46 protein-coding genes and 1 pseudogene (1 of these 47 running past the window's edge) are annotated in these 57,671 nt (G+C 62.7%); 21 read left to right on the top strand and 26 right to left on the bottom strand.

Going from position 1 to position 57,671, the window contains the following annotated elements:
- From tssA to CKY51_RS17865, 7 genes are all read right to left on the bottom strand, one after another.
- On the bottom strand, window positions 1–150 hold the beginning of the coding sequence (gene tssA / locus CKY51_RS17895) for a type VI secretion system protein TssA (RefSeq protein ID WP_022972472.1). The gene continues 879 nt to the left of window position 1, outside the view; the window shows 150 of its 1,029 coding nt (coding positions 1–150); it begins with the start codon at window positions 148–150; the stop codon falls past the left edge of the window.
- An 8-nt stretch (window positions 151–158) separates the two neighbouring features.
- Window positions 159–1,142 carry a LysR family transcriptional regulator gene (locus tag CKY51_RS17890; protein ID WP_022972471.1) on the bottom strand — a complete coding sequence of 328 codons (984 nt, stop codon included), beginning with the start codon at window positions 1,140–1,142 and terminating at the stop codon, window positions 159–161.
- Between the two features lie 113 nt (window positions 1,143–1,255).
- Window positions 1,256–3,715 (bottom strand): two-component system VirA-like sensor kinase, encoded by a 2,460-nt coding sequence (locus tag CKY51_RS17885; RefSeq protein ID WP_022972470.1) that lies wholly within the window; start codon window positions 3,713–3,715, stop codon window positions 1,256–1,258.
- Window positions 3,712–4,704 carry a cytochrome-c peroxidase gene (locus CKY51_RS17880; protein ID WP_022972469.1) on the bottom strand — a complete coding sequence of 331 codons (993 nt, stop codon included), beginning with the start codon at window positions 4,702–4,704 and terminating at the stop codon, window positions 3,712–3,714. The genes CKY51_RS17885 and CKY51_RS17880 overlap by 4 nt, the downstream gene beginning before the upstream one ends.
- Window positions 4,701–5,483: a response regulator gene (locus CKY51_RS17875; protein ID WP_211904916.1), complete on the bottom strand. Its 783-nt coding sequence runs from the start codon at window positions 5,481–5,483 to the stop codon at window positions 4,701–4,703. Before CKY51_RS17875 ends, CKY51_RS17880 begins: the two co-directional genes overlap by 4 nt.
- A gap of 398 nt (window positions 5,484–5,881) precedes the next feature.
- Window positions 5,882–6,709 carry an alpha/beta fold hydrolase gene (locus CKY51_RS17870; protein WP_022972467.1) on the bottom strand — a complete coding sequence of 276 codons (828 nt, stop codon included), beginning with the start codon at window positions 6,707–6,709 and terminating at the stop codon, window positions 5,882–5,884.
- A gap of 47 nt (window positions 6,710–6,756) precedes the next feature.
- Complete coding sequence (locus CKY51_RS17865) at window positions 6,757–8,343, bottom strand: GMC family oxidoreductase (protein WP_022972466.1); 1,587 nt, start codon at window positions 8,341–8,343, stop codon at window positions 6,757–6,759.
- Between the two features lie 590 nt (window positions 8,344–8,933).
- Here CKY51_RS17865 and CKY51_RS17860 point away from each other — a divergent pair.
- The 7 genes from CKY51_RS17860 to CKY51_RS17830 all read left to right on the top strand — a co-directional run bounded on the left by CKY51_RS17860 (window position 8,934) and on the right by CKY51_RS17830 (window position 18,897).
- Window positions 8,934–10,148 (top strand): cytochrome P450, encoded by a 1,215-nt coding sequence (locus CKY51_RS17860; RefSeq protein ID WP_152249594.1) that lies wholly within the window; start codon window positions 8,934–8,936, stop codon window positions 10,146–10,148.
- 118 nt (window positions 10,149–10,266) lie between these two features.
- The gene (locus CKY51_RS17855) at window positions 10,267–10,791 is read left to right on the top strand and encodes a response regulator transcription factor (protein ID WP_238319510.1); all 525 of its coding nucleotides are present in this window, start codon (window positions 10,267–10,269) and stop codon (window positions 10,789–10,791) included.
- Window positions 10,788–13,865, top strand: a complete 3,078-nt coding sequence (locus tag CKY51_RS17850; protein ID WP_022972462.1) for a sensor histidine kinase — start codon at window positions 10,788–10,790, stop codon at window positions 13,863–13,865. Before CKY51_RS17855 ends, CKY51_RS17850 begins: the two co-directional genes overlap by 4 nt.
- Window positions 13,866–13,903: 38 nt before the next feature.
- The gene (locus CKY51_RS17845) at window positions 13,904–14,506 is read left to right on the top strand and encodes a response regulator (RefSeq protein WP_052172260.1); all 603 of its coding nucleotides are present in this window, start codon (window positions 13,904–13,906) and stop codon (window positions 14,504–14,506) included.
- 181 nt (window positions 14,507–14,687) lie between these two features.
- Complete coding sequence (locus CKY51_RS17840; RefSeq protein ID WP_022972460.1) at window positions 14,688–15,110, top strand: hypothetical protein; 423 nt, start codon at window positions 14,688–14,690, stop codon at window positions 15,108–15,110.
- A gap of 347 nt (window positions 15,111–15,457) precedes the next feature.
- Complete coding sequence (locus CKY51_RS17835; protein ID WP_244952553.1) at window positions 15,458–18,526, top strand: sensor histidine kinase; 3,069 nt, start codon at window positions 15,458–15,460, stop codon at window positions 18,524–18,526.
- Between the two features lie 158 nt (window positions 18,527–18,684).
- A complete protein-coding gene (locus tag CKY51_RS17830) occupies window positions 18,685–18,897 on the top strand; it encodes an SDR family oxidoreductase (RefSeq protein WP_022972458.1) in 213 nt (70 codons plus the stop codon).
- 119 nt (window positions 18,898–19,016) lie between these two features.
- Here CKY51_RS17830 and CKY51_RS17825 read toward each other — a convergent pair whose 3' ends face one another.
- From CKY51_RS17825 to CKY51_RS17810, 4 genes are all read right to left on the bottom strand, one after another.
- Complete coding sequence (locus CKY51_RS17825; protein WP_152249593.1) at window positions 19,017–19,376, bottom strand: hypothetical protein; 360 nt, start codon at window positions 19,374–19,376, stop codon at window positions 19,017–19,019.
- Window positions 19,377–19,585: 209 nt separating this feature from the next.
- Window positions 19,586–20,569 (bottom strand): SDR family oxidoreductase, encoded by a 984-nt coding sequence (locus CKY51_RS17820; RefSeq protein WP_272944126.1) that lies wholly within the window; start codon window positions 20,567–20,569, stop codon window positions 19,586–19,588.
- 131 nt (window positions 20,570–20,700) lie between these two features.
- Complete coding sequence (locus tag CKY51_RS17815) at window positions 20,701–21,051, bottom strand: hypothetical protein (RefSeq protein WP_152249592.1); 351 nt, start codon at window positions 21,049–21,051, stop codon at window positions 20,701–20,703.
- Window positions 21,052–21,119: 68 nt separating this feature from the next.
- Window positions 21,120–22,517 carry an NTP/NDP exchange transporter gene (locus CKY51_RS17810; RefSeq protein ID WP_022972454.1) on the bottom strand — a complete coding sequence of 466 codons (1,398 nt, stop codon included), beginning with the start codon at window positions 22,515–22,517 and terminating at the stop codon, window positions 21,120–21,122.
- A gap of 501 nt (window positions 22,518–23,018) precedes the next feature.
- On the opposite strand from CKY51_RS17810, the gene CKY51_RS17805 reads away from it, so the two are divergent.
- Window positions 23,019–23,684 carry a response regulator transcription factor gene (locus CKY51_RS17805; protein WP_022972452.1) on the top strand — a complete coding sequence of 222 codons (666 nt, stop codon included), beginning with the start codon at window positions 23,019–23,021 and terminating at the stop codon, window positions 23,682–23,684.
- Window positions 23,684–25,099 carry a sensor histidine kinase gene (locus CKY51_RS17800; RefSeq protein ID WP_022972451.1) on the top strand — a complete coding sequence of 472 codons (1,416 nt, stop codon included), beginning with the start codon at window positions 23,684–23,686 and terminating at the stop codon, window positions 25,097–25,099. The genes CKY51_RS17805 and CKY51_RS17800 overlap by 1 nt, the downstream gene beginning before the upstream one ends.
- A gap of 104 nt (window positions 25,100–25,203) precedes the next feature.
- Here CKY51_RS17800 and CKY51_RS17795 read toward each other — a convergent pair whose 3' ends face one another.
- Genes CKY51_RS17795 through CKY51_RS17785 form a run of 3 tightly spaced genes read right to left on the bottom strand, consistent with a single transcriptional unit; the run spans window position 25,204 to window position 30,998 of the window.
- Window positions 25,204–26,664 (bottom strand): efflux transporter outer membrane subunit, encoded by a 1,461-nt coding sequence (locus tag CKY51_RS17795; protein WP_022972450.1) that lies wholly within the window; start codon window positions 26,662–26,664, stop codon window positions 25,204–25,206.
- Entirely contained in the window at window positions 26,661–29,795 is a 3,135-nt protein-coding gene (locus tag CKY51_RS17790; RefSeq protein WP_152249591.1) for an efflux RND transporter permease subunit, read from the bottom strand. The genes CKY51_RS17795 and CKY51_RS17790 overlap by 4 nt, the downstream gene beginning before the upstream one ends.
- Before the next feature lie 9 nt (window positions 29,796–29,804).
- Window positions 29,805–30,998, bottom strand: a complete 1,194-nt coding sequence (locus tag CKY51_RS17785) for an efflux RND transporter periplasmic adaptor subunit (protein ID WP_022972446.1) — start codon at window positions 30,996–30,998, stop codon at window positions 29,805–29,807.
- Between the two features lie 148 nt (window positions 30,999–31,146).
- Here CKY51_RS17785 and baeS point away from each other — a divergent pair, with 148 nt between their 5' ends.
- A complete protein-coding gene (baeS, locus tag CKY51_RS17780) occupies window positions 31,147–32,532 on the top strand; it encodes a sensor histidine kinase efflux regulator BaeS (protein ID WP_022972445.1) in 1,386 nt (461 codons plus the stop codon).
- Complete coding sequence (locus CKY51_RS17775) at window positions 32,529–33,212, top strand: response regulator (protein WP_022972444.1); 684 nt, start codon at window positions 32,529–32,531, stop codon at window positions 33,210–33,212. The genes baeS and CKY51_RS17775 overlap by 4 nt, the downstream gene beginning before the upstream one ends.
- 494 nt (window positions 33,213–33,706) lie before the next feature.
- Here the strand turns inward: CKY51_RS17775 and CKY51_RS17770 are convergent, their stop codons facing one another.
- From CKY51_RS17770 to CKY51_RS17750, 5 genes are all read right to left on the bottom strand, one after another.
- Window positions 33,707–34,492, bottom strand: coding sequence for a hypothetical protein (locus CKY51_RS17770; RefSeq protein WP_022972443.1), 786 nt, complete (start codon window positions 34,490–34,492; stop codon window positions 33,707–33,709).
- 15 nt (window positions 34,493–34,507) lie between these two features.
- Entirely contained in the window at window positions 34,508–35,257 is a 750-nt protein-coding gene (locus CKY51_RS17765; RefSeq protein ID WP_152249590.1) for a hypothetical protein, read from the bottom strand.
- Between the two features lie 430 nt (window positions 35,258–35,687).
- Window positions 35,688–35,990, bottom strand: a complete 303-nt coding sequence (locus tag CKY51_RS17760) for an Ig-like domain-containing protein (RefSeq protein ID WP_022972441.1) — start codon at window positions 35,988–35,990, stop codon at window positions 35,688–35,690.
- An 84-nt stretch (window positions 35,991–36,074) separates the two neighbouring features.
- Window positions 36,075–36,743: a hypothetical protein gene (locus tag CKY51_RS17755; protein WP_022972440.1), complete on the bottom strand. Its 669-nt coding sequence runs from the start codon at window positions 36,741–36,743 to the stop codon at window positions 36,075–36,077.
- Between the two features lie 307 nt (window positions 36,744–37,050).
- Window positions 37,051–37,692, bottom strand: a complete 642-nt coding sequence (locus tag CKY51_RS17750) for a TetR/AcrR family transcriptional regulator (RefSeq protein ID WP_152249603.1) — start codon at window positions 37,690–37,692, stop codon at window positions 37,051–37,053.
- A gap of 180 nt (window positions 37,693–37,872) precedes the next feature.
- Here CKY51_RS17750 and CKY51_RS17745 point away from each other — a divergent pair, with 180 nt between their 5' ends.
- Window positions 37,873–38,787 carry an NmrA family NAD(P)-binding protein gene (locus tag CKY51_RS17745; RefSeq protein WP_152249588.1) on the top strand — a complete coding sequence of 305 codons (915 nt, stop codon included), beginning with the start codon at window positions 37,873–37,875 and terminating at the stop codon, window positions 38,785–38,787.
- Between the two features lies 1 nt (window position 38,788).
- On the top strand, window positions 38,789–39,943 hold the full coding sequence (locus tag CKY51_RS17740) for an epoxide hydrolase family protein (RefSeq protein WP_152249587.1): 1,155 nt from the start codon (window positions 38,789–38,791) through the stop codon (window positions 39,941–39,943).
- Window positions 39,944–40,017: 74 nt separating this feature from the next.
- On the opposite strand, the gene CKY51_RS17735 is transcribed toward CKY51_RS17740, so the two are convergent.
- Window positions 40,018–40,932: an AraC family transcriptional regulator gene (locus CKY51_RS17735; protein WP_211904913.1), complete on the bottom strand. Its 915-nt coding sequence runs from the start codon at window positions 40,930–40,932 to the stop codon at window positions 40,018–40,020.
- A gap of 44 nt (window positions 40,933–40,976) precedes the next feature.
- Here CKY51_RS17735 and CKY51_RS17730 point away from each other — a divergent pair, with 44 nt between their 5' ends.
- The 5 genes and pseudogenes from CKY51_RS17730 (at window position 40,977) to CKY51_RS17710 (ending at window position 45,137) form a co-directional block, all read left to right on the top strand.
- Window positions 40,977–41,900 (top strand): NADP-dependent oxidoreductase, encoded by a 924-nt coding sequence (locus CKY51_RS17730; RefSeq protein ID WP_211904911.1) that lies wholly within the window; start codon window positions 40,977–40,979, stop codon window positions 41,898–41,900.
- Window positions 41,901–42,495: 595 nt separating this feature from the next.
- On the top strand, window positions 42,496–43,473 hold the full coding sequence (locus CKY51_RS17725) for a leucine-rich repeat domain-containing protein (RefSeq protein WP_152249586.1): 978 nt from the start codon (window positions 42,496–42,498) through the stop codon (window positions 43,471–43,473).
- Window positions 43,474–43,934: 461 nt separating this feature from the next.
- Window positions 43,935–44,528: a hypothetical protein gene (locus CKY51_RS17720; RefSeq protein ID WP_152249585.1), complete on the top strand. Its 594-nt coding sequence runs from the start codon at window positions 43,935–43,937 to the stop codon at window positions 44,526–44,528.
- Window positions 44,529–44,561: 33 nt separating this feature from the next.
- Window positions 44,562–44,784: pseudogene (locus CKY51_RS17715) on the top strand (hypothetical protein).
- A gap of 44 nt (window positions 44,785–44,828) precedes the next feature.
- Window positions 44,829–45,137 (top strand): hypothetical protein, encoded by a 309-nt coding sequence (locus CKY51_RS17710; protein ID WP_152249584.1) that lies wholly within the window; start codon window positions 44,829–44,831, stop codon window positions 45,135–45,137.
- A gap of 700 nt (window positions 45,138–45,837) precedes the next feature.
- On the opposite strand, the gene CKY51_RS17700 is transcribed toward CKY51_RS17710, so the two are convergent.
- From CKY51_RS17700 to CKY51_RS17680, 5 genes are all read right to left on the bottom strand, one after another.
- Entirely contained in the window at window positions 45,838–47,259 is a 1,422-nt protein-coding gene (locus CKY51_RS17700) for a TniQ family protein (protein ID WP_152249582.1), read from the bottom strand.
- 40 nt (window positions 47,260–47,299) lie between these two features.
- Window positions 47,300–48,283, bottom strand: coding sequence for a P-loop NTPase family protein (locus tag CKY51_RS17695; RefSeq protein ID WP_228737043.1), 984 nt, complete (start codon window positions 48,281–48,283; stop codon window positions 47,300–47,302).
- A gap of 46 nt (window positions 48,284–48,329) precedes the next feature.
- The gene (locus tag CKY51_RS17690; protein ID WP_244952552.1) at window positions 48,330–50,195 is read right to left on the bottom strand and encodes a hypothetical protein; all 1,866 of its coding nucleotides are present in this window, start codon (window positions 50,193–50,195) and stop codon (window positions 48,330–48,332) included.
- Window positions 50,185–50,910, bottom strand: coding sequence for a hypothetical protein (locus tag CKY51_RS17685; protein WP_022972430.1), 726 nt, complete (start codon window positions 50,908–50,910; stop codon window positions 50,185–50,187). The genes CKY51_RS17690 and CKY51_RS17685 overlap by 11 nt, the downstream gene beginning before the upstream one ends.
- A 107-nt stretch (window positions 50,911–51,017) precedes the next feature.
- Entirely contained in the window at window positions 51,018–51,290 is a 273-nt protein-coding gene (locus CKY51_RS17680) for a hypothetical protein (protein WP_152249581.1), read from the bottom strand.
- A gap of 723 nt (window positions 51,291–52,013) precedes the next feature.
- Here CKY51_RS17680 and CKY51_RS17675 point away from each other — a divergent pair.
- The 3 genes from CKY51_RS17675 to CKY51_RS17665 all read left to right on the top strand — a co-directional run bounded on the left by CKY51_RS17675 (window position 52,014) and on the right by CKY51_RS17665 (window position 55,916).
- On the top strand, window positions 52,014–52,868 hold the full coding sequence (locus CKY51_RS17675) for a hypothetical protein (protein WP_152249580.1): 855 nt from the start codon (window positions 52,014–52,016) through the stop codon (window positions 52,866–52,868).
- 143 nt (window positions 52,869–53,011) lie between these two features.
- The gene (locus CKY51_RS17670) at window positions 53,012–55,297 is read left to right on the top strand and encodes an nSTAND3 domain-containing NTPase (protein WP_152249579.1); all 2,286 of its coding nucleotides are present in this window, start codon (window positions 53,012–53,014) and stop codon (window positions 55,295–55,297) included.
- 214 nt (window positions 55,298–55,511) lie between these two features.
- Entirely contained in the window at window positions 55,512–55,916 is a 405-nt protein-coding gene (locus CKY51_RS17665; RefSeq protein ID WP_152249578.1) for a hypothetical protein, read from the top strand.
- 176 nt (window positions 55,917–56,092) lie between these two features.
- On the opposite strand, the gene CKY51_RS17660 is transcribed toward CKY51_RS17665, so the two are convergent.
- Window positions 56,093–57,169, bottom strand: a complete 1,077-nt coding sequence (locus tag CKY51_RS17660) for a hypothetical protein (protein WP_152249577.1) — start codon at window positions 57,167–57,169, stop codon at window positions 56,093–56,095.
- Window positions 57,170–57,671 lie beyond the last annotated feature (502 nt).

Genomic DNA, 57,671 nt, shown 5'->3' with positions numbered 1-57,671 from the left:
GGGCACCAGCACGCCCGCGCCCAGTGCGCGCTCCTGACGCGGGCGCGCCAGTTCTTCCAGGCTCTGGAACTCCGGTGTGTATTCCAGGTTTGGACCGGACGGCGCCTGTGCGTCGACCGGCTGCAGTAGCTGTTCGCTGTCGATCTGCATGGCGCGGCTCACGAGACGGACAGCACGAGGTCGCCACGGCCGGCGGTGCGTCCCGATACCGACGGCGCTACCGGCGCGGTGGACGCTTCTGGAACCAGCAGTTCCAGCACCCGCTCGCGCAACCAACGATGCGCGGCATGGCCATCGTTGCGGCGGTGCCATGCCATTGCCAGCGCCATGTCTGGCAGCGGGAAGGGAAGTTCGAAGCAATCCAGCGGTGTATGCCCGCTCTCTGCTGCCAGCGTGGCCGGCACCGTGGCGACCATGTCGGTGCCGAGCACGATGTCGCGCGCAGTGGCGCATTGCGACACGGTTACCGCGATCTGGCGGGTGTGGCCCAGGTGTCGCAGTTGCGCATCGATGGCGAGGTTGCAGGCCTGTGCGTGTGCGACCTGCACATGCGCCAGCCGGCTGTAACTGGCCGCGCTCAGCGCTGCGGTGCCGCGTGGATGGCCACGGCGCTGCACCAGCACATAACGTTCGTCGCGCAGGCGGCGCAGACGCAGCGCGGAAGGAACCGCCTGCGCGTGATCGATCAGCAGATCCAGCTCGCCGCTCTCGAAGGCGTCCAGGCTCGTATCTGCACTGATATGCACGAACTCCAGGCGCATTTTCGGATTGCCTTGGGCCTGGATCAATCCCGCAAGACCCGCACCCAGCGAGCCGATCGCATCGGTGGCGGCAGCAATACGGAAATTCGCCGATGACGTCGACGGATCGAACGCACTGTCCTTGCCGAGCAGACTCAGCTTGCCGATGGCTTCGCGCAGCGGTGAGGCCAGTTGATTCGCACGCGGCGTGGCCACCATGCCGCGGCCGGTGTCCGAGGGCATCAGCAAGGGATCCTTGAACAGCACGCGCAGCCGCGCCAGTTGCGAAGACAGTGCCGGTTGGCTCATGTGCAACCGCTGCGCTGCGTGGGTGACATTCTTCAGCTCGAGCAAGGCGTCGAGGGACACCAGAAGAGGCAAATCGCTTGGTCGGATATTCATGTCTTGGATCGCTCGTAGTGGAAACCAGACGACCTACTGCGTCTGGGCATCCGCTACGCTAGGCAGCCCGCGCTACGTTCCGGTGTCGATCCGCAGCGACTGTGTTTCATTTGTCATAGAGCAGGGCTGCCTTCATCCTGCGGTGTAACGTCCATCCTGCGACCCAGCGCACGTTCCAGTGCCATGGCCAGCGCGCCAAGGTCGAACGGCTGCGCAATGATTTCGGTAATGGCACCGCCCAGGCCCCGGCGTGTCGCCAGGCTCGTCGCACGCGTGGCGAGGATCAGCGGCAGCTTGGGTGTGGCGGCGTGCAGCGCGCCGATGGCGCGTTCGGCATCGCCAGCGCGATCGCGCTTGAGCAACACGCCATCGAAGCGCAGCGGATCGGCGGTGGCCATCGCGACGGCTACCGGCAGCTCCAGCATGCCGACCGGTTCGTGCCCGAGTGCGGCCAGCATTTCTTCCAGGCGGTCGAGCTCGGCCGCGTCGTCGCACAGCAGCAGCAAGCTCGCATGGCGCGAGCGCGTCTTCGGCAGGGGCGCGGCCTGGCGTGCGGCTGCAATGCCTGTGCGCAGCGGCAGCTCGACCACGAAGGTCGTGCCCACGCCCAGTGCGCTGTCCACGTCGATCCGGCCGTCGTGGTTATCGATGATCTTGCGAACCGTTGCCAAGCCCAAGCCGGTGCCGCCGTTGCGGGTGGTAAAGAACAGATCGAAAATACGGTCCAGCTGGTCGGGCGGGATGCCGATGCCGTGATCGCTGACGCGCAGTCGCGCGATCCGACGAAGCGTGCCGTCGGCCGCGGTGCCCTTGGCGGCGGAGAGCTGGATCGTGACCGTGCCGCGCATGTCCATCGCCTGCGCCGCGTTGCTGGCCAGATTGAGGATCACCTGCTGCAGTTGCGCCGGATTGCCCAGCGCATGCAGCGGCTCCTGTTCCTGCTGCAGGTCGATGGCCACGGTCGATGGCAACGAGACCGACAGCAACGAGACCGCGCCCTGCAGCAAGGCGTTCAATTCGACCGGCTGCACGTTGTAGTTCTGCACGCGGCCGAAGCTGAGGATGGATTCGATCAGGTCGTAGGCGTGGGCGGTGGTATGGCTGATCTCGAGCAGGTGCTCCGATGCCGGCGAGTGCGGGGCCAGTTTGGAGAGCGCGATCTCGGCGTTACCGCGGATCGCGCCGACGATGTTGTTGAAGTTGTGCGAGATGCCGCTGGCCATGGTCCCCAGCGTTTCCATCCGTCGCGCCAGTTCCAGGCGATGTTCCAGCGCCAGCGCTTCGTCTTCGAGTCGCCGCCGTTCCAGCGCATCGAACAAGGTATCGAGGGCGATGTGCAGCTGCGGCAACAGTTCGGCCACAGCCATCAAGCCGCGATCGCGGCGCGGGGCGCGGGGGGGCAGCCGCAAGCACAGCAGCGCGACCGTCCCGGCGTCGGCGTGTTGCCGCAGGCATAGCCACTGCGCGCCGCGCACGCGTTCGGGCTTGTCCAACGCGGCGACCGCGCCATTGGCGTCGACAACCAGCACATCGCTGGCGGCGATCGGTCGGGCAGCAGCCAGTGCGGCCAGCAACGGGCCGAACGCCGGGTCTTGCGGGTCGGGCCAGCTCCGCGCGTCGCTGCCGACGGGGACCAGAACGAGACGGGCGCTCGGCAGTTTCGCCCACTTCGCCAAGCGCACCAGTCCGGTCTCGATGCCGGCATCGAGCTGGTGGCGATCGTTGGCCACCAGACGACGCGACACCGCCACCATCAAGCGATCGAACTCCGCGCGTCGACGCAACACCCGTGCGCGCTGCCGCAGCAGCTTGCCCAGGTACAGCAAGGCGACCAACATCACGACGGCCGAGCCCAGCAACAGGAAGCGTACCTGGCGCGCGATCGCCTGCTGGCTGGCATGCTGTTCTTGCAGATACCGCTTGAGCTGCGTGTACGAGGTCAGCGAAGAGATCGGACGCATGCGGCGAATGGTGGTATCGGTCTCCGGCAGCAGCTTCAGCAGCATGCGTCCATGCGGGAGCAGCGACGCGCTGGTCGTCCGTTGTGCCGCTTCGTCCAGGCGCCGGCGCGCCAATGCCACCGCATCGCCGGTCGTGTCCAGGCTCAGGCGTTGCACCGCGCTTGCCAGCATACTCGCCACGCGTGCGGCCACGGGATCGTCGCCTTGCCGGATCTGGGCGCTGCTCTCGCTCCAAAAATAGGCCAGCGAGTTCGACAGCAGCGAGTTCTGCGACTTGAACAGTTCCCGCTGCAGCGATTTCTCGTTGTAGTCGGCGTCCAGCGCCGCGATCGCCTGAGACAACTTGGTGTCATGGTCGGCCAGCTGGCGCAGGTGCTGCAAGGTGGCGCGCGCGTGGGCATCGCCGGTCACGAGCGAGTCGTAGTCGCGCAACAGGCCAATGCGTGCCTTCAATACGTCGTTGTCGAGATTGGTATCGGCCATGTCCAGCGCGTCCAGTGCGTCGAGCGCGTGGCCGTAGCGTTGCGTGTCGCGATCCAGCGCCGCCATGCACAGGCTGAAGAAGATCAGCCCTGCCAGCAGCACGGCGCTGAGGATCGTCGCCCACCTCATGGCGCCGGCGCCGTCAACTGCCGGCCCTGGTGCTTGCCGGTCAATGTCTGCAGGAACGCGGCGATGTCGGCTACATCCGCGGGGCTCAGCGTGACGCCCAATTGCGCTGTGCCCATGGCCTTGATCGCCTGGGGCAGGGTGGTCGCGCTGCCGTCGTGGAAGTAGGGGGCAGTGGTCGCGACGTTGCGCAGGCTGGGAACCCGTAGGATCGGGGTGCCATGCCGTGCCGCGGGAGCGAAGATGCCGCTGCGCTGGAACAGATTGCCGCCCACGTTGACGCCTTGGTGGCAGGAGATGCAGCCGATCGATTTGAAGGTGGTGTAGCCGCGCAACTCCTGGGTGCTCAACGCGGTGTCGCTGCCCTGCAACCAGAGATCGAAGCGACTGCCTGGGGTGACCAACGAGCGTTCGTAGCTGGCGATGGCATCGACTAGCGCGGCACGGTCCGGTGGCCTGCCATAGGCGGCGCGAAAGCGCTCACTGAGAGCGGAGTCCTGTTGCAGGCGTGCCACCACCGTCGCGATATCCGCCCGCATGACGCTGGGGTTTTCCAGCAATGACGCCGTTTGCTCTTCCAGACTGCGAAAATTGCCGCGCCAGCCCAGGCGGAAGTTCGCGGCGGCATTGAAGATGGTGGGCGTATTGAAGGTCGGCGCCGTGCGCCCAGGCATGCGGGTCATCGCATCGGCGGCGGCGCCGTTGCTGGCCAGATGATGGCACGACGTGCAGGCCAGGCGATTGTCGCCCGACAGTCGGCGATCGTTGAACAGCAGCGCGCCCAGCGCCACCTTGCGGCGATCCAGGGCAGTCGCCGGCTGGATGGCATGGATGGGTTCGTTGGTGCGTGCCGATGGCGGTGCCATGCCGGCCGCAGGCACGAACGGCATGGCGAACAACGCGAGCAGAGCGAGCACGATCATGGTGCCAGCCGCCAGCGACCGACGCCGATGGCGATCGCCTGGCCGGTCCGGCGCTAGCGCTTGTTTCATCGATCGTGCTCGACCGAAGGCGTGAAGACATAGCCGGCGCCGCGCTGGGTCACGATCAGTGTCGGTTCGCGTGGGTCCTGCTCCAGCTTGCGGCGTAGACGCAGGATCTGCACATCGATACTGCGATCGAATACGTCCTCATGCAGACGCGTGGCACGCATCAGGTGCTCGCGGCTCAGCGGTCGTCCAGGTGCATCGACGAAGGCGCGCAGCAGTGCATACTCACCCTTGGTCAGCGGAATGGCAGGTGTGCCCGCGCGACCGACCGTGCGGGCCTGCAAATCGAACTCCCAGGCATCGAAGCGCACCCGCCCTTCGCCTGCACCGCGTGCAGCGGCCACCTTGGAGGCAACATGTCGGCGCAACACGGCGCGGATCCGTGCGGTCAATTCATGCAATCCGAATGGCTTTGGCAAGTAGTCGTCGGCGCCCAGTTCCAGCCCCACCACGCGATCGATCTCGTCGCGGCGATGGCCGGTCATGATGATCACCGGAATGTCGGACTCCTTGCGCAAGGCGCGCAACAAGTCCAGACCATCTTCGTGCTTGAGCATCAGGTCCAGCAGCAGGATATCCGGTTCGCGCCGACGCAGGGCCTCGGCGACCTCGCTGCTGCTGGTGGCGACAAAGGCTTCCATGCCGTGGGAGCGGATGTGGCCCATGACGACGTGTGCCATGGCCTGGTCGTCGTCCACCACCAGCACCTTGGCGGCGGGTGCCGGACGTGCAACGGATACGTCGGAGGAGGGGGAGGGGGAATTGGAATGCAGCTTGATCATCGACTCTCGATCCCGGCATGACCGCGTTGGCGGACAGATTCCGAGTGTCGACCGGCTGGGGTCACCGAATCGACCGCGTTGGGGGAGTGCGTCCATGCGCGGCGTGCAACGATACGCCGTCGCGGGGACGGCATCTTCACGCACGATGCTAGGGTGTTTTTGTGTCGCCTTGCTACGTCGACAAGCGGGTGGGCACGATCCGTGTCATGGTCGACGACGACTTCTTCTCCATCTTGTGACCAGCCACTCGCTCTGCGACGACGCGGGCGAGGGACCGATCCCATCGCTAGCCTGATCCGACCACGAGGTTTTCGGATGAACCGCATTGTCGCGCCTGCTTCTGTCGCAGGTGTCCGTCGCCGATGATTGGCGACGGTCCCGTTCGCTTTGACGTCCCGTCAGCCTGCCTTGGCCCTGCGCTTGGCAGTGGACATCGATCTGGCCTTTGTCGCGGCATCATGCGCTGCGCGGTCGATCACCTCCGATACGGTCTGCGCCTGCGTGATGAAGAGCGCGTGGCTTCCCGGCACGGTGGTGATGTCCGCACCGATGCGCTTGGCCATGTGCAGCAGCATCGCCTGGTCGAACGCCTTGTCCTCGGTGGCAATCACGGCCCAGCTCGGTTTGTTCTTCCAGGCCGCATGTTGCAGCCGCTCGCCGAACACGGACATCTTGATCGGCACCTGCGACGCGGCCATGAATGCGGCGTCGGCATCGCTCACATCATTGGCGAAGCCGGCCTTGAAGTTGGCCGGGCGCACGAAGCCGAAGCCGTCGGGCCGGGTGTCGATGACAAATTCCGGTGTCGGCGCGAAACCCTCGTAGAGCTGGGCGGTGGTCTCGCCGACATCGGGCGCGAGTGCAGAGACATAGACCAGGCCGACCACCTTGTCGTGCACGCCAGCCTCGCTGATCACCGTGCCGCCCCAGGAGTGGCCTACCAGGACCGTTGGGCCGTCTTGCTGATCGAGCGCGCGCCGGGTGGCGGCGACGTCGTCGGCCAGCGAGGTGAGCGGGTTTTGCACGATGGTCACGCGATAGCCGCGCTTGACCAGGCGCTCGTAGACCTTGCGCCAACCGGAGCCATCGGCGAAGGCGCCGTGCACCAACACGACATTGCGTGCAGCATCGGCCGGCAGCGCTTCACTGGGGGCAGCGCCTTGGGCAGCACTCATGGTGGCGACAGCCATGGTGGCGGTCAGCAGTAACGGAAACGGGAAGCGCATGGTGGATCTCCTTGGTTGAACGAGCGTGGGTAAACGCGTCAGACGGCTCAGAGGCGATGGGCCGCTTTGATGATGTCGGCGGCGCGTTCACCAATGACCACGCACGGAGCCATCGTGTTGCCGCTGGTGACATTGGGCAGGATCGAGGCATCGGCGATACGCAGGCGATCGATGCCGTGGACGCGCAGTTGGCCATCGACGACCGAGAGGGCATCGCGGCCCATTCGCGCCGTGCACCCCTGGTGCCAGAAGGTGATGGCGGAGTTGCGCAGGTATTGGTCCATCTCGGCACCCGAGAGCGGCCCAGGCATCGCTTCGCGCTTCAGTAATGCGTCGAATGCCGGTGCATGGGCGATCTCCCGGGCAATGGCGACGCTGGCACGCGCCGCCCGTAGATCGTCGGGGTGGGAGAGCGTGTTGGCCTGGATGCGCAGCGGCGCGCTCGGGTCGGCACCGGTCAGGTGCAAGCTGCCGCGGCTCTTGGGATGCGATAGGCCGGCGAACACCATCCAGCCGTGGTCCGGCACGCCCATGTGCGCGGTTTCGGGCGTGGCCACCGGAAATTCCAGCTGGCAGTGGAATACGTCCGGTAGCTGCAGCGCCGGGTCGGTCTTCCAATAGAGCGTGGCTTCCGAGCCGCCATACTGCGCCGTGATCGGCGCCCTGGACGCGAAGATGCAGCCGAAGGCCACATGGTCCTGGTGGTTGCGGCCGACACCCGGCAAATGCTGGACGACGTGGATGCCGTGGGGACGCAGTTCCGATTCGGGGCCGAGCCCGGACTGCATCAGCAGCTTGGGCGTATTGATCGCGCCCAGCGACACCACCACCTCGCGGTCGGCCATGAAGCGTTGGCGACGATCGCCAACGATCGCTTCCACGCCCACCACCGAGTGGCCGTCGAACAGCAGTCGGCTCACCTGCGTCTGCAGCAGCACGGTCAAGTTCGGCTGGTGACGCTTGGGCCACACGTAAGCGCGAAAGATCGAAGCGCGGCTGCCGTCCTTGACGATCAGTTCGGTCAAGGCGACCCCGCCGCGGCCTTCCATCATCTCGCCATTGGGACTATCGAACGTCGGCAGGCCGGTCGATGCGGCGGCCTCGACCATGGCGCTGGCAACCGGATGCGGATCGCGCGCGGTTTCGACATGGACCGGGCCACCGCTACCGCGTCGCAGCGGATCCGCTACGCCCTGCCAGTCTTCGATGCGACGGTAGACATCCAGCACCGAACGATAGCTCCAGCCCTCGTCGCCGGCCTCCTGCGCAAAGCTGTCCCAATCCGCCTGGTGACCGCGTGCCCACACCATCACGTTGATGGCCGAACCGCCGCCCGCCACCTTGCCCATGTTGAGCGGAATCGCGCGATCGTTCAGATGCGGATTGGGCTCGGCAACGAACTGCCAATCGCGCTCGGAGCCTAGATTGAGCGGCCACTGGGTCGGGGTCATCACCTCCGGAACCTCATCGCTGCCGCCAGCTTCCAGCAACAGGACCTCCACCTGCGGATTCTCTGCCAGGCGCGCGGCGAGAGCGCTGCCGGCCGGGCCTGCGCCGCAGACAATGAAGTCGTAATGACGTGTCAGTTGTGGCGTGTCGGCCGTCAAGCGGAGTGGATCTGAAATCATCGACATCTCTGGAATCCGTTAGAGAAGCGGCAAGCTAGCGCCTGCGCTCCGGAAAAGGGCGGGGGATGAATGCACGGCGCAAGCCAGCACCACGCGATCCTGTCGACTCGGCGCATGTGCCGGGCAGCTCCGTGCCAAAGCGATCAAGGACTCTTGATGGCGGCAGCAGAGCCAAGGAACAAACGCGCGGCATCACAGCGCATGTCGATGCCGCTTCGGACACTGCAAGCGCGCCACGACAGGTCGGCCACAGCAGTATCAGCGCTGCACCTGCCAGGCGATATTCGATATTCATCGTATGAAGCGCGAGGCGGACGATATAGCGCGCGTTACTCCAAAGGGGTAAATCGACCGCGCGACTTCCGGGCGATGCGACATCCTTCGCATGCCACTACCATGCGCGTCCGCTGCAACGCCGCTGCCTTCTGAAGGAAGGCGCACTGGCGGACCGCCTTGTCGCATGCTCTGCAGGCTGTCTCAGCGCTTGCGTCGTTCCTGTGCCGACACGCGTTCGTCGTTGGTATCCCGCTGGCCATGAATGACGGCACATGCAGCACTGTCCCAACGCAGTCGATTCCCTCGCACTCCCCCGCACGATGATCATGCAGCAACCACTGAAGTGTACGAGCGCCGAACTACAGGCCAACCCGGAGGTCGTATTTGCACGCTTGCGTCCGCTGACGCCCGTCCTGCAGCGCGACGACGGACTCTATGTCGCGATACGGGCGCAGGATGTGCAGCAGCTGTTCGCCGACCCGCGAACCAGGCAGATGGAAACCGAGATCGCCACCGCGCGCGGTGTCACCGATGGTCCCTTGCTCGAGTTCCTGCGGCACACCATGGTGCTGAGCAACGGAGCGGCACATCGGAACCGGCGTCTGCCGCTTGTTCAGGCATTTGCGTCGTGCTTCGTCCAGGACGTACGCCCCCATGCGCGTCGCATTGCCGAACAACTGATCGATGCGCGCTACGACGCGGGCGGAATGGACGTCATCGGCGACTTCGCAAGCTGGCTCCCTGCGCGTGTCATTTGCCATATCCTGGGATTGCCCGAGACGGACATCCCCGCCTTCACCCCTTGCGTTTACAGCTTGTCACGCGCGTTCAATTCCACCTTTACGCCTGACGAAGTCCCCGAGCTCCAGCAAGCAGCAGGCGAGCTCAATGTCTATGTGCAGGGCCTGATCGCCGACCACCGGCGTCGACCGCGCGAGGACTTCATCACCAGCTACATCGCTGCCAGCGATGCATCCGGACAGCTCTCCCAGACCGAAATGGTTGCGCAACTGATGTCCATCCTGCTGGCCGGGAGCGACACCACGCGCAGCGCCCTGGCGATCCAGACCTCGCTGTTACTGCAGCATCCGCAGCAGTGGCAGGCGGTCTGCAGAGATCCGGCGCTGATTCCGGCGGCAGTGCGCGAATGCCTGCGTTATCAGCCGGCGGTGGCATCGGTGCCGCGAATCACGCTGGAGGACATCGAGCTCGATGGCACTTTGGTCCCCGCCGGGAAGATATTGTCCCTGTCCACGCTGTCGGCATTGCGCGACCCGGCGCTGTATGCGGATCCGGAGCGTTTCGATAGTCAGCGGACCGACGCTCCCAAACGCCAGCTGGTGTTTGGCGGTGGCGTGCATCGCTGCCTCGGTGAGGCGCTGGCCATGATCGAGCTCGAGGAAGCTCTGGCTGCAATGGCGCAGCGTCTGCCGGATATGCGGCTCGACGGCGATCCGGTCGTCGTGCGGGGAGGCTTCGGGATTCGAACGGCGCAGGATTTTCGTGTGAGCTGGGGTAGGGCCGGGACGCAGTGAGCCGCCGGGTCATCCTGGGGCATTACCCTAAAGTGCAATGCGATAGCTGGACTTGGGAGCATTGTGGGAGCGGGGATGCGCCGCTACGTTAATCCATGTTCCAACCGGATCCCTCCGCATGCAACAGCCGCCCCCGATGATGTTTGTGCTGGTCGATGCCAGCCGCTGGTTGACACCGGGGCAACCGATGTCGTGCGGCGAAGAGACAGGTCGGCCTGATGCGCCGGCGATGCTGGTGCTGGGTAGTGGAGCGCATCCTCCCTGCCTGCTGCTGCGCTCGGGCCATCTGGAAGGTGTCGATACACGGCTCGACGCGTGGCTGGCGGAGACGGCTGCGCGGGTGGCGGACGCACGGATGCGTTACGCCGCATTGACGCCACGCGAGCGGCAGGCGCTGCCGCTGATCACCGATGGCCTGCTGAACAAGCAAGCGGCCGCGGCCATGGGCATCAGCGAGGCGACATTGCAGATCCATCGCAAGCGCGTCATGGACAAGATGGGCGCACGGTCGTTCGCCGAGCTGGTCCGGCTGGCCGACCTGCTTGGCCTGTCGAGCGATGCCAAGCGGACGACGCCCCCGCGTGCACTACCTGGCCGTGCCGCCGGTCCGCGTTCCCGCCGGGCCCGCGTCCGGGCAGCGTGAGCACCCGCAGGGCATCGCGCCGCAGATCATTGCAGCTGGCGTTGCTGTGGCTGCTGCTTTGCTGTTGTTTGCCGGTGTTTGCGCAATTGGCGGACTATCCGCTGTCGCAATTGCACCACATGCGCTGGACAGTACAGAACGGCGCGCCGAGCGGTATGGTCGCCTTGGCACAGACGCGCGATGGCTATATCTGGGTCGTCGGTAACGGTGGTTTGTTCCGCTTCGACGGGGTGGAATTCGAGCGGATCCGCCAGGTCGGTGGGATCCAGTTGCCAGTCGCCCAGGTCTATGGCTTGTGGGCACGGCCTGGCGGTGGATTGTGGGTCAACTATCTGTTCGGAGGATTGAGCTTCATCGGCGAGGACGGCAGCTTGCACAACTATTCCAGCGCCGAGGGCCTGCCGCCCAATACCGTGATGAGCTTCGCCGAGGACGCCGCCGGCATCATGTGGGTTGGAACGACGCGTGGACTCTATCGCTTGCACGGCCGGCGCTGGATCCTGGCCGAGGACAACTGGCAGGCAACGACGCCGGGGGTTTACGAGCTTGAACTCGATCGCGATGGAACACTGTGGGCGTACACGAATGAGTCGATCCATTTCAAGCGACGTGGCGAGCAAGGCTTCCAATCGGGATTGAAGATCGCCGGCGAGATGACATGGGGCAACCTGCTGAAGGCGCCAGATGGGCGGGTGTGGTTGCTGCATCAACGCTTGGGGCTGACCGAGCTACGCACGCCACGGTCCCGGAGCACCCTAGCGCTGGAGTGGCGGCAGATCTTCGAGCCTCGCAGCGAGCTCGCCGAGCTGATGATCGACCGTGATTGGAATCTTTGGCACTCCGCCGCCGGCGGCCTCACGCGGACGCCGATCAAGGCAGCGGGGTCCGCGGCCGTCCCAGCGGTCATGCAGGAGAACCTGGCGCCGGATCCGATTCGTCTGTTGGGGGAAACACCGCGCATGGTCATGCAGGATCGCGAAGGAAATGTCTGGGCCGTTTCCGACGGCGGCTTGTCGCGCTTTCGCGCGTCAGCATTCGTGCGCGTGGGGCTTGAACATGCCTCGCGCGGCGCAGGAATGGCGACCGCAACGGATGGGTCGATCTGGGTCAGCGATTCGGAGCATGGGCTGCATCGTCTGCAGAATGGCTTCAAGCAGGAGTCGTTTCATTTCCCGCATGAGGATTATTCGGTCCTGCATCGCGATCATGCGGGCGCCCTGTGGTTCGGTGGACGCACAAGCTCCATTTATCGGCGCAGCGGTACTACGCGTGTCGAATGGCGTCCTAAGGATACGCGGGGCGGTGGCGGTATCCAGGCCATCGTCAGCCAGCCGGACGGCACGCTCTGGGTATCGGTCATCCGGGTCGGCGTATACCGCGTGGTCGACAACCATTGGACGCTGTGGGGCGGGCTCGCCGGGTTGCCGCGCGAGCCGGCGACCTCGATGACATTGGATACTGCCGGCCGACTCTGGCTGGGTTACGTCAGGGACCGGATCGTGTTGGTCGACGGTGACCGGGTCAGCGTCTACGGGGCGGCGGATGGATTGGTCGCGGGCGCGGTGCAGGTCATCGCGGTGTCTGGCCGCAATCTCTGGGTCGGCGGCGAGAAGGGTCTGGCGCGCTTCGATGGCACGCGCTTCCACCCGGTGCTCAGCAGCGAAGGCAACCCGTTCGGCAGTGTCACCGGGCTGATCGAACGCGCCGGTGGTGAGCTCTGGCTCAATACCAGTGACGGCGCCGTCTTGATCGATGCCGACCAGGCGCGCCGCGTTGCCGCCGAGCCGGAGCATCGGGTACGTTTCCGTCTGTTCGATCACCAGGATGGCTTTCCTGGATCGGCGCAGCTGCTGGGTCCCTGGCCCACGGCCGTCGAAAGCAGTGATGGCCGCCTCTGGTTCAGTACGTCCAATGGCGTGGTCACGCTGGCGCCCAGGCTGCTGCCGCGGAACACGGTCGTCCCCCCCGTCTACATCAAGTCCATCACCGTGGATGGCAAGCGCATCGGCGACGATGCAAACACGCGCTCGGTCCTCCAGCTTCCCAGTACGCCGAAGGTGATGCAGATCGCCTATACCGCGCCCAGTTTCACCATGCCCGAGCGTGTGCGGTTCCGCTATCGCCTGGAAGGGTCGCAGATGGGGTGGGAAGACGTCGGCACGCGGCGCGAAGCGTTCTTCACTGGACTTCCGCCAGGCAATTACCGCTTCCAGGTGGTCGCGGCCAATGAGTCTGGAGTCTGGAACGGCACTGGAGCCAGCCTGGCGTTCGTCGTCCCGCCCACCTTCGTGCAGTCGCGCGCCTTCCTGGTGCTGTGCGCTGCCGCGGTTCTAGGGGCCTTTGGCTTGTTGTTCGTGCTGCGGATGCGGCAGATCAAGGCCAAGCTGCAATGGCGCAGCGAGGCCCGGCTGCTCGAACGCGAGCGCATCGCCCGCGACCTGCATGACACCTTTCTGCAAGGCGTGCAGGGCCTGATGCTCAGGTTCCAGTCGGCCGCCGAACGCATCCCGGAAGGGGAGCGCGCGCGCGAGCTGATGGAAGAGGCGCTGGATCGTGCCGACCGGATTTTGGCCGATGGGCGCGACAAGGTGGCCGAGTTGCGGACCTCGATCTGCCTGGATCTTCCCGAGGCTCTGGCGATGTCCGGCAATGAGTTGTCGCGCGACTACGGGGTTGCGTTTCAGGCGCTGGTCGAAGGTAACCGCCGGGAGCTCGATCCACTGGTCGTGGAAGAGGCCTTCCATATCGGTGCAGAGGCGCTGGCCAATGCATTCCGCCACGCATGCGCGACGCACATCAGCGTCGTCACTGTATTCGCGCGCCGGCAGCTGGAAGTCCGCGTCAACGACGATGGCTCCGGTTTCGATCTGTCCGGCGTCAGGGATGGCCGCTGGGGCCTGAAGGGCTTGTACGAGCGCGCGGCCCGGATCCGCGGCAAGTTGCTGGTCGCCAGTCGACGGGGCGTTGGCACGATGGTGCAATTGCAGCTCCCCGCCAAGTGGGCGTATAAGAGGCCGCGAAAGCGGCTCTGGGATTGGCGCAGGGCGTTTGACATTGGGGAGAAACCGACGTGAACCGGGTTGAAGACACCCCGCCTGCGCGCATCACCGTCATGGCCGTCGACGACCATCCGTTACTGCTCGACGGCATCAAGGCAGCGCTGAGCGAACAACCGGATATCGAACTGGTGGCCGAGGCCATGAATGGCCGTGAGGCGCTGGAGCAGTACCGCGTGCATCGCCCGGACGTCACCTTGATGGACCTGCAGATGCCGGCGATGGGGGGGCTGGAGGCCTTGCGCGGCATCCTTGCCGAGTGGCCGGAGGCGCGTATCGTGGTGCTGACCACGTATCGTGGCGATGCGCAAGCGATGAGCGCGCTCAAGAGCGGGGCACGCGGCTTCCTGCTCAAGGGCATGATGCGCAAGGAACTACGCGAGACCATCCGCTCTGTGCATGCCGGCCGCCGGGTGGTGCCGGCGGAAATCGCGATGGAACTGGCCCAGCATGCGGGCGAGGACGACCTGTCTCCGCGCGAGATGGAGGTATTGCGCGAGCTGGCACGCGGCAACGCCAACCGCGAAATCGCCGAGAGGCTCAACGTCACCGAGGGAACCGTCAAGGCCCACATGAAGCGCATCCTCGCCAAGCTGGGCGCAAAGGATCGAACCCATGCAGTGCTGCTGGCACTTAAACGCGGGATTCTCGACGTGTGAGATGCGCCGGCATGCCGTCGCGTCTGGACTGCACTCGCGACGCAAGGTGTGCGCGAAAGCGCGCACCGATCGTCCTCGCCAATCGATCGATGGCCGGGAAGTCGTGCTGTCCTGCCGAGTCCTCAGTAGACAGTGCCATGGCCTGCCAACTGCGGACACTCATGCACGTCGGAGCGTAAACATGATTCAGCGTTGGATAACTGCCGTACTGATTGTCCTCGGTGGATTTCTGCTGGCCGGCGTGTTGGGTGGCCTCGTCACTGCCATCGCCGGCCGGTGGCCGATACCCGGCGCCGGGTTCTGCGCGGCCCTGACCGTGGTCGTTCTCGCCCATATGGCTGCACCTGCGCATAAGCTCGGGGCAGCGCTGGGCGTGCTGGTTGTCGGCTCGGGCTTGGCGTGGCTGTTGCTGGAGCCGGCGTTCTATCCAGAAAGCTATCGGGGTCGCGGCGCGTACCAGCCGACCCATCTGCCGATCGTGGCAACCTACGCGGGTGGACTGGTGGGAGCGCTGCTCGTGCTCGCCGGTCGCTGGCGGTGCCGAGTCGCAAGCCATTCGACGGCGTCGCCTGCAAGGGAAGACCACTGGCCAGAGGCGTCTTGATAAGCGCACGTCACTGCGCGCAAGGATAGGCGACTTTCGTTGATCGTCGGCCTGGCCCGATCTACGGGTCCGCGTTTATTCGGTGACGCCGCCGCGAAGAAATATCGATGAAAATCGGTGCTTTCATTTGTAACTGGCAGTCCATCTCCTTCCTGCCCGCGATGCGGCGTATTGCAGGCCCACTGCCTCACGTTGGGTATCAGTGTGGTCTCGCCACGCCGAGATATACTTTTCCCGGGATTCCTGGGACGACCGCGCTTGCTACCATCAGCGATCAATGACCCGCAGGCCAGGCAGGCGCTGAATGGTCGATTTTCCCGTCAGCAGGATGACAGGACGCCGTGCTGATGCAGAAACTCGGACCTGGCGAGCGCTGCACGATGTCGCGATGGATGCGCCTGGCGCTGCAAAGCGGCATTGCCTGCGCGTTATTGCTGTTTGCAACCGACGTACTGGCGCTCGATCGAGAGCGCCGCTTGTCTCAGTTGCATCATACCGCCTGGACCGCGCGTGATGGCGCGCCGAGTCAGGTACGTGCGCTTGCCCAGACCCGTGATGGCTACCTGTGGATCGGTGGAGCAACCGGCTTGTTCCGCTTCGATGGCGTGACCTTCGAACGCTACGACAGCATTGGCGGCACGCAGCTGCCGTCGCCCAATGTCACCGCGCTGCTGGCGACCCGAGAGGGCGATCTATGGATCGGCTTTCGCAATGGCGCAGTGGCCCGTCTCCGAGACAAGAACTTGCAGGTGTATTCGGGCAAAGATGAGCTCCCACCCGATATCGTGTCCGGATTCGCACAAGATCACGACGGGGCTATCTGGGCCGGCACCGCGCGTGGCTTGGCTGTCCGCGAGGGCAACCGCTGGAAGACGGTCGGCGTGCTGCAGGGCTTTCCGGAAGGTGAGCGCGCGCGGGTGTTGGGCGTCGATCGGACGGGCACGCTGTGGGCCGCCGGCATCGAGAAGCTGCTGTTCCTGCCGCGCGGCGAGCAGGTCTTCCGCGATACGGGCCAGCGATTGAATGATGCCGCTCAAATCGCTCAAGACGCAGCGGGACGCCACTGGATCGCCGAGACAGCGCGTGCGGTTCGGCCGCTCGCGTTGGCAAGCAGCGGCCGTGTCGGCAAGGACGAAGAAATCTGGGTGGGTTCGCAAGCCATCACGTTCGACCGCGATGGCGGGCTGTGGATCGCCACCGTGGGTGACGGCCTACGCAGAATTCCCCACCCTGAACACCCCAGCCCGGCGTCCAGGGTCGAGGCGTTTACGCAAGCAAATGGACTCAGTTCGGACTTTCTAATCGCCGTGCTGGAGGATCGCGAAGGCAATCTTTGGTTTGGCAGCGATAAGGGGATCGATCGGTTCCGACATGGCGATGTCGTGCCAGTGAGTGTGCCCGCCGCACACAGCGGGTTCACCCTGATGGCGGGCGAGGGCGGTGACATCTGGGCTGCCAGTTTCTCGGCCAGACCTCTGCTGCAGATCCGCAGCAACGCAGTGATTCCGCATGCGCAGGTCGTCAATATCGACAGTGCCTATCGTGATCCCGTCGGTGCCATTTGGTGGCCAGGGTATGTTGGTCTCTGGCGCTATTACCAAGGCAGTTTCGTACTGATGCCCTTGCCTGCTGGTGTGCGTGGAGGCGATTGGCTATTGCACACGCTCCACGGCGACGGCAATGGAGGACTGTGGGCCAACATCGGAGGTCATGGGTTCAAGCACTTCCGCGACGGCAAATGGGAAGACACCGCACCGGGCGGCTATCCTGCAGGCGCCACAACTGCGGTATTCGAAGATCCCCAGGGGCGCGTCTGGCTGGGCACGCTGCCCGATCGCTTGCACCGCATCGAAGTTGGAAAAACCCAGACCTATACGAGTGAAGAGGGGCCTCAGGTGGGTCGGGTGATGGCGATCGGTGGCCGCGGACCGCACCTTTGGGTTGCCGGTGAACTCGGACTGGCGCTGTACCACAACGGGCGCTTTTCCAAGATCGTTGCCGCAGGGAATGACACGTTGGGCAGCATTTCCGGCCTGGTCGAAACTGCCTCTGGCGATCTGTGGCTCAACGATGTGCAAGGGGCGATTCGGGTAACGGCTGCAGAGGTCTCGCAGGTGCTCGCCAATCCGAGACATCCGGTGCGTTACCGGAGGTTCGACTATCTCGATGGCTTGCCTGGCGCCCCACAGATGGTGCCGACCAACTTCACCGTGGCCGAAGCCAGCGACGGGCGGGTGTGGTTCGCCACCGACAACGGTCTGGCCTGGATCGATCCCAAGCGCTTGCACCACAATCCGCTACCACCACCGGTGCAAATACGCGCGGTCGACGTGGATGGACGTGCATTATCGCCGGGCCCGCTATTGCAATTGTCGGTCGGGGCGCAGCAGTTGCGCATCGCCTATACCGCGCTGAGCCTGTCGATCCCGGAGCGGGTGAAGTTCCGCTATCGGCTCGAAGGCGTCGATCACGGCTGGCAGGACGCCGGTACCCGCCGCGAGGCGGTCTATACCAATCTCCGGCCGGGGCAGTACCGATTTCGTGTCCTTGCCGCCAACGAGGATGGCGTGTGGAACCAGCAGGGCGCATCGTTGGCGATCCAGATTCCACCGCCGTTCTATCTGACGACCTGGTTCCTGGCGTTGTGTGTGCTGGTCGGGGCCGGAGTGCTGTGGCTCATCTACCTGCGCCGCCTGCGCGTGATGGAAGCGCGCCTGCAAGCGCGCCTGGCCGAGCGCCATCTCGAGCGCGAACGCATCGCGCGCGAACTGCACGATACCCTGCTGCAGGGCATCCAGGGTTTGATCCTGCGCTTCCAGTCGGCGATCGAGAAGCTACCTGCCCAGGAGCCAGTACGTCTCTCCATGGAAGATGCGCTCGATCGTGCCGACGAGGTGTTGAGCGAAGGACGCGATCGTGTGCAAGGCTTGCGTGCGGCCGCCTCACCGATCGATGACCTCCCGCAGGCACTGGCCAGTACGGGCGCGGAGCTGATGCATGGCATTGCACCCGACTTCCAGATGCAGGTGGAAGGGACCCCGAGACCGCTGGAACCGCTGGCGCGCGACGAGATCTTCAGCATCGCACGCGAGGCGCTGGTCAATGCGTTCAATCACGCACGCGCGAGCAAGGTTACCGTCGAGCTCGAATACAGCGCCAAGGCGCTGCGGCTCTGCGTTCGCGACGACGGCGGCGGCATCGATCCCGCCTTGTTGGCAATGGGCGCGCGTCCCGGTCACTGGGGCCTGTCCGGTATGCGCGAGCGCGCGACGCAGATCGGCGCAACGCTCACGCTCCGCAATGCCAGCGCGACCGGCACCGAGGTCGAGCTGCGGGTACCGGCGCGGGCCTGCTACAGGCAGACACGTTACCGTGGGAAGGATTGGCTATGCCGCCTGATCCGCGGAGATCGCTAGACCCAAGACACAAGGACAGGACAGCGTCGAGGAACCTGCCAAGGGCTTGAGCACTGGGTGTATTGGGTGCCGCACGTATCTGAGTAATCGATGACAGTTGCGCCCACGCAAACAAGACGTGAAGGGAAGCAGGACTCGTGCCCGGCTGGCCGTGTGTAGTGCGCATCCAGCAGCGCCTGCGGGTCGCCAACGACGGCATGATCGAGGAGGCTCGGCAGGTCATCATCGACGCACTGGAAGGCATCCCGATCGGGCGTGCTGCCGAACCCGATGAAGTGTCCGACCTGATTGCCCAGCTGGTCTCGGAGCGTGCTGCCGCCATCCATGGCGGCGAGTTCGTCATCGACGGCGGCAACCTTCGAACCGCCTGAAATCAGTGGCGCACTGCTGCGCTCGTAGGTCTGCCTGTGAGGTGCTGCTCGCGATAGGCGTCAGAGGTCCTGATGCTCCAGGCCTCAAAGGCGGGTCTGTCGAACCGAAGCCTGGTTTCCTAGCGTGTCATGAGGGCAGCAAGCATCAGGGCACAAAAGATTCCGGCATGGAGTCTGGATTCGCCGTAATGAGCGAACAGCCTTGGGCTGGCCAGCCAGCCCAGGGCCGCGGCGATCGCCAGCAACATCGCGGGGAGTTGGGTGAGCAAGTGCATGGCCCGCCATGCGAGGGAGAGCCCGAGCACTCCGAACCCAACCTGGCCCAATGCAGCAGCGGTGTTGATGCCGTAGTAAAGCGCTGTCTCCGAACCGCGCTGAGAGGTTTCGCGCAGAGCGTGGGCAATCACATCAGTTGCGAAATGCAGTGCTCCGGTCAGTGCCAGCCAGCCATAGGCGAGATACACAAGGTCGTCATGCATGGTCGGCATGTCCGCAGTTTGGAGATGGAGTGCGTCGCAGCTCGGTCCTCGCGCAAGCGGTGCTTGGCGAGGGTACCGCTCGAGGGTGGATGACGGCAGCGGCAAGATGGCGTGCTGTCGCTGCTGCTTTGAGCGACTGCCCCCGCACCACGCCGACATGCAAGAGCGCGACAGCGAGGCCATCGCGCATCACCGGACGGTGAACTTACTCACAGCCTGCGCGTGGCAAAGCGCGTGCCGGTAAGTTCTTCCGTGACCTCCCACAGACGGGCCGCCGCTTGCATATCGCGGGCCGCTGCGGGAACGGCGGCCACGCCCAGCGGTCCTGCCATTTCGTTTGGACCGGTCGGCCCGTAATACGTCCCGCCGCGCGCCTCGGGTGCGGTGATGGCATACAGCGTGGGCAAGGCGCCCTGGGCCGCGGTCTGTAGACGATCGCGCATCGCTGACCATTGACGCCCTTGGTCGCTGTCCAGTCCGGGTCCGCGTGCCACCAGTTCGGTCACTGCGACTCCAGGATGCGCCGCCAGGCTCTGGATGCCCCAGCTCGCGGCATCGCTGCGCCGTTGCAGCTCGAGCGCGAACATCAGGCAGGCCAACTTGGATTGGGCATATGCGGTCATCGGCTCGTAGGCTTGCGCCGACTGCAGGTCGCCGAAGTCGATGCTGCCGCGGTGGATGGCAATGCTGGACAGGGTCACGACGCGAGGTGCAGCGCTTTTGCGCAACAGCGGCACCAGCTCCGAGGTGAGCACGAAGTGTCCCAGGTAGTTCGTGGCGAGCTGCATCTCGAACCCGTCCGCGGAGGTGCCGCGTTGGGGCGGTGCCATGATGGCCGCATTGTTGATCAACCCATCCAGGCGCGGCAGGGTCTTATCCAGACGCTCTGCCAGCGCACGCACCGAGGCCAGATTGGACAGATCGACCGATTCGAACTGCACTTGCGCGCTGGGGATCTCCTGCTTGATCCGTGCGATCGCTTGCTGGCCACGCTCGGGGTTGCGCGCGGCAATCACCACCCGGCCGCCTGCCGCGGCCAACGCCTTGGCGTCCTCGTAGCCCATGCCGCTGGTTCCGCCGGTAATCAGGAAAATCCGTCCGTTCTGAGAAGGCATGTCGTTCAAGCTCCAATTCGCTTTGGGTGGGGGTTGCGCAGCCGCGTGACCGATCGCAATGGCACAGCTCAGAAGCACGCCGATGCGTGCAAGTCGATTGCGACGCTTGGTGCCTGTGGGAGAGGCGGTGTTGTTCGGCAGTCGTTCGATCATTTCCAGTCCTCGGTTGGGTGATGAAGCAATGCGTACAGCGGACGCAAGTTGACGAATTACAGGGAAGGAGTCGGGGCAGCGGTCGTCGACGCGGCTTGCGGTAAGGAAGAGGCCTGAGGCCCACAACCGAGTCGGGAGGCATGCTCGGACACCAGCGTCAGACGCTTCTCCGCTTCGTTGTAGGCGGAGGCGGCATGGCGATAGCGGGCCGCAACGACCACCGGCACCACCGCATGCCAGGAATCGCCCTTGGCCTCTTCTGCAATGGCTTTTGTTTTGTTCAATTCCGCGGTTTGCTCGTCCAGCTCTGCACAGGACAGCGTCGCAAGTTGCGACGCGGTCACCGTGCTGGTGGGGATCTGCGCGCAGGCAGTCGCCAGCATGGGAACCATCACAAAGATGGACAAGACGTGGGGCGATGGCGTTTTCGGGAGTGTCTGCAGAGCGGGCTGAGTCGATATGCGTGCTGTGTGATTCATATGGTGGCTCCGTGGTGATGGATGGGGTTTCCTGGCGTGGTGTGATGCGGTGTCAGAGATGCCTCTATCGCGCCGGAGTGCGCCTCCACGCGCCGGATCTGCATGCGCCCCAGCCAGATGCCCAAGGCAGCCCAGATCAACGCCATCGGCACCACCACGCTGACCAGCCCGCCGACCGCCAGACCCAGCCGGCCGAGCGCGCCCTCGGCTTGCGCGCCAACGACATCGCCGGTGCGATAGATAAAGGTGTCGATAAAGGCTTTGGCCTTGTATTTGTCCTCGCGGCTGACCACGGTGAACAAGGCTTCCCGCGCTGGCCGGGTGATCCCGCGTTGAACGGCGCGGCTGGTGGCTTCCAGCAGGATCAGCACCGCAAACGATCCGTAAAAAGCCAGCCCGATGAAGCCAAGCGCGGTGATCGCCGGCAGGATCGCCAGCGCTACACCCAGGCCGAAACGCGTGATGATCTTTCCGGTCAGGGTGAGCTGCAGAAACAGCACCGCCAGCTGCGTCCACATATCGATATTGCCCATCAGCTGTGCACGTGCGTCCATGTCGTCCGCCACGCCAGCCACCATCTGCAGGCGGGTGAAGTAGATGAAGGTGGCCAGCACCGTCATCAGCAACACATAGCCGGCAATTCCTGCCAGGTACGGAGAGCGGAATACCGCGCGCACACCTTGCCAGGCGCTGCCGCCGATGCGCTCGACATCGTTGCTGCGTGCTGTCGCCGGGCTTGGCGTGTCCGTGTGCGGCTTGTCCGGCGCGATGCGCACCAGCAGCCAGGCCATGGCCAGCGCCAGCAGCAGGAATCCGCTGGCCACCAGCAGCAAATTGGGCGTCCCCAGCGGCTTGGCCAGTTGCGAGGTCAGCCAAGGACCGAAGATCGCGCCGAGCGTGCCGCCCACCGAGATCAACGCAAAGAAGCGCTTGCCCTGGTCGACGCTGAAACGGTCCGTCAGCAGCGCCCAGAACACCGTGGTCACGAACAGATTGAACACGCTGAACCAGACGTAGAACACCTGGCCGCTGCGCTGGCCAATCGCACCGGGCGCGAGCGTGAGCAGCGCCCAGAAGCCCACCAGGCTCATGATAAAGAAGCCATACGTCGTCGCGATGACTTGCAATCGCCGCAGACGGCTGACCAACCAGCCGAACAGCGGGTTCATTGCCAGCGTCACCACTGCGGTGCCGATGAAAAGCCAACGGATGCTCTCGATACCGCGCTCCATGCCCAGCGCGTCGCGTGCCGGACGCAACAGCATCAATGCGGTGAGCACGCAGAAAAAGAACACGGTCGAGATCAAGACCGCTCCGACCTCCTCGCGGCGCAGATTGAACAAGGCCTGTAGCAGTGGAGAGCGTCGTGGCGGAGGCAGCGGGAGTGGATGCATGAGCCAGAGCCTTTGATAGGTCGGGGCGCAGGAGCGCGTGGGTGGTGTTGCAGTGCTAGGCAAACCTGGTGCGTGATCGCCGCCAGTCACCAGCCATCGCGTCGAAGCGGTAGCGCGACATGACGCTGTTGATGGCTTTCTGATCCCAGCGCGGAGACGTGGCTGTCATCGCAGCCGGGACGTCCGACGCTGCCAGTGCCCTGATATCGGCAAGCGTGATCGCTAGGTGGCCATGGCCATACCCGTGATCGCGTGCTGTCGTGTCCGCCGGCATGTGCTGGTGAGTCGAAGAACAGCGATGGGGCCAGTGCATGAGCGGCAGCGGGAGTGGCGATGGCTGCAGTGTTTTCCGGCGCGATTAATTTGCGTTTAAGGCGATCGATGCGCCTACAGCGCACTCATCCGTGGCCGCGATAGTGGACTAGGAACAGCGGATTTAATCCGGTATTAATGCCGCTGTAGCAGCGTCGTCGCTCGTTACCTGCTGGCACCACTTCCACGATGGATACGATCCTGCTTGTCGAAGACGACCACATGCTCGGTCGTGCACTGACCACCGCGCTGGGCCAGGAAGGCTGGCGTGTGGTTCACTGCGAAAATGCGGGGTCCGCACGGCTGGCGCTGGTCAATCATGTCTTTGTCGCCGTGTTGCTCGATCTCGGGTTGCCTGGCGGATCCGGGCTGGAGGTGCTGGCAACCATGCGCGACCGTTACGATGCGACACCGGTGCTGATCATCACCGCGCGCGATCAGCTCAGCGATCGCGTGCGCGGACTGGATGCGGGTGCCGACGACTACATCGTCAAGCCGTTCCAGCGCGACGAGATGCTGGCGCGGCTACGCGCCGTGCTGCGCCGCAGCCGCGGCGTGGTGACGCCGGTGCTGCGCTGGCGCGATATCGAGATCGATCCGGCCGCGCGCACCGTCACCCGCGCTGGCGAGCGCATCAGCCTCGGCGCGCACGAGTTCCGCATTCTGCAACTGCTGTTCGAGTCGCACGGCCGCGTCCTCACACGCGATCAGCTGCGGGATCGGCTCTATGGCGATGACGCGAGTGTTGGCAGCAACACCGTGGCTGTCTATATCCACCAGCTGCGCCGCAAGCTCGGCGACGGCGTGGTGCTCACCGAGATCGGCTTCGGTTATCGTGCCGGGGACGAGGAGTGATGCAGGCCCTGCGTACGCGCTTGCTGGTCACCCTGGCTGCGGTACTGCTGGCGGCGTGGAGCAGCGGATTTGCGATCGCTTATCTTGACGTGCTCGAACGCCAGAGCCGCGAAGTCGATGGCATGCTGCGCAATGTGGCCGAGCAGCTGTTGCAGGCCTTGCCGGCCGATATCGCGACTGCGGGACGGCAGCAGCGCTTCGAGCTGCGTGGCGAGCCGGAAGAACCGAAGGGCAAGTTCGGCTTGCTCGGCTTTCAGGTCTGGGAGCACGGCACCGGGCGACGGCTGCTGTCATCCAGGCCGGCGCCTGCGCACGCGATGTCGGCGAGTTTTACGGAAGGTTTTTCCGACGATCGCGTCGACGGCGTGCCCTGGCGCGTGTATGGGCTGAGCGATGCCGGCCGGCGCGTGCAGGTGCAGGTGGGGCTGCCGCAGTCGGCAATGCGCGCAGAACTGCTGCTCTGGCTGGGCCCGTCGCTGGCGACCGCGTTGTTGCTGCTGCTGTGTATCGGTGTCGCTACCTGGCTGGTCATTCATTGGTCGCTTCGTCAGGTGGTACGCATGAGCGACGCGCTTGCGGCGCGTCACTCGCTGGACCTGACGCCGCTGCCGGAACACGGGCTTCCTACCGAGGTCGCCCCGCTGGTGACCTCGTTCAACCGCGTGCTCGCCCGGCTGGACGCCGCCCTGCAACAGGAGCGCGCGTTCATCGGCGAAGCCGCCCACGAATTACGCACCCCGCTTGCCGCGCTGCTGGCGCAAGCGCAGGTGCTGCAGCACGCCACCGGCCCCGAGGAGGCGCGCGAAGCCCTCGACCAGCTGATTGCCGGCATCGAGCGCACCTCGCGGCTGGCCCAGCAACTCCTTGACTCCGCGCGGGTGGAGGCGGGCAGCAATCCCGCACGCACGACGAACGTCGATCTGGCCATGGTTGCCGAAATGGTCGCCAATGAATTCGAGCTGGTCGCCCAACGCAGCGGTCAGTCGGTCGACTGCGATGTGCAGGAAGCGCTGGTGCACGGGGACATCGACGACCTCGGCATCCTGGTGCGCAACCTGATCGATAATGCGCTGCGCCACGGCGGCCCAGGCACGCGCGTGCGACTGCAGACGCGGACCGAAGCGCAGGGCAGCGAAGGAACCGCGATCCTCACCGTCGCCGATGACGGCCCCGGCATTCCCCCTGCGGAGCGCGAACGGGTCTTCGAACGCTTTTACCGCGCCGACAGCGGCCATCCCACACAGGGCATCGGCATGGGCCTGTCGCTGGTCGCGCGCGTGGTTGCCTCGCACGGTGGCTGCTTGCGCAGCGGTAGCGGACTCGGCGGTCGCGGGTTCGGGGTCGAGATCCGCTTGCCGGGCGCCGGCAATGCCAGCGCTCAGGCCGACGCGCGTGGGCAGGGCGTGCATCACTAGCGGCCTCCGCTGTGGAGACCTCGTCGCCCCGTTCGATCCTGCGCATCGCCGCTGCCTTGGAGCGCCCTGGCCAGCAACGATAGCCGCTCGTCGCGCTGGTGACGCTATCTACCGCCAGCGTCGCTGTTGATCGCGACCGTACTCTGCGCGTAGGCGCCGCCTCCGAGCACCTTATAGAGGGTGACGCGGTTATTGGCCTCGCTCAGGTACAGGGTGACTTGGTTTTGCTGTGCGCTGTAGAGCGTGCGTTGTGCGTCCAGCGCTTCCAGATAACTATCGGTGCCGTTGCGCCAGCGCGCTTCGGACAAACTACTGTTTCGCTGGCTGGCATCGACCAGGGCAGCCTGCGCGTCCAACTGGTCGTCGAGGTTGGCGCGCTCGGCCAGGGCATCGGCGACCTCGGAAAATGCGGTCTGAATCGTCTTCTCATAGGTGGCGATCTGGATGTCTTTCTTGATCTTGGCCACATCCAGTTCACCCTTGAGCGCGCCGGCATCGAAGATCGGCACACTGATCGATGGGGCGAACGACCAGGTCCGTGTGTCGGCATCGAACAGACTGGATAGCGCGGTGCTTCCATGTCCGCTCGCCGCGGTCAGCGACAGCGTCGGAAAGAACGCCGCGCGCGCAGCGCCGATGTTGGCATTGGCAGATTTAAGCGAGTGCTCGGCAGACAACACATCCGGGCGCTGGAGCAACACCCGCGACTCCAGGTTGCCGGGGATTGGCGCCAGTGCCACCGAGGTTTGCAGTCGATCGCCCTGTGGCAGTAGCGCGGCGGTCACCGGTGCACCGACCAGCAGCTGCAGCGCATTGCGATCGGTGGCCAGCTGTGTGGTGTAGCTGGCGACGTCACTACGGGCGCTTTCCACGCTGGTCTGGATTTTTGCGACATCCAGAGCGGATGCGGTGCCTTCCTGATGCTGCGCCTCGGTGAGCCGCAGCGTTTGCTGCCGGCTGTCCAGGGTCTGTCGCGCCAGAGCCAGATGCTGTTGATCGGCCGCCACCGCCAGCCATGTCGAGGCCACTTCCGCCACCAGGGTCAGTCTTGTACTGCGCTGGGTTTCGGTCGTGGCCAGCCAGGTCTCCAGCGCGGCCTTCTTGAGGCTGCGGATGCGGCCGAAGATGTCCAGTTCCCAACTGCTGAAGCCGACTTCGGCACTGGCGCTGCGGATGATGCCACCGGCGCCGAAGGTGTTGGCCTGCGCGCTGTTGCGCGCCGCGCTCTGGCTGACGCTGGCCTGCACCGTGGGCAGCAGGTCGGCGCGCTGGATCCGATACTGTGCGCGGGTTTGTTCGATGTTGAGCAGAGCGATGCGCAGGTCGCGGTTGTTCTCCAATGCCAGCGAAATGACGTGCTGTAGTTGCGGGTCCAGGAACACCTGTTGCCAGTCCAGGTTTGCGACCGACACGACATCGGTCGCCCCCGCTCCAGGCAGGTCTGGGAACTGCACCAGCACCGGCGCATCCGGTCGCGCGTACCGCGGCGCCATGCTGACGCAGCCGGGCAGGGCGGTGAGGCAGGCGACGGCCAGCGCGGTGCGGGTCAGGAAGCGGCGGATCATGGGGACACCTCGTTTTGGCGCGACTTGCCGTTGCCGGGAAACAGCTTGCGCACGATCACGTAGAACACCGGCACGAAGAAGATGCCGAGCAGGGTCGAGGTCAGCGTGCCACCGAGCACGCCGGTGCCCAGCGAATGGCGCCCGCTGGAGCCGGCGCCACTGCTCACCACCAGCGGCAGGACGCCCAGCATGAACGCCAGGGATGTCATCAGGATGGGACGCAGGCGCATGCGCGTGGCATGCAGGACTGCCTTCAGCAACGGCTCTCCCTGTTCTTCCAGTTCCTTGGCGAACTCGACGATCAGAATGCCGTTCTTGGCAGCCAAGCCGACGGTGGCAAGCAGGCCGACCTGAAAGTACACGTCATTCTCCAGGCCGCGCACACTGGTCAACAGCAGCGAGCCGAGGATGCCGATCGGGACGGCCAGCATCACCGAGAGCGGGATCGACCAGCTCTCGTACAGCGCCGCCAGACAGAGGAACACAAACAGCAGCGATACCGCGTACAGCATCGGTGCCTGATTGCCTGCCTGCTGCTCCTGGTAGGACAGCTCGGACCAGGAGTAGCCGTAACCGCTACCGAGGTCGCTGGCCAGCCTGGCCATTTCGTTCATCGCATCGCCTGAGCTGACGCCGCTGGCGGCCTGTCCGGTGAGCTCCATCGACGCGGTGCCGTTGAAGCGACTCAGCGACGCCGGCGCGGCCGACCAACTGCTGCTGGCGAACGCCGAAAACGGCACCATCTGATTGTTGCTATTCCGCACATTCCAGCGATAGATGTCCTGCGGCAGCATGCGTGCATCGGCTTCGCCCTGTACGTAGACCTTCTTGACCCGGTCGTTGTTGACGAAGTCGTTGACATAGGTACTACCCAGCGCGGTGGTCAGGGTCGCATTGATATCGGTCTGCGATACGCTCAGGGCGCCTGCCTTGGCATCGTCGATGTCGATATGGAAAGTCGGCGCATCGTCCAGGCTGTCGTAACGCACCGACTGCAACTTGTTGCTTTTGGCCGCAGCGGCCAGCAGTTTCTCGCGCGCAGCCACCAGCGATGCGTGGCTGGAGCCAGTGAGGTCTTGCAGCTCGAAGGTGAAGCCGCCGCTCTGGCCCAGGCCGCGGATGGCCGGCGGGTTCAGCGCGAAGATTTGCGCATCGCGGAACGTCTGCGCCATGGCCATGGTGATGCGCATCCCGATGTCGGTTGCACTGGCATTGCGGTCGTCCCAGTCCTTGAGGCGGATGAAGCCCATGCCTGAGTTCTGACCGCTGCCACCGATACTGAAGCCGGCCACCGACATCACGGAAGCCACTTCCGGCTGCTTGCGGATATAGCGAACCATCTGATCCATCACCGCTTCAGTTTGCTGCGAGGTAGCGCCCGAGGGCAGCTTGACCATCACCAGCAGCACGCCCTGGTCTTCCTTGGGCAGGAAAGAGGTCGGCAGGCGCCAGAACAGCAGGCCCATCGCGACCACAATCCCTGCATACACCGCCAGGCACAGCCAGCGTCGCTTGATGACGCGCTCCACGCCGCGCTGATAGCGATCGGCGCTGCGATCGAAGCTGCGGTTGAACCAAGCAAAGAAGCGGCTCAGCGGCCCGCGCCGTGTGGTGTGGCCCCCTTTCCCAACTGGCGTCAGGATGGTCGCGCAGAGTGCCGGGGTGAGCGTCATCGCCACCAGCACCGACAGGATCATCGCAGAGGCAATCGTCACCGAGAACTGGCGATAGATGGCGCCGGTGGAGCCGCCGAAGAACGCCATCGGGAGGAACACGGCGGTCAGGACCAACGCGATGCCGACCAATGCGCTGGTGATTTGCCCCATCGACTTTCGCGTGGCCTCATAGGGCGACAGGCCTTCCTCACTCATCACGCGCTCGACGTTTTCCACCACCACGATGGCGTCGTCCACCAGCAGGCCGATCGCCAGCACCATCGCGAACATCGACAACGTATTGATCGAATAGCCCAGCAGCGACAGCACGCCGAAGGTGCCCATCAGCACCACTGGGACCGCGATGGCGGGAATCAGCGTCACCCGCCAGTTCTGCAGGAACAGGTACATGATCAGCACCACCAGCAGCACCGCCTCGATCAACGTCATGACGACCTCCTCGATGGAGATCTTGACGAACGGCGTGCTGCTGTAGGCGGTCTCGTAGGTGACTCCGCTGGGAAAATGCGACGCCATCTCCTGCAGCTTGGCTTTCACTGCTTTCGACACGTCCAGCGCATTGGCGCCGGAGGCCAGCTCGATCCCCATCGCCGCCGCGTCCTTGCCGTTGAACTTGCCCGAAGCCGAGTAATCCTCGCTGCCCAGCTCTACGGTGGCCACGTCCGACAGCCGCACGACCGCACCGCTGGCATCGGATTTGACGATGATCGCCTTGAACTGATCGGGCGTCTTCAGGCGGCTGCGCGAGGTAACCGTTGCCTGCAGGGCCTGGCCTTCGACCGCAGGCAACGCGCCCAGCGAGCCGGAGGACACATCGTTGTTCTGCGCAGTGATCGCGCTGGTAACGTCCGACGGCATCAGCGAATAGGTTCGCAGCTTCTCCGGATTCAGCCAGATGCGCATCGAGTATTTGGACGCGCCGAGCACACGCACATTGCCCACGCCATCGACGCGGCTGATCTGGTCCTGCACCGTGGAGGACATGTAGTCGCCCAGGTCGGTGCCACTCATGCTGCCGTCCTCGGAGGTAAACGCCACCACCTCGAAGATGCTGCCAGAGGACTTGGTCACTGTGACGCCGGTGCTCTGCACCGCTTGGGGCAACGTGGACTCGGCCTGCTGCAGCTTGTTCTGCACCTGCACCTGGGCGGTGTCCGGATTGGTGCCGGACGCGAAGGTCAGGGTGATCTGCGAGCTGCCCGACGAGGAACTGCTGGAGGACATGTACAACAGGTTGTCCAACCCGGTCATGTTCTGCTCGATGACCTGGGTGACCGAGTTCTGCACGGTCTCGGCAGAAGCGCCCGTATAGGTGGCGCGGATGGAGACGGTCGGTGGGGCGATGTCCGGATACTGCTCGATCGGCAGTTTGGTCACTGCCAGCGCGCCCGCCAGGGTGATGACGATGGCGATGACCCAAGCAAAGATGGGACGGTCAATGAAGAAGCGAGCCATGGCCGGATCTCACCTCGTCACTGCGGCGCTGGCAGTCGGCGTGGTGCCGCCAGCGTCGGTCTTCGCAGTGCTCAGCGCGATCCTCACGACCTGGCCTGCATTGGCCTTGCTGGCACCGGAGACGATCAATCGCTCGCCGACCTTCAGGCCGCTGGTCACGATCCACTGGTCCTTGACCGCCTCACCGGTCTGGATGACGCGTTCTTCGACCTTGCCCTTGCTGCCAACCAGCTTCACCACCGCCTCGCCCTTGGTGTTGCGGGTCACCGCGCTTTGCGGGACCAGGATCGCCTGCTCGTTGATCGCCATCGGCAGCACGGCGCGCACATACATGCCCGGCAGCAGCATGCCCTTGGGATTGGGAACGACCGCACGCAGGTTGACGTTGCCGTTGCCGGTATCGACCGACGTGCCGATGAACTCCAGTACGCCGGTCTGGTCAAACGTACTGCCGTCCTCCAGCACCACCTTGACCTGCGCCTTGCCGTCGACCGACTTCAGTGCGCCGCTGTCCAGCTGCTTGCGCAGAGCCAAGAGCTGGGCACTGGTCTGCGTCATGTCGACGTAGATCGGGTCCAGCTGCTGGATGGTGGCCAGCGCCGTGTCCTGGCCCGCGCTGACCAGGGCCCCGGGCGTATAGGCGGAGGTGCCGATGCGGCCGCTGATCGGCGCGGTGATGCGGGTGAAGTCGAGGTTGATCTTCGCGGTCTGCAGCGCGGCCTTGGCGGCAATGACGGCGGCCTCGTTCTGGCGCAGGGTCGCGCGCGCGTCATCGCCATCCTGCTTGCTGATGGCATCCAGCTTGACCAGGTTGTCGTAGCGCTGCGCCTTGGGCCTGGCCGAGACCACGGCCGCCTCGGCCTGCGCCAGGGTGCCTTTGGCGTTGTCGTAGGACGCCTGGTAGGTGGCCGGATCGATCTGGTACAGCACCTGGCCGGCCTTCACGTCCTGGCCTTCGTTGAACAAGCGCTTCTGCAGGATGCCGCCGGCTTGTGGGCGCACCTCGGACATCATGTAGGCCGTAGTGCGCCCGGCCAATGTCTGCTCAACCGCCATCGTCTGCGTGGTGATCTTCTGTATTTCGACCGTGGCCTGCATCGGTCCGGGCGGACCGCCGGGTTTGGAGCACGCCGCCAGGCTGGCGGCCATCGCGACGGTCAGCAGCCGGCGGATCAGGCCGGGGGATGGGGGGGCGAGAGGCATGCGGGCGGCACTCGGAGGTTGTCCAGGTGACGCAAGGTGCACGGCAAATGTGCAACAAATATGGAGATTGCGGCCGAGCGCTTGCGTTGCGCGTCCGCGCAACCGTTAATGGAGCGGCCCTATCGCCCTGCAGGTTCTCGACCGCGTGATGAAGTTCGGCATCACCGCCAAGGTGTTCTGCGCCATCCTGGCCGCATGCGCGCTCGTGCTGTTGATCAATGGCGTGGGCACGCGAATCGGCTTCGAGCGCGGCTTTTTGGGCTATCTCAACGACCAGGGCATCGGACGCATGGAACGCCTGCTGCCGCGCCTGCAAAGCGAATACGCGCGCCATGGCGATTGGAATTTCGTGCGCGGCCATCCGGAGATCTGGTTCGACTTGCTGCGCCCCGACGATCCCGAGGGCATCGATGCCGATCAGCGGACACCGCCGGTCTCCGACCAGAGCGGCGCGGTCTTCCGGTTCGCGCTGCTGGATGCGCAAGGCCATCGCATCGCCGGCAATCCCAGTGTCGCAGCCGATGCGATCCGGCGCCCGATCGTGGTCGACCACCGCACCGTGGGCTGGATGGCGATGGTGCCGTTCCAGCGCGTGCTGGCCGGAAACGAGCAGCGCTTCGTCGAACAACAGAAGCAGCTCTGGTGGGGCATTGGCATCGCGTCGGTCCTGGTCGCCGCGCTGGTCGCGCTCGCGTTGTCGCGCGCGCTCCTGCGGCGTGTGCGTGGGCTGGCGGCGGCGACGCAGCGTCTGGCGGCCGGCGATTATGCGGTGCACATCGACGCTGGGCGCCAGGATGAGATCGGCCAACTGGCCAAGAGCTTCAATCAGATGGCAGATACGCTGGAACACACCGAGCAGACCCGGCGCGCGTTCATGGCCGATATCTCGCACGAGTTGCGCACGCCGCTGGCGGTGTTGCGCGCGGAACTGGAAGCGATCCAGGACGGCATCCGCCCGATGACCCCGGCGACGCTGGCGCCGTTGCAGGCCGAGGTCGGCCAGCTCGGCAAGCTGATCGATGACCTGCACGACCTGGCACTCACCCAATCCGGCGCGATGGCCTACCGCCTCGACACCATCGACCTCGGGGCCTTGCTGCATGGCGCCTTGGCGCCGCTGCGCAGTCGCTTCCAGCAAGCCGGCTTGACGCTGCGCAGCGACCTGCCCGAAACGCCTCTGCGCGTGCAGGGCGATGAGCGCCGGCTGCAACAGCTCATCGCCAACCTGATGGAGAACGCCTTGCGCTACACCGATGCCGGCGGGGTCGTCACGCTGTCGGCGCGACAGCGCGGCACACAGGTGCAGGTGGTGCTGGACGACAGCGCGCCCGGCGTGGATGCGGATAAACGGGCGCGGCTGTTCGAACGGTTCTATCGTGTCGATGCCTCGCGCAATCGCGCCAGCGGCGGCAGTGGCCTGGGCTTGGCGATCTGCCAGAACATCGCCCAGGCCCACGCGGGACAGCTGCATGCGGACGCCTCGCCGCTGGGCGGCCTACGCATCGTGCTGACCTTGCCAGCGGTGGACGCATGACCGCCGCCGACAAGGGACTGGTGCTGGTGGTCGAGGACGAACCGCGCCTGGCTGCCGTGCTGCGCGACTACCTGCACGCGGCGGACTACCGCAGCGAATGGGTGGCCGATGGCGCCGCGGTGCTAGATGCATTTCGCGCACACCGCCCGGATCTCATCCTGCTCGACCTGATGCTGCCCAACCGCGACGGCGTAGAGCTGTGCCGCGCCTTGCGCGCTAGCAGCGGTGTCCCGGTGATCATGGTGACCGCGAGGGTAGAGGAGATCGACCGCCTGCTCGGGCTGGAGGTCGGCGCCGACGACTATATCTGCAAACCCTTCAGCCCCAAGGAAGTCATCGCCCGCGTGGCGGCCGTGCTGCGGCGGTATCGACACGGCCAGCTCGACCCGCCCGTACCGGGCCTGGCGATCGACGAGGCCAACGGCCGTGCTTTGCTGGAAGGCAAGCCACTCGATCTAACAGCGGTCGAATTCCGCCTGCTGCGCACCTTGCTGGGCAGCCCCGGCCGCATCTGGTCACGAGAACAGCTACTGGATCACCTCTATGCCGACCACCGCATCGTCACCGACCGCACCGTCGACAGCCATGTGCGCAACCTGCGCCGCAAGCTTCACGACGCCGGCCTGAGCGAAGATCCGATCCGGTCGATTTATGGGATGGGGTACCGACTGGAGGGCTGAGCTGCTCCACTGTGCGAATTGCACAGGGGTTTGCTAAGAACCGGAGCCCATTATTTCCCTATGCCAGCGGCTTGCTTGATTACCTCCGGCCCCTTTGTTCGCGGGTCGCGACAGCACGTTGTTGCCGGGCTTGATCGACTCGATCACAAACTCACCCGCTCTAGTCCACACGGAGGTCCCAGCGATCAAGCAACTGGTTTCCGGGGCATTCGTGTGTCGCCTCGTGTTGCCCATCACGCTCCCTGGTAGTGCGTACCGACTACACGGTGGTGATGAAAGATGGACCACGTCGTGCGGTTCGGGCCGGGCTTGGCGCAGCGTGCGGGGTTGCACAGCGTGGTGATCGTGCCGCCGGAGACGTGAGCGACCGGCACGTCTGTGGCCGGAAGCGGTATGAGTCGGCCGGAGCACCTGCGCGGCTGATTGTGCGTCCTGCTCAGGCGCTGTCTTCGACCAACGTGCCGGCCAGGAAGCCGCCAGTGGCCAACCGTGCATCAGCCGCCATACTCATATCCGTTGCTGTAGTCGATCAGCTGGCGGACCTTCGGTGCCACCTGCCACAACGACATCTTCTTGCCGCAATCCTTCACCACCAGCGCATCCGGCAGCGCGTTCGCCGTGCGCTGTACGAAGGCCACCGGATGCGCTTCGAGTTCGCCGGCATAGCTCAGGCCCTGCGGATTCTTCACGTACAGCAGCGTGGCCGTGGTCGCGCAGGTTTCCTCTTCGTTGGTGTCGAGCAGGTGCCGGCCGGGGACCAGGTAGAAGACGGTGTCGCCGCCTGGGATTTCGACGGCGCTCATGTTGGCGAAAGGCTGCGCGCTCTTGGCGGCGCCATCTTTCTCCAGCGTGGCGCGCAGTATTGCAATTTCCTCGGTGGAAAGCTTGCGCTCCCGGTAGCGCTGAGGCGGAAAGGCGGTTGCGGCAAGCAGCACCGGCGGCGACATCACGCCCTGCCGCGACGGCGTTACCGCGGGGGTCAGCCAGAGCAAGAGCACCTCGGCCGTGCTGGCCGCCTTGGTGCAGGTGTGCGGCTGCGGATCGCCGAAGATCCACAGCTGGCTCTGCTTGAGGCAGGCCGCGCGGATGGCCTCGGCGCCCTTGGCAGGCAGCGTGATGTTGTGGCCATCGTCGGCCGGCGAGCTGCCGCCTTCGACGCCGCCGATCGCTACCGGCGGCACCAGCGAATAACCGCCGGGATAGTCGTCGGCCAGGGCTTCGCCGGCGAGCAGGATCGATGTGGCGGCGAACAGGGCAGGGAACAGCTGACTGAGCTTCATGGCAAACACCGATAGTTAATGTGCCGACAGCGCATCGAGCGCTGAGACCTGTCCATCGCGATCGACAAAATGTGCCGCCACGAAAGCAGCGCCCACGGCGAGGGCGGTCGCACGGTCGGTCGCCGGATCGATCCTCACCGTGCCGGCGTTCCATTTCGACAGGGCCGCCACGAACGCCTCCGGCAGATGCTGCGCATCCACGTCGCTGGACCAGAGCAGCAGTCTTCGGACCGGACCGCTCGCCGTGGACTGGCCGAAATCGAAATGGACGATGGCGCCGACGGTGGTGTTCGTGTGCAGATCGATCCATATCAAGCCCTTCTCGTCGCACGAATGGGCGCGGCAGGCGGACAACACCACATAACGCTCATCGATCAGTTCCGGTGCGGCGGTATAGGCTGTGTCTTCGACCGCACTGAACAAACTCGGCGTCGTGCCTGCGCGGCTCATGCCAAGGTACAGGCGCGCTGCGGGCACGCGGCTTTGCAGGAACGTCTCGTAGGACGGCTGCAGGCTGAGCTGCTGCAACGGTTTGCGCTTCGCGGCCTGCGCGATCCAGTCCAACGAGGTTTCCTGCGCGGCGAGCGCCTGCAACGCGTCCTCGCGCACCCAGCCGGTGGTCAGGCCTGTCTTGGCGGCATAGCCGACGTAAGCGGACTGGCCGCAGCGATCGATGACGCGGACCTGGTCGCCAGCCAGGAGATGGCGCTGCCTGGCACAGGCGGATGCGCTATCCGCATGCGGCTGGTCGCAGTACAGCGCCACATGCTCGCCGGCCGCGCCCTTGGCTTGCGCGAACGCTACCTGCGCCCCATGCGCGGACAGCGAAGCAGCGCTCTGGCAGGCCGCGGCCGCATGGGTGGCCGGTACCACGGCAAGCAGGGCGGCGGCGATCGCCCATCGCCGGCGACTGGCGTTTTTCACTGCAGGGAAGTACATAGACTCTCCAGTTGATCCGAGGCGTCGCGGCAGCTTTCCCGTGACGCCTCGTTACCCTCAGTTGACGCGCTTGATCGTCAAGCCGCTCGCCTGGCCCAGATCAACCGGCGGCAGCAGCGGATCCTGCACCAGCGCATTCCACCACGCGCCGCCGACATCGGCCGAGCTGCCGAGTCTCGCTTGTGGAGCACGGGCTGCCCTGGGTTTGGCGATTTGGAAAACGATTGCGCTTGAATATCCGGGATCGCTCCGGCGATCAAGCAGGCAGTCGTGTATGTGCCACGGCCGTGTTGGAATCGGCTGTGCAGTCGCTGTCGCGGTAACGGAAGCTGTCGGTGCCGTACCAGCCCTTGTTCGGCGTGTAGGTGTAGCTGCCGTCCGGGTTGAGGCTGAGCGTGCCGTGGCAGGGGTCGAACAGCGTGGTCTGGTTGGCGGAGCAGAGGCTGCCTTGCGTGGGCGCTTCGGACGACGATGATTGCGCGCGCAAATCCTGGGTGGTTGCTGCGGCAAGGCAGGTGAGGGCAACGGCAAGCAGTGCGATGGGGCGATCCGGTGACATGGCGTTCGAACTCTCCTTGGTGACCGGGCGAGCATGCGTAGGTCGGCTGGCGGCCTTCCTGATCCAGGCGGCGGCGCCGCGGATCTATGGCGTATTCATCAGCTGATCGGCAGGGGTTCCATCGGCGGTCCGCATGCTTGCCGCGCAGCTGTAGAAATCGAAGGCGAAATCCTCCAGGTAGCACGCGGGACCACGCGCTATGGCCTCGGCGGGGCGGGTATCGCCCATGCGCTTGAACAACATCTTGCCGGTCGCCAGGTTGAAATCCATGTCGACCATGGCCGTCGTATCGTGATCGGGCTCGCCGCTGTTGTCGGCACGGTGCAGCTTGATCCCGATCAGGCGGAGCCGCCCGTCGATCTGGCGCTTGTACTGGTAAGTCCCCCAGGCGCCGCCCGTGGTCGAGTCCATGCGGATGAACAGGCTTCCGCGTTCGATATGGACGGACGCTTCGATGTTGCTTGCGCTCACGGCCTTGGACAAGGCCAGGACGATCGTCTGGCCATCCGTCCGGCGCGCGATGAGTACGACCTGGAGCCCAGCCGCCGGATGTCGATGCCGGATGATGGCAGCCTGTATCTCGCCGATGCCCGTGAGTTCGCCGGCGACGAGGCCGGTCATCTCATCTTCGCCGCCGGCCAGGGCCTTCTGGAATGCATCTAGGCTGGCGAAGACCTTCCCAGGCTGGACACTCACGGGAGCATTGTCCGCGAGGGCCGCAGGACTCAAGGCCGCGGCGCCGATGAGCAGCATGGCGGCCAGGCAGGGAAGAGCGCGTTTGGCACGACTTGTCGGTGGCATGAATACGATTTCCTGTGAGGGCTCTGGCGAGCTGGCCGCACTCTTCGGCTAGCCCCGCTTTAGCTGCTGTGTGCCGCTCCCTCGCGCCCGGACCGAGGGCGCGAGGGGGCGGGCTGCTCGATGGGGCTTGGGTACGCTCAGCGCCAATGTCGAACGCCTGCACTGCCACGATTGTCGGCATTCCTTTGATCCGATGCGGCTCAAGCTGAAAGGAACTCTCTCATCCTGGAGGAGGTTCAAGTCCAGTCACGACCGCATATCAACGAGCACGCCCAGTCCTTAACTGACCAGCAGCTCTGAGAAGCCCAAGCGCCCACTCCACGCGGTCTGATGCAGTGTCGCTCAGCGTGTCTGGGTGCTCACCCAGCAGCGCTCGAAGTTGATGCGGCGCAAAGACCAGGTCGACGAAGTGGCTGGCCAACATCGACGGGTCGGCAGGTTGATCGGGGCCATCGAGGATGGCCATGCGGACGCGCTGCAATCCGCCTTCCCAGCCGATGCGGTTAACTTCAGCGGCAAGCTCGGGGGTGCGGATGGATGTGCCGACGACCAGGCGCATCATGGCCACGGTCTCGGGCTTCAGGGCGTGCGCCAAGATTCCTTGACCTGCGAGTCGTAGCCGCTCCTCCAGATCCATCGGCGCGCTGGCTGCGGCGGGTAGGGGCTGTGTTTCGACATCGCGACGAATCACCGCCTCGAAGATGGCATCTTTATTGGCATAGCGTGCATAGAGGCTTGCCTTGCCTGCGCCGGCCAATCGCGCAATGTCTTCGCACGAGGTGTCCTCGAAGCCGCGCTCCAGGAAGAGTTGCAAGGCGGCGTCGAGCAGGCGCCGATCGACGTCCCCGGCTTTTTCGAGCGGCGGCCTTCCGCCCTTGGATTTCTGCTTCGCTGCTTTCATCGGCGAAAAGTTACACGCCACTTGCGCTTTCAACAACTGAACGATATCGTTCAGTTGTTCGCCGTCCGCTTACCGGGGCGGTGAGAGGCAACAACGCTGATGCGATAGGACGCTCGTCTGTTCTGTTGCGTTGACCATCCGCCGCCTTCGGCGCCAGAAGACTCAAGCGAGAACAATGTGGTGAACACCGGTGTGAATTCGCAGGTGGTTGTAGCAGGCGCCACCGGCGATCTTGGTGGCCGCATCGCCTTCGCGCTGAAAGAGCAGGGAGCCACCGTGCTCGCACTTGTGCGACCGGGGGCAGGGCCGGACCGCGTTGCGGTCCTGGAACAACGTGGCATCCCGATTCGGCGCGTCGAGCTGGACGATGCCGAACGGCTGCACGAAGCGATCAAGGGCGCGGTCTGCGTTGTTTCCGCGCTCAACGGCCTGGAAGACGTCATGCTGGGTCAACAAGGCAAGCTGTTGCAGGCAGCGGTTTCCGCTGGCGTGCTGCGCTTCATCCCGTCTGATTTCTCGCTGGACTATACAAGGACGCGTCCGGGCGACAATCGCAACCTGGATTTTCGTCGCCGCTTCAGGGACCAGCTGGATGCTGCACCCATCGTCGCCACATCTGTTCTCTGCGGCGGCTTTCTGGAACTCCTTGAGGGCAGTGCACGCCTGGTGGTTCCGGGCCGTCGCGTGATGCACTTTGGCGACGCAGACCAGAAGCTCGATTTCACGGCCAAAGACGATGTCGCCAGCTACACCGCTGCGGCTGCCCTGGATCCGAAGCCGCCGCGTGACCTGCGGATTGCCGGCAACAGTCTTTCGCCACGCGACATCGCGCAGCTGCTCACCCAGCTGACCGGGGAGCGCTATCGCACGCTAAGACCGGGTGGGCTCACGGCGATGTCGGCGATCATCCGTATCGTTCGAGCACTGACGCCGGCCAGCAATGATCCGTTCCCACCCTGGCAGGGCATGCAATATCTGCGCGACATGATGAGCGGGCGTGGCAAGTTGATCCGGCTGGATAACGACCGTTACGGTGCCCGCGCGTGGCAGACGGCGCGCCAGACCTTGGCCAAGACCTATGCACCGGGAGCTTGAGATGACGGAGATCATTACGCCGTTTCCGATCCATGTTGCGCAGTCGTTGCTGGATGACCTCCAGCAACGCCTCCGGCAAACCCGCTGGCCCAGTGCGGAAACGGTGAGCGACCAGAGCCAGGGCCCGCAATCCGAACGCATTCGACGCCTGGTCGAGCGTTGGCAGACTGGCTACGATTGGCGCGCGACAGAGCAACTCGTGAATGGCTGGAACAGCAGTCGTACCGCCATTGACGGCCTGGATATCCATTTCCTTCATGTGCGTTCACCGGAGCCCGGCGCGCTTCCGTTGCTGTTGACCCATGGATGGCCGGGGTCCTTCCTGGAATTTCGTCAGGTCATCGGCGCGTTGAGCGACCCGGTCGCCCATGGTGGTAAGGCGTCGGACGCCTTTCATGTGGTGATCCCATCGCTGCCTGGCTTTGGCTTCTCCGGAAAACCTGCCGTGCCGGGATGGGGAGTAGGGCGAACGGCTGCCGCTTGGGTTCAATTGATGGGCCGACTGGGCTATCGCGAGCGCTGGGCGGCCCAAGGTGGAGATTGGGGCAGCGCGATCACGACAGCGCTTGGAGTTATGCAGCCAGCAGGCTTGGTGGGCATCCATCTGAATATGGTGATGTTCGAGCCGAGCACGGAGGAGATTGCCAACGCCACACCGGCCGAGCAGAGGATGCTCCACGACGCCAAACGCTACCAAGCAGAATTTTCCGGCTACATGCGACTTCAAAGCACTCGGCCGCAGTCGGTGGGTTTCGGCTTGGCTGATTCTCCGGTGGGCCTGGCTGCATGGATCTACGCGCTTTTCCAGGACGTCTCCCAAAGCGACGGCGAACCCGAGAATGTGTTCGCCTTGGACCACCTCATCGACGACATCATGTTGTACTGGCTCCCCAACGCAGGGCCCAGCTCCGTGCGTTTCTATTGGGAAGCGGCGCAGGAAGCTGGAACAGCGATGCCATCGCACACGATGCCGACGCCAACCGGCATCAGCATGTTTGCCGGAGAGCAGGTGCGCATTTCCCGGCGTTGGGCAGAGCGGCGCTTCGCCGATCTGCGTTTCTTTGCAGAAGTAGAGCGCGGCGGGCATTTTGCTGCGATGGAGAATCCGCTCGTCTTCACCGATCACGTGCGTGAGACCTTTCGGTCGCTTCGATGATGGTTCTCAAGTCTGTGAGCATCGAGCGGCTCGCCACCGCCGTGGCCCCTCTTTGCGCCTGCACGCCATGATCATCAGCATCGAGTAACGGCGCCGCGCTCAGCGTGGGCCAAGGGCCAAGCGGCCACCTCGTCTTTGGGGGCGGAGTTCGCCGACTGCTCGCCTGCGACACGATGCAAGCCAGGTTTCGCGCGCGCTCTGCCCTGAAAAGCAGTAGGTGTCGTTGCCGTGACCTGCCTGAAGGCAGCCGAGAACGCAGCGGTACTGGCAAAGCCGGCCTGCAGTGCCACGGCAGGGATGGCCTTGCCGCGCGACAACTGCTCCATCGCCCATACAATCCGCGCCCGCTGCCGCCAGGCCTTCAGTGTCATTCCCGTTTCTTGCGGAAACAGCCTGCTGGCGGACCGGACCGAGGTGGCGGCGCGGGAGGCCAGTTCGGCCACATCCAGTGCATTGCGATAGTCCGCCAACGCAAGGTCTGCCAAACGCCGGCCCAAGCTGCTCTTCGGCAATGGCAGAAAGGTCGGCGCATCCTGCAGCACGCTCAGTTCGTGCAGCGCAAGCCGCGCCATCAGCTCGGCCTTCTCGGCTCCAGGGTCGACGGACACGGCCTCATCCAGCAGGGCGCGCAGCAAGGGAGTCACCTGCGAGACGAAGGCTCGCCCGGGGAACGAAGCAGGTGCCCAGTCCTGGATCGCTTGCTTTCGCCAAAGAATGATCCAGAGCTCGGCATCGCTGAGGATCTCCACGCGATGAGGAACCCCTGCAGGGACCCACGCGACGAGCTGAGAAGGGACCAGCCAGACGCCTTCATCGGTCTGCACCTGCACCGTTCCCGACGCAGCAAAGGTCAGTTGGCCTTCGTCGTGGACGTGGTGGGGCAGTGTCGAGCCTTTTGCCTTCGCTGCGCGGCGGATCGTGAAAGCGCTGTTCAAGTCGCTTGGCATGTGTGCGATGCAGATTGGCGTCACATCGAAGAAGCTTAGCATTACGCTGTGCAATCACTGGTGGCCACGCAGACGGGATGGCAGCGATGACGATGAAGAGTGTGCTGATCCGAGCCTATGGGTCCAACGAGCAGGTCGAGCTCGCTGACGTCCCCAGGCCCGTGCCCAACGCCGGCGAGGTCCTGATCAAAGTGGGCGCGGCAGGCGTTAATCCCATCGACTGGAAGATCCGCAGCGGAGCAGGGCAGCGAATGGGTTTGACGCTGCCGATTCGACTGGGCAGCGAGGTGGTCGGTACGGTCGAAGCACTAGGCCCGGGCGTGGACCATTTCCGGGAGGGCGACACGGTCTATGGCATGGTGGCATCAGGCGGCTTCTCGCACTACGCCATCGCCCAGGCCAACCATCTGGCTGACACGCCGGGCAATCTCGACAGTGTCCATGCAGCCGCCCTGCCGCTGGCGGGCACCACGGCCTGGCAAGCCATGTTCAATGAAGCCGGACTCTCGGCGGGCCAGCGACTCCTGATCACGAACAGTGCCGGCGGCGTGGGATCTCTCGCCGTTCAATTGGCCAAGGCGCATGGCGCGCATGTCACCGCCGTGGCTTCGGGGCGCAACGAGGCATTTGTGCGAGGGCTGGGCGCTGACGAATTCATCGACTACACCCGTCAGCCGTTCGAAGAAACGGTCCACGACGTGGACGTGGTCCTCGATACGCTGGGAGGCGACACCTTCCAGCGCGCCTTCAAAACCTTGAGGAAGGGCGGCACCATGGTGACCATTGTGGCCTTCCCGCAGGATGAAGCGCAGCGCTTTGGCGTGACCGTCAAGCGATCCTTTACCCGTCCAAACGCCACCAGCCTCAAGGAACTCACTACGTTGGTCGAGCAGGCCACGGTGACCCCGCATGTTGGAGCGGCATTTCCTCTCGCCGATGTAAGGCAGGCGCTTGCGCTGTCCGAGGCTGGTCATGCCCGCGGCAAGATTGTGTTGACGGTTGCGTCGTGATGCGGACGCTACCATTTATCTCGCAATAGGCGATGTTCGTCGTTTGTCGCTCTCGGTGTTCGCTATTGGCCGAAGGCGGAAGGGCGGTACATGGGGATTTCTCAAGGATAGGCTGGCCCGGGCAACAAGATTGGGATTAGGGAGCGTTATCGAGGCTGCGAACTTTGGCCGGGTCCTCACACGTCTCCGATTTGCTCAGTGAGAAATGCTATTGCCTGTTTAAAGCCGTCCATGAACACGGGTCTGATCCCATCTGCATGGTTTCCGAGGATGCTGGGGAGTAGTTTCTCCCATGCGCGTGCGAGTTGGTCAGGATCAGGGTGTGTGATGATCATGACCCTGAGGCGATATTCGAACGCTTTCAGGTAGCCGCGATGCGCCTCCAGTGTGGCACTCACAGGCTGAGAGTCGCTGCTCTATTCGAGTCTGGATGGCGAGCAAGCATGCTCACCCTCAATTACTGGATTACCGCTCTATGGATAAGCGGGCGACCACCCCCTCTGGGCCGACATTTCGGGATAGCGTCGCCGAACGCCGACTGTGGGTCGCGCTATTCGGTAAGTCGTGGGTCGTGGGTCGTGGCAGACTAGCCGCCATGAAAAGCAATCAAACTGCCATGCCCGGACGAGCGCGAGTGGTCGATTCAGTGTTCGAATTCGAACTGCAAGGCCGCACGCTCTACGTTGACGCGGAGCACGTACCCCAATGCGTAGAGCTGTGGCGAACTGGGCGGTACACGCAACTCGGCATTTCGGATCACGAGAACCCTGGCCTCAAGAACATCGATTTCATTGAGGCCTTCTTCCCTGTAGCCGATCTCCATTTGATGCTTTTTGACAAAGTCGATTTGTCTGTCCTGCGAGCTAACGCCGAGTGGCTCAAGCATTTCTTCACCAACGCGGGGCCGAACGCCATCGACGACATTAGGCCCTTCACTAAGCTCGAATCACTAGGCCAACCATGGACCAGGAAATTTCGCGTCGACGCAAGCCTCGACCGCTTGAAGGGTTTGGCACTCGGCGGGTTCAGATCAGCATCAGGTGACGTCACCGAATTGTCCGTCATGCCCGCGCTGGAGAAGCTCTCGCTCTATTCCAATCGGCTACAGAGCCTGAAAGGGCTCGAAACAATGCAAGGTCTGCGCGAACTCTTCGTCAGTTCCGCGCCGAAGCTTGAGTACATCGACCCAATCGGTGACCTTAACGAGCTTCGTGACCTGCGTTTCGAGCACTGCAAGATCACCCGTGGTTTTGCGGATCTGGTGAGGGGTAAACACCTGCTCAACCTGAGGTACATGAAATGCTCGCCTCTCGATCACGTACGGTTCGTCAGCCGCTTGTGCTCCTTGCAGAGCTTTGTTTTCCTAGATACGGACGTGCTCGATGGCAACATGGCGCCGCTTGTGGATCATCCGACGCTGGCGCACGTAGCATTCACAAAGAAGAAGCACTTTACGCTCAGCGAACGCCAAATCCTTGAACGGCTTGGTGATCGCGAAGGTGGGGTTAGGGCTCGGATGGCCAAGTTGAATCTCAAGAAGGCCGCAGCAGAAGCTGCAGCGGAAGCGGAGTAGGTCCGCCGCACAGTGGGCGAACTGTGGTCTTTACGCAAGCTCGTTGTGCCTGGGATGGCACGTAGGACGCCAGTGCCTGCCGCAACTCTTTGTACAGTGAGATATGGAGGCGACGTCGTATCGGATCGCTTGGCACAATTCGCCAAATCGCCTCTGAAAATCGAGATATCGCTCGACAATCTCGAATAGTCCGAGGATGAGGGATGTTTATCGAGGGTAGGGCGCATGTCTCCTTTTGACGCTTGCAGATGTGGATGCTGACGCAGGCCAGGTCGCTGAGAGCGCTCCTGAAGCGTCACATTGCGTGGAGATTTTGCAAGCGGGCTGACGGTACGGAGAGCGCATGGCTTTCTCGCATTGATGGAAATGCAGATCCCGTCACTGTATGGAGTTAAAATCTACGTCATTGTCTTCATGCGGTTTAGTCCGCTTATATCAATGGCTTAAAAGGACATTTGGCTATGAAAGGTATTACTTTTAATATATTTCTTTATGCCTGTTCTGATTGCAGTATCCGTGGGTTCAACAGGATGCTCTGTCAACTTTACAAAAGCTCGAGTATACGGGGAGTGCTCAAATCGTGCGGGTGGGGCGGGGAATGTAAAGTGGGTGCAGAAGCAACATGGGAGCGTGGTGGGCCAATGATGGCGATGGCGATGGATGTCATGAACATTGTGGCAGATGCGCAGAGCTATGAGCTGGACACTTCAGGATCCACGATTCCATATCCAAGTCGAGGTGACTTTGTCGTTACGCTTTCAAATTCAGCAACAGGCGCCGTGCAGGCGAGTCGCGTGTTTTCATGGGTAAAAGTTGGAACCTTGTTGAAGGCCCAAGACCCTAACGCCATCAATGACTGGGCCTATGCCAACTCAAGTAGCGCGGACAAAATCACCTATGATGTTGTTCGCTTTCGCTCCAATTATGCGGCTGGACCGCAAGTCATTGCCGGACAATCGAAGTACGAGGGAAGCACACAGGCTACGTATTCGGTTGCTTTCGATGGAACTTCTTGTCCGCGCGTCCCTACCCCAACCCCTTGCAATAACAATTGATTCCATAAAACTACCAAGGGATTTTTTCCGGTCATGTCGCTCATGGGGTCGCGATTGATACGTCATTTCTGGCTTGCTGGATTGGTAATCGTGTTGGGCGGCTGCCGGTCATTTCCAGACATTCCCGACGGCGTCAGCGTGGAGGGGTTCAATCTCATTTCCGTGAGTCGATTGGGCCTTTTGACTTATGTCAAGACGGATATGTACCTGCCCGGCAGGAATAGGGAGGGGCGCCCAAATGGCGCCCTGGCCCTAAGCGAATTTCAGTGCACTGCCGATGGCCTGAATATTAAAGTATCCATGCAAGAGCCAAAGCCCGACACTGCGCGCTATTGCATTGCGATTGAAGGTGCTCTTCGTGAGGTGCTATCTCTCTACAAGCAACATCCCGTCTCTATTCACATGTATCTGCTCCCAGCAGGAGTTGGATTCAAAAATAGTAAATCATCATTTCGCGTCAGTGGCGCCACTCTTAGCTTGGCTGCACCTATATTTACCGACGATAAAAGAACTCTTGGAAATATTGTGGATCTCGTGTCACACGAAGCATTCCACCTTGCTGGATACCTGACGGGAGATAGCCGTGCAGCTGATGAGCCAGATGCTTAGTGGATGGGGTTGTGCTCGCAGCTTCGTGTACTTGGACAGATAAAAGTGGAAAACCTGCCCGGCGGAGCTATTGCAGCAGACAACCAGGCCCTCGCGGGATCCTCGTCGGATGCTTCTTTCGTTCGACGCGAAGTATGGCCGTTTGTTTCCGAAAGCAAAATTCAGAAAGGAACGCCTGGTGGAGAATTAATGGAAACAGCGTGCAACCATCGTTTTTCCAACGGCCCTTAGGTTTGCGCTTGGTCTACTGATAACGAGAAGCTGTCCTCAAGAAGAAAGCTGCTGACAAGCCACCCATGCAAGCGGCTCAGAGTGTCCACCGAGATAGTGCGCCCGGTACGTCACTGGCATCCGCTCGCCATAGCAGGCCACATAGCCTGCGCTCAGGTATCCGTTCGCCGACTGGCGCCACCAGGTCGCGGCCAGCTAGCCGCCAGCCAGCCCATGGGCCCGTCAGTTCCACATGGTTGTTGATCACACGCCGATGCAGATCGTGTTGATTGACGACAAGAATTCGCCACAGATCTAACTGATTGAATAATTGGGATTTTTCCTGGCGACGGGGCGAATCCTTAGTAGGATGAGTCGAAGACAAGTCGCCACATTCGCGGCGAACTTCGCTCAAACACCACCAACTTAAGTCTGGTGCCGACAAATAGCCCCGGAGTCTGCGTTGGCGACGGCAATCTGCCCCGCAGTTCTATCTGCGTGGCCGCGAGGCGGCAGGGCGCGACCGCCTCGACGGAGGGACGGTCGCTGTCTTGGCCGTTGGTATGGTGAGTGGAATGTCCACGATTCGACATCTTTCGGGTGTTGGCACCCGAAGCCAAGTGATTCGGATCTGGTCGAGATGTCCCGGTCGAGCCAGAACCTCGATCGATGGCAGCCACCAGCTCACGCTGCTCTTCACACCGCTTTGGAGATGTCCGCGGAGCACCAAATCCAGACCTTGGGCGTAGCCGCGTCGGATCAGGCATTCGAGTGCGCGCAACAGGCAGTCTCGCCCGGCAATCTGTTCCAGAGCGTGACTGCGCGCCGCCTGCAGTGATCTGGCTTGGTCGTCCAGCTCGAGGCCACAGGCCGCGATCACGCGGTCGATGAGGCGGCCGCACAGTTGTAGCATTTCAGGCTCGATCGCCGACAGGTTCAACCATATCTCATTGCCACGAGCAGCGCTGTGCGGCGCGATGAAACAATCAGGACGGGCGTGGACATTGTCGCGCAAGGCCACCTTCGCGTCCAAGCCATGGAAGGTGACCAACTCCAGTGGGGTTTGGACGTCCGCGGGAAGTCCACGAACTACCTCTTCGCTCACTTCGCTTAGCATCGCAAGCACACGCGCAGGAAGTGGAACGTACGTCATCGGACGTTCCGAGCCTAGCAGGCACCAGGCCCAGCACTGGCGCCTATCAAGTTCGGCGAGTCCCGCCGCATTGAACTCTTCAATCTCAAGAGCAGCGACATCCGGCAGCAGTGCGTCCGGGAGCGCCGCCTGGTGACGGTAGTGCTCGCGCCATCGGGAATCGCGATCGGGAGCCACCAGATAGCGAGTGGTGCGCTGGTCCCGGGCCCAAAGCCAGTAGGCTTGAAGCCAACCCTCTGCGTGCAGCGACGGAAATCGCCGCATCTGTGCCGATGCCACATCGACATCGAACAGATCGAAGCCGCAAGGGCAGGCACCCATTTGCTCGGGACCGCCGAGCAGCGGAAACAGTGGACGGTGGCAGCGCGGGCAAGATTCGATCAATCGCTGACCGTGCCAAGGACACTCGACGATTGATGGCAGCTGAAACGCGGCCGTGTGGTATCCATGTTGCGCGCACTCTGGGCACTGTCGAACCGGGGCCGGTCGATCAAGGGTGCCGGAGGTCTGGATCGGCGACCAACTCTCAGGGAGCCAATGCGTTCTGGCGTACGCCGGGTCGACGCCTGCGGCCGTGCACAGGGCCATCTGTGCGCGGCCGGGACGTTGAACCTGCACCAACAGGCTGATGTCCTTCCTCAGCCGGAGGCCGAGAGAGGAAACCAGTTCGCGCGGCTCCAATGCCATCAGGCGGCACACGCGAAGCAGCAGCCCGTACCCGGACAGATGCGGGTAGATGTCGAAGTCGGCCCCGAACAACGCGAGTGGCGCACAGCTGCTGGGTACCGCTTCACGTATGTTACGCCGCCTCATCACCTGAGATCAGGTTGGCCCGAACGTACTCCAGCCGCAGGTAGCCGCTCGCAAGCAGGGCGGCGCGCACGTGTGCTGGCGTCAGTTCGTCGAAACCTCGCTCCTCAGCGGCATTGGCGAGCAGATGGCGAACGGTAAGGGCAAATGTGGCCATCGGCCAGGCATCACTGGTCGGCAACCTGTTTTCGGCTCGTAACGCGATCACGCCCTCGAGAATCAGACCCGCCTGCGCCGCTAGGCGCCAGCCACTGTCGTACGCGCCCGAGGCGAAGAATCGAGAAAACGGCATGTCCGGCGTAGGCCACGTTGCAGAATGGTCGTACCGATCCAGGGCGTGCGCAATCTCCGCCAATCCTATAAGGGGTTGGAAGGCGTGGGTCGACATGAACCAGCGCCGCAAGAGGTGAGAGGGATAGCCGGCCCAGTCGTCATGCGCGTTAACGCCTGTGGCGTCGTTTTGGCGGACGAAAACGATGAACAGGCGCAGCTTCGCATCCGTCACCTGCTCGTCGATGTCAGCGAGATAGTCGTACTCAGCCCGCGTAATGCGCTGAGCGTTGTCGATGAACATGACCATCAACGGCAGGTCGGCTTGGCCGCATCGTGTCTTGACGAAGTTCACGATCCGGTCCTTGCCGCGTTGTGGTGTGAGACGATCGGAAGTTGTCAGGTTCAATCGAGTGTTGAGCGCGGTATAGAACGCGCCGTCGCTGCGTCGCTGCCCACTGGGCATGATCAGACGACTGGCGACGCCGATCGGCCTATTATCGCGATCCACCAGCCATCGCGACACGTTTTGAGTGAGGTACTCCTGGGCGCTGGTTTTGCCCAAACCGCCACCGCCGTAGGCAGGGGCGCCATGGTGGTCCAGTTCGACGTTGCTGAGCACGTAGTTGGCGAACGCCTCGATAGGCCGCGTGGAGATATGAAACCCGTTCGGGACGAAGATAGGGTGTTGTTCCGAAGACATGTGAGCCTCCGCACGCAAGATTGGTTAGAGCAGAAGTGAGTGGCCGTCAGTGGTCGCGCGAGCCGTCGAAGCTGACCCAGCCTCGCCGCGGAGTGGGTACGGTCAGATCGACCGCCGGCAGCGGTGTCGGTTGAGGCGGTTTCGCGCCCGACGCCTGCTGCATGCGTGCCAGTTGGTCCACCGCTTTCTGGGAGCTGGACGCCAGCTTCCGCAGGTGATCTGTGTAGGCCTCCACGGCGCACTCGCACCCGACAAACGAGAGCCCACCCTTCAGTTTGGTCCACTGCATGGCTAGGGTACGCGTCGTCTCGTCGTGGGGTGCACGGTCCCACGGGGGCATCGCGCGGACGAAGCCGAGCGGCACGGTGGCGCTTCGCATCAGTAGCAGCGTGCGCAGGTCATGGCGGCAAATGCGTGCCAGTACGGTTCTGCCGACTAGCTCCCATCGCTGGTCCAGTTCGGAACTGCGGTAGCGCACGTACAAATGGTTCACATGCGGCATTTCTCCGGTCTTGCGGTTCCCGTGCACGACCAACGGCACCAGTACGCTGCCCATCTCACGGGCGTCCTTCTCTGGCTCGGGCACGGACAGCGCGAATGCCCGTGGCGTCTGCATCTGCAGGAACTGCAGCGGGCTCAAGCTACCGAGTGCCGGGTGCGGAGTCGCGTTGTAGTTGGCCACCAGGACATCGAGCAGTTCTTCGAACAGGTGCAGTTGGATTGGAAGATCGCCGGGTGCGAAATTGCTGATTCGCAGCTTGCGCTCGCCCAACCGGGTGGCTGGCTCGAATCCGCCGGGCAAGTCCCGGAGTACGCCACGCTCCAGGCGCGAGAACAGTTGTTCGACTACCGGTCGCGAACGCGGCTCGTGGGCGCGCCCAAAGTAAAGAATCGCGCCGTGCGCACGTCCCATCGCCTCTTCGAAGCTAATCGAGTGATGGGCCTTGGCATTGTCCATAGCGATGCAACGAACGCGTCGACGACCGCGATCGCCGGTCAGTCCGCTTGGCATTCCGGCGCCGGGGGCATACTCCAGACCAGGGATCGTCAGCTCACGGCGCGTCCAAGGGTACAGTGCCCGTGCAACGCAGCTCGCCACATCAAGATTGTTGTAGGCGCGGCCGACCCGCAAGGTCCAGGCCAAGATCGCCCGAGATTCGATTTCCACCTCGCACAGGAACCACAACTTAGTGATCCGGCGCTTGACCACGCCACCATTGGGCAGCGCCACGCCAAGTTCGGCTTCAATGTCGACCGAGTGTGCATCGAACTCGGAACGATCAAACGGCCGTCCACGAAAGGCATCCGCGAGTACTGTGAGGGAGGGGCCCATCTCGTCCAGCGTTGGCACCGCGATGTCATCGATACGCACTTTGCGCAAGTACCGCAGCAGCGCCCGCCGGCCCTGGTCAGGTTGATTTAGTGGATAGAACGCGTGCTGATCCAGGCGCTTGAGCTCGGCGACGATCTTGGTGAACAAACGTTCAAAGGCCTTTGGTGGGCGGCCGGGGGGAAGCTTCGTGGTGAAGCCCTCGATCCAGGTCGCGATCGTAGGTTGTGCACGGAGTACTTTGCGCATTGCATGTGGCTCCGCCATGGATGGCATCTGCGGGGCATCATTGTCGTCGTTGCCCTCATAGGTGCCCCAAGGTACGCACACGCGATAGCCGAAGGGGTGTCCGTCGCGTGCGAGCTGTGGGGCGAGCCTCGCCATGCGCTTGAGACGGCTTCGGCAAAGCCCATTGGCCTCGGCGGCGCGGGTCAAACTCATTGCCCCGGTGAGCACTGCGGTCAATGCGGCGCAGCGGCGTTGGAAGCGGTCGACGAACGCCGGTTTAACGGTAGATAGATCCGGCTTGAACCATTCCTGCAGTTGCTCGGCATCGAAGAGCTCGGTTCGGTCAGTGCGCATGGCATACCTCCACCGTCGCCTGCGCACTGCCGGCGGTGTAGTCGACCAGACGCAATCTACCTGCATGCACCATTCCCGCGACAACGGCACGCACGCTATCGGCGTCGACTGCCAAGTGCTGGATCAGGCCAGAGAGGGTGAGGCGCGGGCGATTGGTCAGCAGAGCCAGGATCTGGTCCTGGATGGTCGAGCGCGTCACCAGGCGCTGATAGGCCCATACGTGGTGAAGCAGCTCGAAGCGAACGGCGCAGTCGGCGATTGACGAGATGAGCTCGCGCTCAGTGATGTAGATCAGCCGGAGCCCGTGGCGCTCTGCGGCAGCATCGAGCGCCTCTTGGTCGCGGATGGACACGATGCCGCTGGTGCTCCCGATGGTGCCCGACGCGGGAATCGCCAAGTAGTAGCGCTCTTCACCTTGCTTGCTCCGGGTCCAGAACGAAATGTCGATGTCCTGTCGAGTCGACAGCGCGATGCGCCGCGGGCGTTCGACGTAGGACTGCAGGTTGGGATCGAACTCAAGCTGCAGGGCCAGGGTCAGGTGCAGGAACTCGGTGACGGTTACAATGCGCGCATTGCGCGGTGAGTGGAACACGAAAAGTTCACGACGGGTGCGTTCGCTGCGAGTTAGCTTTCGCGGCACGTATGGAAGGGTGGGGTTGGTGACGTGCGAATTGGGTTTGAACTCGTCGCGGGTGGCGGCAGTACCTGCGGTCATGGCATGACTCCAGACGAATAAGCGCGAGCGCGGCCGGAGGCCACGCGATGCGGGGTGCGCGCCGAGGGCGCGCGAGTAGGAACGCTGCGATGTGGCGGGAGCGACGGTCAGGCCGTAGACAAAGGTGACAGGCGATAACTCAGCACCCGCCCTGTGATCTGGTCGCAATTCACATCCAGGCGGTACAGCCGACCTAAGACGCCTACCACCTGACGCCGATTAATCTGCATAGGGGAAAGTTGCTCCGCTTCGGCTGAAGCGGATGCAGCGCACGCAGGCTCTGCAGCGTGGTTAAGGCCGGCAAATTCGAAGGCGAGTTGCTCAGGTGAGCTCAGCAGTTCGGTGTTAGGTGCAGGCACGGATTCCGGGTACACGTTCATCGCGACATCTCCTGACGCGCTGCCGGCAGGCAGCACTTGACTAGGACCCAAGAACGCGCGACGCTGCAGTTCTCTAGGCGGCAGCATCTGGGGCCCCGGTATCGGGGCCCCACTTGGGTCAACGTGACAATCGGTTTGATATTCACGATCGAAGTGGTCTGTGGGCACCTCCTAGGATTAGAGAGAGTGAAGAACAGACGTAACTGGTCCGCCCGCGACGACGCGGGACCTTTTTCGAGCCTCACCCTTCCTTCGGTGATCACCCAACTTCCCCGGCTGTCAGCGTTGCAGTCGGAGGTCGGCACTGAGATAGATCGCGCCTATCGCTGAGGGAAAAAACCCTCCTGCATACAGCGGCCTGACGGAGCCGGACGATAAAGACTGGGCGCAGGTTACCGAACGTAGCAGCTCCTATCGCCACGCACAATACCTTTCAAATCAGTAGGTTTTCGATCCCGGACAGCGACAACTGGAACAGCGCGAAGTTACGCTGCCCGTGTTCCGTATATGCCAACTAAAGTTAATATTCATAGGCGCGACATATGACAACGAAAGTCGCGCTGCCGTCGTCTATCCTTGCCGTTGAGGTTGCGCTAAAAGAAACCTAAGGAAGGACCAATGTCATCGTTCCCAGCAAGAGCAGTCGAGATATGGAGGTCATCACAAGCGGAAGTAATCTCCCCAATACACGGAGTTTTCTCCTTTGAAGTCCTCAAAACTTTGATGGCTCCACAGACTTTGCAGTTCCTCGCCGAATACGCCAATCGCCCCCGAAGGGGCGTGGGCGAAATCTCATCCGCGTTCCTGCAGGGCATGCGCTACTTCGATCAAGGCAGGCCTGCCCTCCTGTTCTGGAAAGAATTCCGAGATCACGAAGAGTTGTTTTCGTTCGATCCCGAGGTCCTTTCCGAGGCGATTCGGCAACTTGAAGTCCATACGGACATCAATCTCACCTTTGGCCGAGTCACCTACTTGGCCGATATCGGGCGCGGCCCGGAATTGCCATTGTGGATATTGTCGAGACTTCCATTCACCCGGGGAGTTGCGTTCGAAATCGACGAGCGTGGAGCCACCGAAGCATCACTAGAGGGCGGCGATTTCGAAATGTCGGATAAAGCCAAGGTGGCGCAACAGCATTACTCCACCGGCATGTCCCTTCTCGCAGGAGAGGACTCAATCTCAGGTCTCGTTGATGCTGCTTTTATGCAGTTCTATCTCGCGACAGAGGCGATTCTCGAACGGCATGAAAAGGACAAGGTACTTAAAGCAGGCGCTCAGATATTCGGCGCCGAGTTCGACGCGAACCTTCAGTTGATCGTGTCTCATGTGTACCTTGCGCGTCACCGCTTCTTTGGCCACGCGCACCCCAAGTACCTTAAAGGGCTTCTGGACACCGACACTGCGTTTGATATTGCGAAGCAGACGCTTGTGGCTCGATGGTGCGCGAGGCGCCTAATGGAGCTTGAGCTAAAACGATCATTAGTCAAGCGAGAAATGAGGCTGTACGCCGGGCCTCAACAGTCAGTAGCGTTCTATGGGGATGCCACCTATCTCAAGTCTGACTTCACTCTGCCATGATTGCGAGCAATCCTCGTGCCCGCGAGGGCGGATGCATGTTCGACAGAGGGATTAGATCGATTCATCGGGGTTAGGAGATAGCGGCCTCCAACCCAAAGCGGAAGCGGGGCTCGCCTATTGGCCCCTGTAGTAAAATCAGGGCCATGTACGACCTACACACTCTTGGCTGGCACAGCTTTCAACAGCTTTGTCTGACGATCGCCCGCGAAGTTCTGGGGCAGACAGTCGAGTCGTTTCTCGATGGCAACGATGGCGGTCGCGACGGGGCTTTCTCTGGAACCTGGAAATCGTCCTGCAATGAGAGCTTCACCGGGCGTTTCGTCATCCAGTGCAAGTTCACCAGCCGACCTGCTTACGTACTGCAACTGTCCGATTTAACCGATGAGGTAGAGAAAGCGAAACGCCTCGTCACCGCCGGTCGATGCGAATGCTATGTCTTACTGACCAACGCCGGCGTCACGGGGACGCGCGCCGAAGGAATCGAGGCGCTCTTCCTGGCCGCCGGCGTCAAGCAAGTCGTAGTGTATGGGTCGACGTGGCTCACGCAACAGATCCAGGAGCACAAGCGCCTTCGAATGTTGGTGCCGCGCATGTACGGCCTAGGTGACTTGAGCCAGATCCTCGACGAGCGCGCTTATGCCCAAGCGCTCGCCATCATCGAATCGATGCGCGAAGACCTGGCCAAGGTCGTGGTGACGGATGCCTATCAGCGAGCTGCCGATGCTCTGGACCGACACAGTTTCGTGCTGCTGGTTGGCGAACCTGCTGCGGGAAAGACAACAATCGCCTCTATGCTGGCGATGGCGGCGTTAGACCAGTGGAACGCTTCGCTGTTGAAGTTGGATGAGCCAGCCGAAGTCGCCAAGCGTTGGAACCCAGACGAGCCGTCCCAGTTCTTCTGGTTGGACGATGCCTTCGGCGTCACCCAGTACGAAGAATTCCTGGTACATGGTTGGAACCGTGTCCTGCCGCAGCTCAAGCCCATGCTGCGCAAGGGCGCCAAGATCGTGATGACGTCGCGCGACTATATATACAACCAAGCGCGTCGAGACTTGAAGGAAAGCGCCTTTCCTCTTTTTAAGGAAAGTCAAGTAGTCATCGATGTCCACGAGCTCACCGGGCAGGAGCGGCGCCAGATTCTTTACAACCACCTCAAGCTCGGCAGACAGTCGAAAAGCTTTCTCACCGGTATCAAACCCTTCCTCGAAACCGTGGCAGAACACCCGCGTTTCATTCCCGAAATGGCGCGGCGCTTGGCCGATCCACTGTTCACCAAGGACTTGTTTATTGATTCGTATTACCTTGGTCAGTTCGTGGACAAGCGTGAGCAACTGCTGCACGAGGTCCTGCAGGGTTTGGATGACAACAGCAAGGCAGCGCTCGCGCTCATCTACATGCGCAACGATAGGCTGGCGAGCCCGATCGATCTGCAGCCCGCAGAGGTTGACGCGCTGCAACGCCTGGGCAGCGATCTTGGAGGCTGCATTAGGGGACTGGATGCGCTGGCGGGCAGCTTAGTGGTTCACACCAGTGCCAGCGGTGAGGCAGTGTGGCGCTTCAAGCATCCGACCATCGGCGATGCTTACGCCGCGCACTTAGTGCAAAGCCCGGAACTGCTCGGCATCTACCTACACGGTAGTGACCCGGAGCGACTGGTTGAGCAGGTCAGTTGCGGCGATGTTGGTATCCAAAAGGCTGTCGTAGTCCCCACTGCGCTGTTTCCAATCATGCTGAGCAAACTCGATCACCTTGGCGAAAGCAAAGCGCACAAGAGTTCCTGGCTGTCCGTGTTCGATGCGCGACGAAGGCGGCTAGGATTCTTGTCCAATCGCTGCTCGAAAGAGTTCCTCACAGCCTACTTGGACAAGCACCCCAAACTGCTCGCCTCCGTTTCCAGCCCGGGGCTGGTGCTCAGCGTCGTGCCCGAGGTGCGTTTGGCGGCACGCCTGCATGCCCTTGGCTTGTTGCCGGAAGCCAATCGGTTGGAATTTGTCCGTACCGTCAGTCAATACGCGATCGAAGGGCGCGACACCGACGCGCTGGATAACGCTGCGATTCGCGGCGTCTTCACCGACGCCGAGCATGCTGTCCTAGTGACTCAGGTGCAGACGCAACTGCTTCCGAAATTGCACAGCGTGCGGATCGACTATCAAAGCGACTGGAATTCGGACCGGTCTCGGGAAGATCATATGTGGTCGTTCGTGTCCTCTCTGGAAACCTTGCGGCGCTGCTATCAGTACGACCCGGCTGCGCTGGCCATCATCGACGCCGAGTCGAGTCGGGCCACCGACTGGATCAATGAGGACGAAAGCAACCCCACATCGTCGCCGCCGCGTAAGCTTGGCAAGCTCAAGCCGCTCCCTGAAGCGAACCAAGTGCGCAGCATCTTCGACGATATCGACGCTATCAAGGAAGCGTATGAGAATTAGTCGGAAGTTTTATTGGCCAAAATGCTGGCGATGGAGGCCAACTCGTTAATCACAAGGGCCGGCGATATTGGCTTATCATGGTACGCAGATCTAAGCAAGCACATAGGGATTAGGGAGCGTTATCGGGGGTAGGACAGAAGTCAGCTGTTGGACGGTGACGCGTGGGGGCGCTGTGGGCTGAGTGGGCAATTGCGAGCGTTCACGACTGCTGCCTATGATTGCGATTTCCTTGGAGGCACTGGCCATCATGCTGAACCCCTATGCGATAGAAATGAGTAGGGATGCCTTGATTGACGCCCTGCGCTATCTGAACGGCTTGAAGTTTGGAAGCAAGATCTGCTATGCGCAGGTGCCGGTTTCTGTGTCGATCGGCGGGAAGGTGTTGATCGACATCGAATCCTGCCTGGTGCGATTCGTTCACGATACGAACCACCATAAAGTTCAGATCGACGACCTCACCGATCATGACTTCCATGGCGAGTTCTCGGTTGCCTGGCAGGAAATGAGCTTTGATGAAGATGATGGTGTTCTGCTGATCGAAGGGACTGAGCAGAGCACAAAACAGAGGTACAAAACGTATCTCCACCTTCATGGTAAGCAGGCTTTTCGCAACTTCTGATGATTCAGTCAATCTGACCGACTTCATCACCCAGCTTTGCTGTACGTGCTGTCGTCCGATTCAAAGGTCAATTGCCGGTGCCGATGGCGCGACGACAACATGCGCCCGGCCAAATGCCACCGCGGCACACGCACAGAGACCTTGAGCATGGCGCTAATACGCTCTAAAAATATCCTTCACTTGTCATCCCACAGCGAATTCGACTTGCGGAGCAAGAATCGGTAGGTGGCAAATGCGGAAAGGGAATTGAATTTGAGGCGATTGTACTTCTTTAAGAGGCCGTCTGTTCCTTTCTTGGATAGTTCGAACATTTCTGCAGAATTTATTCGCTTATATTTTCGCGCAAGCTCTTCGCATTCACTGCTGCCCAATACATCCTGAAAGTACGTGGGAAAGTCAGTTTCGGAGCCGTCGGACAAGTTGCAGATATATGAGTGATCAATGTCCTCACCGTCGTAGCTATCATCAAGCAGCACATACCATTGGAACGTACTGAAGAGATCCACGTGACAGTAGAGCAGGTGATCTTTGCGTGATCCTACGAGCACAAGTGCATGGACAGGGTAGCTCGCACTCCTGAACGCATTGACCTCAAACTTGAACTCAACCGGGCTAACTGGCAGCGACGGCACAAGGAGAATCTTGTCCCGGAATGACTTTTTCTCAGCATCAATGATTAGCTTTAAATTATCACGAGATACGCCATTGTACGCTGCAAATCCAGCGGCTATTTTTGCAAATCCTTGCTTGAATATTTTATTATCAAATCCGAAGGGGAGCGTCACTCTCCCCCCCATGTCGTCATAGATGACAACATCCTCCCCTTGCACAATCACATTAGTGTTTAGTAGATGTTGCCTGTAGTTCTGACCAGTCTTCATTGAATTCGCATATATCACTCGCTTGACCTTATCGAAGTAGGGTTTTCTTGGAAAAAATCTGTCATTTTTGAAGATGACGTCTACAAGATGGTTATCGTGCGAGCCTCGCGCGCTCGAAGCACCCGGTCGGTCCCTATCAAAACCGAGTCGCAAGGTGAATCCTTCGAAAATCTTCAAGAATTCCTTGTCGATAAGCTCATTGAGATCCTGGTTGGCGCGATGCGACAGTATTTTCCTTGAACTGAGCGTGCCGTTCAGCGCGTTGTGGATGATGTGCTCGAGTGATTCGCAGTCGTCATCGGTAGGATGATCTCCATGCGACATCTTTAGCTGCACCCCCGTGAGATAGCAGATTCCCGATGCCTTCTTCATACTTGTCCTGTCACTCAGCCAGTGAATGCAATCTTCCCACGTTATTGGGCTGAGCTGCCGGCCATTGCGGACAACAGGAGTGCCATTGCCCGTGCAGAGCAGGTGCGTCTCGCCCGGCGCGCGACGATGACTTTTTGGGACGCTTCACCGCGCACCAATGCGCGGCGAAGGAGCAGCAGCGACAGCATCTGCGCAGGCCATGGCTGCGCTGGCGCCGCAGCTACCTTCTGCAAATGACGAACCCACGGCACGCATCTGAACCCGGCCGAAAGTGGCGGCCGGGGCTGGGGGGGGGTGATTTGGGATGTTTATCGGGGGTAGGGAAGGGCAGCTTTCGACCCGTAGCGGTCATGCGGTTCATGCCTTAGCTGCCCGGAAGCGGGCACTGGACGGGGCGGTTCGGGCCTATACGGTCGGACTCAGAGCAGTAGGCCTGCGCCAAACCCGGGACGATTCATACCCGGTCTTTCGGGGAACACAGCCCGGACAAGTAGCCGGAGCA

The organism is Xanthomonas maliensis, assembly GCF_009192945.1.
Lineage (GTDB): Bacteria > Pseudomonadota > Gammaproteobacteria > Xanthomonadales > Xanthomonadaceae > Xanthomonas > Xanthomonas maliensis.
The sequence above is the reverse complement of the archived record's forward strand: the minus strand, read 5'-3'. Positions and strand labels throughout refer to the sequence as shown.

Coding starts and splice junctions, on each gene's coding strand:
- CKY51_RS17810 (WP_022972454.1), bottom strand. CDS start 22,517: ATGCATCCACTCCCGCTGCCTCCGCCACGACGCTCTCCACTGCTACAG.
- CKY51_RS17885 (WP_022972470.1), bottom strand. CDS start 3,715: ATGAGGTGGGCGACGATCCTCAGCGCCGTGCTGCTGGCAGGGCTGATC.
- CKY51_RS17870 (WP_022972467.1), bottom strand. CDS start 6,709: ATGCGCTTCCCGTTTCCGTTACTGCTGACCGCCACCATGGCTGTCGCC.
- CKY51_RS17865 (WP_022972466.1), bottom strand. CDS start 8,343: ATGTCGATGATTTCAGATCCACTCCGCTTGACGGCCGACACGCCACAA.
- CKY51_RS17680 (WP_152249581.1), bottom strand. CDS start 51,290: ATGAACGTGTACCCGGAATCCGTGCCTGCACCTAACACCGAACTGCTG.
- CKY51_RS17750 (WP_152249603.1), bottom strand. CDS start 37,692: ATGAAAGCAGCGAAGCAGAAATCCAAGGGCGGAAGGCCGCCGCTCGAA.
- CKY51_RS17860 (WP_152249594.1), top strand. CDS start 8,934: ATGATCATGCAGCAACCACTGAAGTGTACGAGCGCCGAACTACAGGCC.
- CKY51_RS17665 (WP_152249578.1), top strand. CDS start 55,512: ATGATTGCGATTTCCTTGGAGGCACTGGCCATCATGCTGAACCCCTAT.
- CKY51_RS17800 (WP_022972451.1), top strand. CDS start 23,684: ATGCAGGCCCTGCGTACGCGCTTGCTGGTCACCCTGGCTGCGGTACTG.
- CKY51_RS17805 (WP_022972452.1), top strand. CDS start 23,019: ATGGATACGATCCTGCTTGTCGAAGACGACCACATGCTCGGTCGTGCA.
- CKY51_RS17770 (WP_022972443.1), bottom strand. CDS start 34,492: ATGAAGCTCAGTCAGCTGTTCCCTGCCCTGTTCGCCGCCACATCGATC.
- baeS (WP_022972445.1), top strand. CDS start 31,147: ATGAAGTTCGGCATCACCGCCAAGGTGTTCTGCGCCATCCTGGCCGCA.
- CKY51_RS17785 (WP_022972446.1), bottom strand. CDS start 30,998: ATGCCTCTCGCCCCCCCATCCCCCGGCCTGATCCGCCGGCTGCTGACC.
- CKY51_RS17790 (WP_152249591.1), bottom strand. CDS start 29,795: ATGGCTCGCTTCTTCATTGACCGTCCCATCTTTGCTTGGGTCATCGCC.
- CKY51_RS17775 (WP_022972444.1), top strand. CDS start 32,529: ATGACCGCCGCCGACAAGGGACTGGTGCTGGTGGTCGAGGACGAACCG.
- CKY51_RS17825 (WP_152249593.1), bottom strand. CDS start 19,376: ATGCATGACGACCTTGTGTATCTCGCCTATGGCTGGCTGGCACTGACC.
- CKY51_RS17685 (WP_022972430.1), bottom strand. CDS start 50,910: ATGACCGCAGGTACTGCCGCCACCCGCGACGAGTTCAAACCCAATTCG.
- CKY51_RS17660 (WP_152249577.1), bottom strand. CDS start 57,169: ATGAAGAAGGCATCGGGAATCTGCTATCTCACGGGGGTGCAGCTAAAG.
- CKY51_RS17720 (WP_152249585.1), top strand. CDS start 43,935: ATGAAAGGTATTACTTTTAATATATTTCTTTATGCCTGTTCTGATTGC.
- CKY51_RS17795 (WP_022972450.1), bottom strand. CDS start 26,664: ATGATCCGCCGCTTCCTGACCCGCACCGCGCTGGCCGTCGCCTGCCTC.
- CKY51_RS17710 (WP_152249584.1), top strand. CDS start 44,829: ATGCAAGAGCCAAAGCCCGACACTGCGCGCTATTGCATTGCGATTGAA.
- CKY51_RS17675 (WP_152249580.1), top strand. CDS start 52,014: ATGGCTCCACAGACTTTGCAGTTCCTCGCCGAATACGCCAATCGCCCC.
- CKY51_RS17690 (WP_244952552.1), bottom strand. CDS start 50,195: ATGCGCACTGACCGAACCGAGCTCTTCGATGCCGAGCAACTGCAGGAA.
- CKY51_RS17845 (WP_052172260.1), top strand. CDS start 13,904: ATGGCCGTCGACGACCATCCGTTACTGCTCGACGGCATCAAGGCAGCG.
- CKY51_RS17880 (WP_022972469.1), bottom strand. CDS start 4,704: ATGAAACAAGCGCTAGCGCCGGACCGGCCAGGCGATCGCCATCGGCGT.
- CKY51_RS17760 (WP_022972441.1), bottom strand. CDS start 35,990: ATGTCACCGGATCGCCCCATCGCACTGCTTGCCGTTGCCCTCACCTGC.
- CKY51_RS17740 (WP_152249587.1), top strand. CDS start 38,789: ATGACGGAGATCATTACGCCGTTTCCGATCCATGTTGCGCAGTCGTTG.
- CKY51_RS17725 (WP_152249586.1), top strand. CDS start 42,496: ATGAAAAGCAATCAAACTGCCATGCCCGGACGAGCGCGAGTGGTCGAT.
- CKY51_RS17755 (WP_022972440.1), bottom strand. CDS start 36,743: ATGCTGCTCATCGGCGCCGCGGCCTTGAGTCCTGCGGCCCTCGCGGAC.
- CKY51_RS17735 (WP_211904913.1), bottom strand. CDS start 40,932: ATGCTAAGCTTCTTCGATGTGACGCCAATCTGCATCGCACACATGCCA.
- CKY51_RS17840 (WP_022972460.1), top strand. CDS start 14,688: ATGATTCAGCGTTGGATAACTGCCGTACTGATTGTCCTCGGTGGATTT.
- CKY51_RS17890 (WP_022972471.1), bottom strand. CDS start 1,142: ATGAATATCCGACCAAGCGATTTGCCTCTTCTGGTGTCCCTCGACGCC.
- CKY51_RS17835 (WP_244952553.1), top strand. CDS start 15,458: ATGCAGAAACTCGGACCTGGCGAGCGCTGCACGATGTCGCGATGGATG.
- CKY51_RS17695 (WP_228737043.1), bottom strand. CDS start 48,283: ATGTCTTCGGAACAACACCCTATCTTCGTCCCGAACGGGTTTCATATC.
- CKY51_RS17670 (WP_152249579.1), top strand. CDS start 53,012: ATGTACGACCTACACACTCTTGGCTGGCACAGCTTTCAACAGCTTTGT.
- CKY51_RS17855 (WP_238319510.1), top strand. CDS start 10,267: ATGCAACAGCCGCCCCCGATGATGTTTGTGCTGGTCGATGCCAGCCGC.
- CKY51_RS17875 (WP_211904916.1), bottom strand. CDS start 5,483: ATGATCAAGCTGCATTCCAATTCCCCCTCCCCCTCCTCCGACGTATCC.
- CKY51_RS17730 (WP_211904911.1), top strand. CDS start 40,977: ATGACGATGAAGAGTGTGCTGATCCGAGCCTATGGGTCCAACGAGCAG.